At 59.6% G+C, this 56,501-nt stretch carries 58 protein-coding genes and 7 tRNA genes (2 of these 65 only partly in view); 54 read left to right on the top strand and 11 right to left on the bottom strand.

Going from position 1 to position 56,501, the window contains the following annotated elements:
• The 24 genes from G7Y31_RS11925 to G7Y31_RS06590 form a co-directional block, all read left to right on the top strand.
• On the top strand, nt 1-148 hold the end of the coding sequence (locus G7Y31_RS11925; RefSeq protein WP_244977357.1) for a VG15 protein. The gene continues 992 nt to the left of window position 1, outside the view; the window shows 148 of its 1,140 coding nt (coding positions 993-1,140); its start codon lies off the left edge, out of view; it ends in the stop codon at nt 146-148.
• Nucleotides 138-380 carry a hypothetical protein gene (locus tag G7Y31_RS06700; RefSeq protein WP_165006372.1) on the top strand — a complete coding sequence of 81 codons (243 nt, stop codon included), beginning with the start codon at nt 138-140 and terminating at the stop codon, nt 378-380. The genes G7Y31_RS11925 and G7Y31_RS06700 overlap by 11 nt, the downstream gene beginning before the upstream one ends.
• A gap of 153 nt (nt 381-533) precedes the next feature.
• Nucleotides 534-1,070, top strand: coding sequence for a hypothetical protein (locus G7Y31_RS06695; RefSeq protein WP_165006370.1), 537 nt, complete (start codon nt 534-536; stop codon nt 1,068-1,070).
• Nucleotides 1,071-1,122: 52 nt separating this feature from the next.
• Entirely contained in the window at nt 1,123-1,506 is a 384-nt protein-coding gene (locus G7Y31_RS06690) for a hypothetical protein (RefSeq protein WP_165006368.1), read from the top strand.
• Nucleotides 1,507-1,509: 3 nt separating this feature from the next.
• Nucleotides 1,510-2,526, top strand: a complete 1,017-nt coding sequence (locus G7Y31_RS06685; protein WP_165006365.1) for a major capsid protein — start codon at nt 1,510-1,512, stop codon at nt 2,524-2,526.
• Nucleotides 2,527-2,543: 17 nt separating this feature from the next.
• Nucleotides 2,544-2,735: a hypothetical protein gene (locus G7Y31_RS06680; RefSeq protein ID WP_165006360.1), complete on the top strand. Its 192-nt coding sequence runs from the start codon at nt 2,544-2,546 to the stop codon at nt 2,733-2,735.
• Nucleotides 2,713-3,084, top strand: a complete 372-nt coding sequence (locus tag G7Y31_RS06675) for a hypothetical protein (RefSeq protein WP_165006358.1) — start codon at nt 2,713-2,715, stop codon at nt 3,082-3,084. The genes G7Y31_RS06680 and G7Y31_RS06675 overlap by 23 nt, the downstream gene beginning before the upstream one ends.
• A gap of 23 nt (nt 3,085-3,107) precedes the next feature.
• A complete protein-coding gene (locus tag G7Y31_RS06670; protein ID WP_165006355.1) occupies nt 3,108-3,449 on the top strand; it encodes a hypothetical protein in 342 nt (113 codons plus the stop codon).
• Nucleotides 3,450-3,451: 2 nt separating this feature from the next.
• Nucleotides 3,452-3,625: a hypothetical protein gene (locus G7Y31_RS06665; RefSeq protein ID WP_165006353.1), complete on the top strand. Its 174-nt coding sequence runs from the start codon at nt 3,452-3,454 to the stop codon at nt 3,623-3,625.
• The gene (locus G7Y31_RS06660) at nt 3,622-3,858 is read left to right on the top strand and encodes a hypothetical protein (protein ID WP_165006349.1); all 237 of its coding nucleotides are present in this window, start codon (nt 3,622-3,624) and stop codon (nt 3,856-3,858) included. The genes G7Y31_RS06665 and G7Y31_RS06660 overlap by 4 nt, the downstream gene beginning before the upstream one ends.
• A complete protein-coding gene (locus tag G7Y31_RS06655; protein WP_165006346.1) occupies nt 3,855-4,238 on the top strand; it encodes a hypothetical protein in 384 nt (127 codons plus the stop codon). The genes G7Y31_RS06660 and G7Y31_RS06655 overlap by 4 nt, the downstream gene beginning before the upstream one ends.
• 46 nt (nt 4,239-4,284) lie before the next feature.
• Nucleotides 4,285-4,884, top strand: coding sequence for a phage tail tube protein (locus tag G7Y31_RS06650; protein WP_165006343.1), 600 nt, complete (start codon nt 4,285-4,287; stop codon nt 4,882-4,884).
• A gap of 115 nt (nt 4,885-4,999) precedes the next feature.
• A complete protein-coding gene (locus G7Y31_RS06645) occupies nt 5,000-5,272 on the top strand; it encodes a hypothetical protein (RefSeq protein ID WP_165006339.1) in 273 nt (90 codons plus the stop codon).
• A gap of 35 nt (nt 5,273-5,307) precedes the next feature.
• On the top strand, nt 5,308-5,670 hold the full coding sequence (locus G7Y31_RS06640) for a hypothetical protein (protein WP_196823538.1): 363 nt from the start codon (nt 5,308-5,310) through the stop codon (nt 5,668-5,670).
• Between the two features lie 27 nt (nt 5,671-5,697).
• Nucleotides 5,698-11,115 (top strand): tape measure protein, encoded by a 5,418-nt coding sequence (locus G7Y31_RS06635; protein ID WP_165006333.1) that lies wholly within the window; start codon nt 5,698-5,700, stop codon nt 11,113-11,115.
• Nucleotides 11,116-11,155: 40 nt separating this feature from the next.
• Nucleotides 11,156-11,893 (top strand): hypothetical protein, encoded by a 738-nt coding sequence (locus G7Y31_RS06630; RefSeq protein ID WP_165006330.1) that lies wholly within the window; start codon nt 11,156-11,158, stop codon nt 11,891-11,893.
• Nucleotides 11,884-12,762, top strand: a complete 879-nt coding sequence (locus G7Y31_RS06625) for a hypothetical protein (RefSeq protein ID WP_165006327.1) — start codon at nt 11,884-11,886, stop codon at nt 12,760-12,762. Before G7Y31_RS06630 ends, G7Y31_RS06625 begins: the two co-directional genes overlap by 10 nt.
• Nucleotides 12,763-12,767: 5 nt before the next feature.
• A complete protein-coding gene (locus tag G7Y31_RS06620) occupies nt 12,768-14,381 on the top strand; it encodes a hypothetical protein (RefSeq protein ID WP_165006324.1) in 1,614 nt (537 codons plus the stop codon).
• Entirely contained in the window at nt 14,381-16,357 is a 1,977-nt protein-coding gene (locus G7Y31_RS06615) for a hypothetical protein (protein ID WP_165006320.1), read from the top strand. The genes G7Y31_RS06620 and G7Y31_RS06615 overlap by 1 nt, the downstream gene beginning before the upstream one ends.
• 39 nt (nt 16,358-16,396) lie before the next feature.
• Nucleotides 16,397-17,173, top strand: a complete 777-nt coding sequence (locus G7Y31_RS06610; RefSeq protein ID WP_165006317.1) for a hypothetical protein — start codon at nt 16,397-16,399, stop codon at nt 17,171-17,173.
• Nucleotides 17,174-17,282: 109 nt separating this feature from the next.
• A complete protein-coding gene (locus G7Y31_RS06605) occupies nt 17,283-18,017 on the top strand; it encodes a peptidoglycan recognition protein family protein (RefSeq protein WP_165006314.1) in 735 nt (244 codons plus the stop codon).
• Between the two features lie 3 nt (nt 18,018-18,020).
• Nucleotides 18,021-18,278: a holin gene (locus tag G7Y31_RS06600; protein WP_165006310.1), complete on the top strand. Its 258-nt coding sequence runs from the start codon at nt 18,021-18,023 to the stop codon at nt 18,276-18,278.
• A gap of 28 nt (nt 18,279-18,306) precedes the next feature.
• Nucleotides 18,307-18,711 (top strand): hypothetical protein, encoded by a 405-nt coding sequence (locus G7Y31_RS06595; protein WP_165006307.1) that lies wholly within the window; start codon nt 18,307-18,309, stop codon nt 18,709-18,711.
• 1 nt (nt 18,712) lies between these two features.
• Nucleotides 18,713-19,057, top strand: coding sequence for a hypothetical protein (locus G7Y31_RS06590; RefSeq protein WP_165006304.1), 345 nt, complete (start codon nt 18,713-18,715; stop codon nt 19,055-19,057).
• A 375-nt stretch (nt 19,058-19,432) separates the two neighbouring features.
• Here G7Y31_RS06590 and G7Y31_RS06585 read toward each other — a convergent pair.
• Nucleotides 19,433-19,504: transfer RNA gene (locus G7Y31_RS06585), tRNA-Val, on the bottom strand.
• Between the two features lie 425 nt (nt 19,505-19,929).
• On the opposite strand from G7Y31_RS06585, the gene G7Y31_RS06580 reads away from it, so the two are divergent.
• The 15 genes from G7Y31_RS06580 (at nt 19,930) to G7Y31_RS06510 (ending at nt 29,319) form a co-directional block, all read left to right on the top strand.
• Nucleotides 19,930-20,005 (top strand) — tRNA-Gly (locus G7Y31_RS06580).
• A 47-nt stretch (nt 20,006-20,052) separates the two neighbouring features.
• A tRNA-Val gene (locus G7Y31_RS06575) sits at nt 20,053-20,124 on the top strand.
• 52 nt (nt 20,125-20,176) lie between these two features.
• Nucleotides 20,177-20,249, top strand: a tRNA-Gly gene (locus tag G7Y31_RS06570).
• A gap of 35 nt (nt 20,250-20,284) precedes the next feature.
• Nucleotides 20,285-20,355 (top strand) — tRNA-Cys (locus tag G7Y31_RS06565).
• 27 nt (nt 20,356-20,382) lie between these two features.
• A tRNA-Val gene (locus tag G7Y31_RS06560) sits at nt 20,383-20,454 on the top strand.
• Between the two features lie 52 nt (nt 20,455-20,506).
• Nucleotides 20,507-20,579, top strand: a tRNA-Gly gene (locus G7Y31_RS06555).
• Nucleotides 20,580-20,841: 262 nt separating this feature from the next.
• Complete coding sequence (locus G7Y31_RS06550; protein WP_165006302.1) at nt 20,842-21,417, top strand: copper resistance CopC family protein; 576 nt, start codon at nt 20,842-20,844, stop codon at nt 21,415-21,417.
• 14 nt (nt 21,418-21,431) lie between these two features.
• On the top strand, nt 21,432-22,058 hold the full coding sequence (locus tag G7Y31_RS06545; protein ID WP_165006299.1) for a copper chaperone PCu(A)C: 627 nt from the start codon (nt 21,432-21,434) through the stop codon (nt 22,056-22,058).
• A gap of 19 nt (nt 22,059-22,077) precedes the next feature.
• Entirely contained in the window at nt 22,078-23,328 is a 1,251-nt protein-coding gene (locus G7Y31_RS06540) for a Dyp-type peroxidase (protein WP_165006296.1), read from the top strand.
• Between the two features lie 87 nt (nt 23,329-23,415).
• Nucleotides 23,416-25,479 (top strand): threonine--tRNA ligase, encoded by a 2,064-nt coding sequence (thrS, locus tag G7Y31_RS06535; protein WP_165006292.1) that lies wholly within the window; start codon nt 23,416-23,418, stop codon nt 25,477-25,479.
• A 43-nt stretch (nt 25,480-25,522) separates the two neighbouring features.
• A complete protein-coding gene (locus G7Y31_RS06530) occupies nt 25,523-26,119 on the top strand; it encodes an ATP adenylyltransferase (protein WP_280527305.1) in 597 nt (198 codons plus the stop codon).
• Nucleotides 26,112-26,738 carry a phosphatidylinositol phosphate synthase gene (pgsA, locus tag G7Y31_RS06525; protein ID WP_165006289.1) on the top strand — a complete coding sequence of 209 codons (627 nt, stop codon included), beginning with the start codon at nt 26,112-26,114 and terminating at the stop codon, nt 26,736-26,738. The genes G7Y31_RS06530 and pgsA overlap by 8 nt, the downstream gene beginning before the upstream one ends.
• On the top strand, nt 26,739-27,644 hold the full coding sequence (locus G7Y31_RS06520; RefSeq protein ID WP_165006285.1) for a phosphatidylinositol mannoside acyltransferase: 906 nt from the start codon (nt 26,739-26,741) through the stop codon (nt 27,642-27,644).
• Nucleotides 27,645-27,649: 5 nt separating this feature from the next.
• Nucleotides 27,650-28,843, top strand: a complete 1,194-nt coding sequence (locus tag G7Y31_RS06515; protein WP_165006282.1) for a glycosyltransferase family 4 protein — start codon at nt 27,650-27,652, stop codon at nt 28,841-28,843.
• Nucleotides 28,843-29,319 carry a hypothetical protein gene (locus tag G7Y31_RS06510; protein WP_165006279.1) on the top strand — a complete coding sequence of 159 codons (477 nt, stop codon included), beginning with the start codon at nt 28,843-28,845 and terminating at the stop codon, nt 29,317-29,319. The genes G7Y31_RS06515 and G7Y31_RS06510 overlap by 1 nt, the downstream gene beginning before the upstream one ends.
• A 6-nt stretch (nt 29,320-29,325) precedes the next feature.
• Here the strand turns inward: G7Y31_RS06510 and G7Y31_RS06505 are convergent, their stop codons facing one another.
• Entirely contained in the window at nt 29,326-30,684 is a 1,359-nt protein-coding gene (locus tag G7Y31_RS06505; RefSeq protein ID WP_244977356.1) for a glycosyltransferase family 87 protein, read from the bottom strand.
• A 194-nt stretch (nt 30,685-30,878) separates the two neighbouring features.
• Between G7Y31_RS06505 and G7Y31_RS06500 the strand changes: the two genes are divergently transcribed.
• The 11 genes from G7Y31_RS06500 to G7Y31_RS06450 all read left to right on the top strand — a co-directional run bounded on the left by G7Y31_RS06500 (nt 30,879) and on the right by G7Y31_RS06450 (nt 43,433).
• Nucleotides 30,879-31,769 carry an acyl-CoA thioesterase gene (locus G7Y31_RS06500; protein ID WP_235923026.1) on the top strand — a complete coding sequence of 297 codons (891 nt, stop codon included), beginning with the start codon at nt 30,879-30,881 and terminating at the stop codon, nt 31,767-31,769.
• 138 nt (nt 31,770-31,907) lie between these two features.
• A complete protein-coding gene (locus tag G7Y31_RS06495; protein WP_165006276.1) occupies nt 31,908-32,660 on the top strand; it encodes a YebC/PmpR family DNA-binding transcriptional regulator in 753 nt (250 codons plus the stop codon).
• A gap of 88 nt (nt 32,661-32,748) precedes the next feature.
• The gene (ruvC, locus tag G7Y31_RS06490) at nt 32,749-33,270 is read left to right on the top strand and encodes a crossover junction endodeoxyribonuclease RuvC (protein ID WP_165006957.1); all 522 of its coding nucleotides are present in this window, start codon (nt 32,749-32,751) and stop codon (nt 33,268-33,270) included.
• 56 nt (nt 33,271-33,326) lie between these two features.
• The gene (gene ruvA / locus G7Y31_RS06485) at nt 33,327-33,944 is read left to right on the top strand and encodes a Holliday junction branch migration protein RuvA (RefSeq protein ID WP_165006273.1); all 618 of its coding nucleotides are present in this window, start codon (nt 33,327-33,329) and stop codon (nt 33,942-33,944) included.
• A 31-nt stretch (nt 33,945-33,975) separates the two neighbouring features.
• Nucleotides 33,976-35,070, top strand: coding sequence for a Holliday junction branch migration DNA helicase RuvB (ruvB, locus tag G7Y31_RS06480; RefSeq protein WP_165006270.1), 1,095 nt, complete (start codon nt 33,976-33,978; stop codon nt 35,068-35,070).
• 19 nt (nt 35,071-35,089) lie between these two features.
• Complete coding sequence (yajC, locus tag G7Y31_RS06475) at nt 35,090-35,404, top strand: preprotein translocase subunit YajC (protein ID WP_165006267.1); 315 nt, start codon at nt 35,090-35,092, stop codon at nt 35,402-35,404.
• 258 nt (nt 35,405-35,662) lie between these two features.
• Complete coding sequence (secD, locus tag G7Y31_RS06470) at nt 35,663-37,516, top strand: protein translocase subunit SecD (RefSeq protein WP_165006264.1); 1,854 nt, start codon at nt 35,663-35,665, stop codon at nt 37,514-37,516.
• Between the two features lie 5 nt (nt 37,517-37,521).
• On the top strand, nt 37,522-38,685 hold the full coding sequence (gene secF, locus G7Y31_RS06465; protein WP_165006261.1) for a protein translocase subunit SecF: 1,164 nt from the start codon (nt 37,522-37,524) through the stop codon (nt 38,683-38,685).
• A 90-nt stretch (nt 38,686-38,775) separates the two neighbouring features.
• Nucleotides 38,776-40,458, top strand: a complete 1,683-nt coding sequence (locus G7Y31_RS06460; protein WP_244977355.1) for an ABC transporter substrate-binding protein — start codon at nt 38,776-38,778, stop codon at nt 40,456-40,458.
• Nucleotides 40,459-40,489: 31 nt separating this feature from the next.
• Nucleotides 40,490-41,044: an adenine phosphoribosyltransferase gene (locus tag G7Y31_RS06455; protein ID WP_165006258.1), complete on the top strand. Its 555-nt coding sequence runs from the start codon at nt 40,490-40,492 to the stop codon at nt 41,042-41,044.
• A gap of 94 nt (nt 41,045-41,138) precedes the next feature.
• Nucleotides 41,139-43,433 (top strand): RelA/SpoT family protein, encoded by a 2,295-nt coding sequence (locus tag G7Y31_RS06450; RefSeq protein WP_165006255.1) that lies wholly within the window; start codon nt 41,139-41,141, stop codon nt 43,431-43,433.
• A gap of 270 nt (nt 43,434-43,703) precedes the next feature.
• On the opposite strand, the gene G7Y31_RS06445 is transcribed toward G7Y31_RS06450, so the two are convergent.
• On the bottom strand, nt 43,704-45,230 hold the full coding sequence (locus G7Y31_RS06445) for an IS1634 family transposase (protein WP_425321658.1): 1,527 nt from the start codon (nt 45,228-45,230) through the stop codon (nt 43,704-43,706).
• A gap of 463 nt (nt 45,231-45,693) precedes the next feature.
• Here G7Y31_RS06445 and G7Y31_RS06440 point away from each other — a divergent pair, with 463 nt between their 5' ends.
• Nucleotides 45,694-46,338, top strand: coding sequence for a DUF421 domain-containing protein (locus G7Y31_RS06440; protein WP_244977354.1), 645 nt, complete (start codon nt 45,694-45,696; stop codon nt 46,336-46,338).
• A 134-nt stretch (nt 46,339-46,472) separates the two neighbouring features.
• Here G7Y31_RS06440 and G7Y31_RS06435 read toward each other — a convergent pair whose 3' ends face one another.
• From G7Y31_RS06435 to G7Y31_RS06425, 3 genes are all read right to left on the bottom strand, one after another.
• Nucleotides 46,473-46,715: a hypothetical protein gene (locus tag G7Y31_RS06435; protein WP_165008277.1), complete on the bottom strand. Its 243-nt coding sequence runs from the start codon at nt 46,713-46,715 to the stop codon at nt 46,473-46,475.
• A gap of 134 nt (nt 46,716-46,849) precedes the next feature.
• Nucleotides 46,850-47,203 carry a hypothetical protein gene (locus G7Y31_RS06430; protein WP_165008274.1) on the bottom strand — a complete coding sequence of 118 codons (354 nt, stop codon included), beginning with the start codon at nt 47,201-47,203 and terminating at the stop codon, nt 46,850-46,852.
• 85 nt (nt 47,204-47,288) lie between these two features.
• Nucleotides 47,289-48,149, bottom strand: coding sequence for a peptidylprolyl isomerase (locus G7Y31_RS06425; RefSeq protein ID WP_165008272.1), 861 nt, complete (start codon nt 48,147-48,149; stop codon nt 47,289-47,291).
• Between the two features lie 219 nt (nt 48,150-48,368).
• On the opposite strand from G7Y31_RS06425, the gene tpx reads away from it, so the two are divergent.
• The 3 genes from tpx (at nt 48,369) to hisS (ending at nt 50,917) form a co-directional block, all read left to right on the top strand.
• On the top strand, nt 48,369-48,866 hold the full coding sequence (gene tpx, locus G7Y31_RS06420) for a thiol peroxidase (RefSeq protein WP_165008270.1): 498 nt from the start codon (nt 48,369-48,371) through the stop codon (nt 48,864-48,866).
• An 83-nt stretch (nt 48,867-48,949) separates the two neighbouring features.
• The gene (locus tag G7Y31_RS06415; protein WP_165008268.1) at nt 48,950-49,591 is read left to right on the top strand and encodes an MBL fold metallo-hydrolase; all 642 of its coding nucleotides are present in this window, start codon (nt 48,950-48,952) and stop codon (nt 49,589-49,591) included.
• Between the two features lie 48 nt (nt 49,592-49,639).
• Entirely contained in the window at nt 49,640-50,917 is a 1,278-nt protein-coding gene (hisS, locus tag G7Y31_RS06410; protein ID WP_165008267.1) for a histidine--tRNA ligase, read from the top strand.
• On the opposite strand, the gene G7Y31_RS06405 is transcribed toward hisS, so the two are convergent.
• The 5 genes from G7Y31_RS06405 to ypfJ form a co-directional block, all read right to left on the bottom strand.
• Nucleotides 50,914-52,323, bottom strand: a complete 1,410-nt coding sequence (locus G7Y31_RS06405) for an L-serine ammonia-lyase (RefSeq protein ID WP_165008265.1) — start codon at nt 52,321-52,323, stop codon at nt 50,914-50,916. The genes hisS and G7Y31_RS06405 overlap by 4 nt on opposite strands.
• Nucleotides 52,324-52,415: 92 nt before the next feature.
• On the bottom strand, nt 52,416-53,075 hold the full coding sequence (locus tag G7Y31_RS06400; protein WP_165008263.1) for a CE1759 family FMN reductase: 660 nt from the start codon (nt 53,073-53,075) through the stop codon (nt 52,416-52,418).
• Entirely contained in the window at nt 53,075-54,217 is a 1,143-nt protein-coding gene (locus G7Y31_RS06395) for an LLM class flavin-dependent oxidoreductase (protein ID WP_165008261.1), read from the bottom strand. Before G7Y31_RS06395 ends, G7Y31_RS06400 begins: the two co-directional genes overlap by 1 nt.
• Nucleotides 54,218-54,243: 26 nt before the next feature.
• Nucleotides 54,244-55,860 carry an inorganic phosphate transporter gene (locus G7Y31_RS06390; RefSeq protein WP_165008259.1) on the bottom strand — a complete coding sequence of 539 codons (1,617 nt, stop codon included), beginning with the start codon at nt 55,858-55,860 and terminating at the stop codon, nt 54,244-54,246.
• 196 nt (nt 55,861-56,056) lie between these two features.
• Nucleotides 56,057-56,501: the 3' end of a KPN_02809 family neutral zinc metallopeptidase gene (ypfJ, locus tag G7Y31_RS06385; protein ID WP_165008257.1), read on the bottom strand. Its footprint extends 464 nt past the window's final position; 445 of the gene's 909 nt are visible here — the last part of the coding sequence; its start codon lies off the right edge, out of view; the stop codon is at nt 56,057-56,059.

Below are 56,501 nucleotides of genomic sequence, written 5' to 3'. Positions count from 1 at the left end.
ATCTGGTAAAACTAGGCGGACTGTCTGGCGGGAGATTGAGGGAACTATCGTTAAAGTAGAATATAACGTCATTCCAGGTGGTAGGGTGATTTTTGGTACTGCCTATCCATGTGAGCTTGAGAAAGGGGCGGATAAGCATGTTGACTGATGAAGAAGTCTACCGTCGTTTGGATGCAATGCTGCCTCCAGGAGTTGAGCGATGGGGTGCTCAGGCGAATTTCGAGGCCGGAGAGCCCGAATGCGCTATCACAGCGCTGATGGATGCTGCTTTTGTTGCGGGCGGACTACCTGTTGAGGCTCTCCGTCTGATTCGGTCCAATTATGACGGTGGGCCTGTAATCGAGATTCTTGAAGCATTGGTAGCACTCGAGGATCGTTGAGGACTGATAGCGCCGCCATGTTTGGTTGGTGGCCGGGTTCGAGTCCCGGCGGCGCACTAGAACCCCATTGGGCCTTTTGTTGGGTCTGGTGGGGTTTTGTCATGCCCGGAATTGGGCTGAAATTTTTTGCCCTGGAAAAGGAGAACCCCTAGAATGTTTGTTTCACACCCGTGGTTGCGTTTCGTTGAAGGTGTAGATGGTGGTGCCGCAACGGCACCGGAGCCTACCGATGCCCCTGCTGATTCTGCTGGTGATACCCAAGAGGAGGGTGCCGGTGATGAGGTGGACTACAAGGCTAAGTACGAGGCCATGAAGAAGCATTCCCGTGAGTGGGAAGCTAAGGCCAAGGCCAATAAGAAGGCTGCGGACCGGCTTAAGGAAATCGAGGATGCCGACAAGTCGGAAGCTGAGCGGCTTACTGAGCAGTTGGCTGCGTCCGAAAAGGACAACGCGGTGCTGCGTGCGGAGCTTAATCGGATGACGATTGCGGCTAAGCATGGGCTAAGTGCGGAGGATGCGGAATTGTTCCTGCATGGTGATACCGAGGCTATGGAAGCCCAGGCGCAGGCCTTGGCTGGCCGTAGGGTCAAGGTGGGCGGTGCGGAAGCCCCCGCGCAGGGGCGCGGCAGTGCCTCCGGTTCGGTGGAAGCTGCGCGCCAGTGGGCGAAGAAGCTAACCGAACAGCACTAGGGAAAGTCATTGTCAATTATTTGTCTAGCCCCTTTTTAAGGAGGGAAAAATTATGCAGCTTAACGTTGCAATGCAGCAGTGGGGAAGTGAGGATCAGCGCTGGCTTGGTTCTGCCCACGGTGTTGATGCCGCCCAGACTGTCACCCTAAACGGTGAGAAGCTGACGGCTTTTGCTAAGGATGGGGTTATCCCCTCTGGCATCGCGCTGAAGAAGGAAGGATCCCGGTGGGAGCCGGTTACCGACGCTGGCGATACTCTGGCCGGGTTTTTGCTGACCTCCCAGTCCTTTAAGGAAGGCGCTGGTGATGTGGTGGCTCCGATGCTGGACCATGGGCGGATTCGGGTTGAGCATTTGCCCAAGGGCGGGTTCGATGTGACGAAGCTGACTACCCCGAACCCGCTGTTTGTGCTGGTAGGCGAGAAGAAGGAGGACTAAACCATGAATCTGTGGACTGATATTGTCTCCCCAGTTGAGCTGACCATGGCCGCACGGGTGGGCATTGAAGAACGTGAGCGCACGCGTGTGAGCCTGGCAACGTTCCTGCCTAATCGCACTGTCGATGATATTGCGGTGCGCCTGACGACAACGGAAAGCGGCCTGGTGCCGGTGGCGGAGTACCGCTCCTACGATGCGGAAACCCCGCTGGGTGCAACCCCCGGCGGCAAGCACGTGACCGTAGACCTGCCGGCATTGGGGCAGAAGATCCGCGTGTCCGAGTACGACCAGCTGCGCATGCGCCACCGGGAAGATTCCGACCTGGTGCGCAATTCCATCGGCAAGGTCGCTATCCGCGTAGGCCAGGCGGTTGCTGACCGCATGGAGCTTGCGCGCGGCAAGGTCCTGGCCGAGGGTGGGGCCTCCATCTTTGAAAACGGGTTCTATTCTACGGCTGACTTTGGCCGCCATGAGGACCTGACCATTAACGTGGCGAAGAAGTGGACTGAGTCGGGGGCCACCCCGCTGACTGATATTCAGGACGCGGTAGAAAAGTACATCGCTGTCAACGGAGTAGAGCCGGGTACCCTTCTGGTGTCCCGCAAGACCGTGGCCGCGCTGCTTCGTAGCGAGGAGATTCGCAAGACCGCATCCGGTAACACCCCCACGATGGTGAACCGTAACTATGTGGATAGCCTGCTGGATTCCTTTGGTCTGCCGGGCCTGTTTGCCTATGACCGTAAGGTGCGTACGCAGGCAGGCCTGCAGGCGGTTATCCCGGACAACATGGTGCTGCTGCTGCCGTCTGCCGACCATGCTGAGGAGCTGGGCTCTACGTTCTGGGGCACTACTCTGGAAGCAATGGCCCCGAATTATGGGCTTACTGTGGATGACCGCCCGGGCATTGTTGCTGGTGCGTACAGGGAGGAGGACCCGATGGGTGTGTGGGTTAAGGCTGCGGCTATTGGCCTGCCGGTGTTGGCGAATCCGAACCTGGTTGCCACGCTGACCGTGGCCTAAAGGGAGGTGCCTTTTCCGTGTCGAAGATTCGATCTGATGTTGCTGGTGTTGTGCTGGCGCGGGATTCGACTTCCGTGGTGTGGCTGCGCGCCGGTGATGAGGTCCCCGCCGGTGTGACCGTAGATCCTGACCTGCTTGAGGGTGGGGAGACGGAGGCGGTAAAGCCTGCTAAGCGGGGTGGGCGGCGTGCTGCTGGCAAGTCTGACTGATGTTCTTGACCGTCTCATTGACGATGAGGATGTTGATGAAGACCGGGCGGCGGCCCTGCTGGAGGAGGCTTCTGCCCTGGTGGAGGCTTATCTAGGGCATGCGCCTAACCCGGTGCCTGACCCGGTGCGCTTGGTGACTGCTCGGATGGTTGCGCGTGTGCTGGAAGCCCCGGAGCAGTCTTTTGCTGCCACGTCTACCCAGTACACCGCCGGGCCGTTCCAACAGCAGGTCTCCTACTCGCAGGGGGCCTCTGGTGGTGCGCCGTGGCTTACCGCGTCGGATAAGACGATGCTCGCACCGTTTCGGCGGCGTCGCATGCGCGGGGTGTACTCCATGACCATGAGCTAAACCCCTGGTAGGAGATGGTGTGAGTGTTTAAACCACAAACTCAGCTAACCCTGGTAACTCCCGGGAAGATGGTCAAGAACCGATTCGGTGACCTCAAGCCTGCCGGTGAGGTTGAAACCGTGATCCCGGTGGTGCAGTGGTATGTGAGCGCGTCGGAGGAGTCGCAAGGTGATTCCCTGCAGCGCATCATTGACCTGCTCACGGTGTATGTGCCTGTTGGTGTGGACGTCGACCCTGCTGGGGTGTTTGTTCTGCCGGATGGTAGCCGGTGGGCTATCCAAGGCCACGGGCGTGACTATAACCATGGGTTCCATGGGTGGGCGCCCGGGGTGCTGGTCTACGAAGCGAAGAAAGTGGAGGGCTAGAAGTGGTTGAAGTATCAATCCAGGACCTCGCGGCCCCGGATAAGGTGCGCGGTATCGAGTTCCCTGCGGGGGCGGGTCTGCAAATCCTTGACGGGTGTTTGGTAGTTCTTGATGGGCAGAAGGTGGGTTTGGCGGCGTTTGCTGCTGGCCGGTGGCTCAGTGCGGAGCTGCGATGAGTGTTCGTGTTGTGATTAACCGGCAGGCGGTTGGTTCACTGCTGCTGTCTGACGGGGTGCGGGATGAGGTCACGCGGCATACTGAGGCTGTTCAGGCGCGTGCTGGCATCAATTACGGTTCGTCTGTTAAGCGGATTGGTGACCGGCCGCAGGGCATTGTCTACACCGACAACTTTAAGGCCAGGGTGGATAACGGGCGTAACAACACCTTGTTGAAGGCGGTGGGTGGATGATTACCGCAATCGAGATTGTGCAGGCCGGGCTAGACGGGTTGGTCCATGTTCCGGTAACTCACCATGTGCCACGGGTCCGCCCGGAGAGGTTTGTCCGCGTGGACCAGGGCCCGCCCCGCGAAATCACCCCTGTGGCGGACCAAGCTTTGGTCATTATCCAGGTCTACGCCCCGGATGATGCCGCAGGGGAAGAGTGGGCGATTGAGACCAGTGGGCTCATCCACGGCGCCTTGGCCCATAGGTGGTTTGAGATGGGGGAGCGTGTGTTTGGGTGGGAGGTATCCCAGGGCCCGCACCCGTTCCCGGATCCGGATGTGCCGGATTGTGTGCGCTGGCAATTGTCAGGCACGTTGCTGTTTTCGCCAACCTCCGCAGGGTAGCGGGGTTGGTTGTTCCATGATGGTTTTGAAAGGACCGTGAAGAGTTATGGCTGATAAGCGTAAGCGTCAGAACATTGTGATGGGTGCGCCGGATGTTGCTGCCGGCGCGTTTGAGCTTGGTATCGCAGCAACTGCGAAGGACCAGTTCCCTAAGACTTTTGCCGACAAGATGGAGGCCCTGAAGCTCAAGCCGGGCGGCTACCTGTCTGAGGATGGTGTCACCAAGACCGTGGATATTTCCACGGAGAAGGTCAAGAGCTGGAATCTGGAGACCGTTGTGCAGCTGCAGACGGACTACAGCGTCACCTTGAAGCTGGTGGGGTTGGAGTTCTTGAACCCGGACATGCTCAAGTTTGCCCTGGGTGATGGCAACGTCGAAGTTGCAAACGGCAAGATTCGCCTGGTGGATAATGCCGCTGAGCGCCCGCACCGGTCTATGGTGTTCCGTATCAACGGCGGCGACGGCAAGAAGCTGCTGCTGTTCGTGCCGGACGCACAGGTCTCCGCTCTGGGTGATGTGCAGTTCGTCAAGTCCAGTGTGGTGCGCCTGGATCTCACTGTTGAGGCGTTCCCGGTTGATGGTGAGAATGTTGTGACGATTGTTGAGGATTCGGCGATCAAGGTTGACACCGGTTCGCAGGGATAACCCCTGGTGATGGGGTGGCCCCGTGGAGTTTGGGAGACGCTACGGGGCACCCCCTTTTCACATTGTCTCCCCACGTTTTGAACAATTTTCTTGAGTAGAAAGGCCTACGACGATTATGGCTACGAAGACTAAGCCCAATACTGCCCCCGTGTTCACCTACACCATTGAGGGCAAGGATGTTGAACTGCCCGCCATTAAGTCCTTGCCGTTTGGTGTGATGCGCAAGATCCGCAAGCTTGAAGAGGTAGACCAGGTGTTTACCATGCTTGAAATGGTTGTCGATGAGGACACGATGGCCGTGCTGGATGAGTTGCCGGCCGTGGCTGTGTTGGAGATGGTGCAGGCCTGGCAGGAGGAGGGTAACGCGGGGGAATCTGTGCAGTCGTAGACTTCTACGACACTAACCCCGATTTTCGGCGTCGCTTGGATGCCCGCCTGGTTGAGGTGGGTATTCGGCTGCGTTGGATTGGTGACGGCACTGACCGGGTGGATTGGGATGATGTGGTGGCTGTGGCTCATGGGTTGGGCCAGTGGACACCTACCGATTACGCCTTGGCGAATGTGACCGACGTTTTGATGTGGATCTCGTGGCAATTGGGTGGTGGCCAGGGGTCCCGCCCAGAGCCGGTACCGCGCCCTGATGGTGCCGGTGATGATGCGGGGGCTGGTGAGTCTGTGGGCTCGGGTAACCCGTTGGATGAGCATGGTTCAGGCCAGATTAGGGGCGTGAACATCGCAAGGCGTGAGATTCATAAGATGATGGGCTGGGAGGGTATCCCGGCCTAACGAGTTTTGGCTGGGAGGCTATCGAAGATGACTGTTGTTGCTAACGCCTGGGTGGAAATCGCCCCCTCCATGAAGGGGTTCAACAATAAGGTTGCCTCCGAGCTGCGAGGTATTGCACCTTTAGGCGATAAGGTGGGGAAGGGTTTTTCTTCCCGGTTTACTGGCATTGTGTCTAAGACGATGAAGGCGGGCATGGCCGGGGCTGGGGTTGCTGCCGGTGGTGTGTTTGCCGGGGCCCTGGCTAAGGGCATGGGCCGCCTTAACGCGATTGACCAGGCCTCTGCGAAGCTAGACGCGTTGGGCAACTCCGGCACTCAGGTCAAGTCCATCATGAATAACGCCCTGGCATCGGTTAAGGGTACTGCCTTTGGTCTTGGCGAGGCCGCTGGCACGGCCGCCACGATGGTGGCGTCTGGCATTAAGCCCGGCGAGCAGTTGGAATCTGTGCTGAAGGGTGTTGCTGACTCCGCATCGATTGCCGAGGTTGGCATGGGTGAGATGGGCCTTATTTGGGGCAAGGTCGCAGCCAAGGGCAAGCTCGACGGCGAGACCCTAGCCCAGATGCTTGAGCGCCAATTACCGATTTATGACATCCTGGCGAAGAAGACCGGGCATACCTCGGACGAGGTTTCTGAGATGGTCTCCAAGGGCAAGATTGACTTTGAGACCTTTGCTGCCGCAATGAATGACTATGTCGGTGGCGGTGCTGAGCGTATGGGCCAGACTGTCCAGGGTGCTTTGCAAAACGTTGGGGCGTCGTTGGGGCGTTTTGGTGCTGCGCTCACAGGCCCGGTGTTTGCTGCGGCCCCGGCGCTGATTAGCTCGACTATTAGCGTGTTTGACGCAATGACCGATGCTATCGGCCCGGCGGCTAGTCGTATTGGGGAACTGCTCACCCCCGCCCTGGAGAACGTCGCATCACTGATTAAGGAGCGCCTGGCCCCTGCTATGGGGGAAGCGGTGGCTAAGGTCGGTGATTTGGCTGTTCGGTTTGCTGAGTTTGTGGTTGACCCTGGTGTGTGGGAGCACCTGGGTGAGGTGTTCGCCACGGTGAAGGATACTGTGGAGCGCCTGTGGCCGACGGTGGAGTCGTTGGCGGGGTCTTTGTTGACTGTGGGGCAGTCGATTTCTGTGGCGACGTGGACGGCGTTTTCTTCCGTGCTGAATGCGCTTGCGCCGTTGGTGGAGTCGGTGCTTGTGCCGTTGGTAGAGCAGGTTGCCGCGTTTGCTGAGCAGAATCCCGGTGCGGTGCAGGCGATTGTGACCGCATTCTTAGGGTTTAAGGCTGTGGGTGCTATTGCCGGGCCGGTGGGCACGGCGACTGCCACGCTGAAGAATATGGGCGGGGCGGTAGAGTTTGCGGCTGGTGCTTTTAAGGGCGCTGGCCTTGCTGGCGGCCTGGTCAACATTGCCACCACGGCCACGTCTGCCAATCCGATTATTTTTGCCCTGGGTAAGGCCGTTGTTGGCATGGCCCAGGGGTTGGGGACTGCCGGCCGAGCTGTTGGCGGGTTCCTCACGGTGGTTAAGACCGTTGGCGGGGTGTTGAAAACCGTCCTTGGCTTCTTCAACCCGTGGGTGTTGGGCATTACCGCCGTGGTGGGTGTTTTGACGTGGTTCTTTACCCAAACCGAGACCGGGCAAGCGATGTGGGCATCGTTTACCCAGTCCCTGGCCGCCGGGTGGGATTTCGTCACCAGCAAATTCCAGGCCGGCATCGAATGGATAACCAACGCATTTACAGGCATTAAGGCCCTGCTGTTTGACCGTGACTACACCTTCGAGTTTGGCCAGGCATTCGGGATTGATGAAGATTCCGACGTGGTGGCAAAACTGTTCGCCATCAGGGATGGGTTCGTCGCGTTCAAGGACGACGTGGTCCTGGTTGTTACCCTGCTTAAGGATCAGGTGGTGGACCATTTCACTACCATGTGGGAACTGATCAAGGTCCCGTTTACTACCGGCATGGAAATCCTCAAGGACCTAGTCGCTGGTGGTTTCCAAATCCTCAAGGCCGTCTTTACCGGTGATTGGGGGTCGATTGGGGATATCGTGGCCGCCACGTGGGAGACGATTAAGGGCCACATCGGTGAGGGTGTTGGCCGTGCCATCGAGTTGATTATGGGGTTTGCGTCCCGCACCTTCCAGCGGTTTGTGGAGTGGAAGGACGAAGTCCTTGCCCCGGTGGCGGAATTGTGGGCTCAGGTCAAGGCAAAAATCGCTGACTTTGTCCGTGATGCCATTGAACAAATCGTTGTCATGGCAGCCCGCACGGTTGCCACGATTATCCAGTGGAAGAACGACATGCTGGCTAAGGCCGTGGCCATGATTGTTGAGTTCATGGCTGAAATGCGGGCCTTGCCGGATAAGGTCAAGAGCGTTTTCGCTAACGCTGGCCAGTGGCTCGTGGACGCTGGCCGCAACATCATCAGTGGCCTGCTTGATGGGCTTAAATCCATGTGGGCGTCGGTGGAATCGTGGTTTAGTGAAAAGACCGCGTCGATCCGTAACTTCTTCAGTGGTGCGGATGCGGCTTCGTCGCAGCGTATCGGCTATGTGGGTGGCCATCATGATGGTGGCGTGGCTGGGTTTGCCTCCGGTGGCCTGCTGCCGTATGTGCCTGGTGTGTCGCGTACCGCCCGCGATCCGCTGCTGGCGTACAGTGTGGAGGTTGGCCAGCCGATTGCCCGGGTAGAGCCGGGGGAGTTTGTGGTCAATCGGGCCATGACACGCCGGTTCTTGCCGTTGTTGGAGGCTATCAACGGTGGCAGGCTTACCGGTGCCCAGGGCGATCTGGGGTTGCCTGGGTTTGCTGAGGGTGGCCAGGTTGGGGGCAAGAACAAGCGGGTAACAGCTCAGCAGTTGCTTGACTTTGCCCGGGGTAAGTCTGTGCATGGTTTCCAGGCGGCCCGCCCCTTGGAGGGTGCCCCGTATGTTTTTGGTGGCCATAATTGGGGTGATTGTTCTTCCTCGATGGGTATGTTGGCGGAGTTGGCCGGTGGGCTTGATCCGTTGGCTGGTGGCCGCTACATGGCCACGATGAACGAGGCTTCCCAGTTGGGTGCAGCTGGTTTTTCCCGTGGCCGGTCTGGCGGCAAGAACGCCTTCGAGGTTGGTTTCTTCAATGGTGGCCCGTGGGGCGGGCACACCTCCGGCACTATCTTTGATGCTGCTGGTAAGGGTATCAATGTGGAGATGGGTGGCGGGCGCGGTAATGGCCAAATTGGTGGGCCTGCTGCTGGTGCTCGACACTCCCAGTACTCGGATATCTTCCACATCCCATTGGGTGGGTCTGGAAAGAACATTGATGACATTGACTCCACCAGCACCGACGGGATTAGCGCGTCTGGTAGTGAAGATGGCAAGCGGTTTGAGAATGAGAAAATTGATTGGGGGACTGCCCAGTCCCTGGCCGATGAGTGGGATAAGCGCAACCGGCGCAATAATGCCCTGCTGAAGTACTCTGCCGGCATTTTTGACACTGGCGGTATTTTGCCGACCAATGGTATTGCCATTAACAAGGGTGCCCCGGAACGGGTGCTACCGCCTGGCCTAACCCGTGCTTTTGACCGGTTTGTTGCTATGACCCCGCGCCTGGCTGGTGCCATGGAGGAATTTGTTATCGCGTGGCGTGGTGGTGATTGGGGCTATGGTTCCACGGCGGAGATTGTGGGCGATACGATTGCTAAGCGCCTAGTCAATGCGGCCGGGTTTGCCGGGGCCCAGTACCGCGACATTTCCGCCGGGGCGTCGATTCGTGCCTACCTGCAGAATATGACTGCTGGTGAGGGGCTGAAGTTGGCTGATTCCGTGGGCCAAATCTTCGGCATTAATGGCATCGCCTCTACCTTTGGCGGTGTGGTTGATGCTTGGGATGGGCTGCAGGATGCCGCTGTGGGGCAGGTTGATGCCGCTGATGCTGTCAAGCAGGCAGAACGCAACCTTGCTAAGGCGCGTGCGGAGGGCTCCCCTGATGACGTGGCTGCCGCTGAGGCTGATTTGGCTAAGGCTCATGGTGCGGTGAAGATGGCGGCTATGGCTACTGGCCAGGCACAGATTGCGATGATGCTGGAAGTCGTGAAGCTGGCCATTGAGATTCCTAAGAAGATCATTGGGTGGATTAACGGCAAGATTCAAGATGTCCTCAAGGGTGTTGCTACCGCCTGGCAGGGCATTAGCGAGGCCTATGGGTCCATGGGCAAGCTTGCTGAGGTTGTCGCGAAGCTGCGCAATGATGTTGTGGGGTTGTCCCTGGACCAGGCTATGGCTCAAATTGAGCTGGCCGCTGCGTTCCGTGAGGTTCGTATTGCCCACTGGGATGGGGTTAATGCCCAATTGGAGGGCGTGGTTAAGGCGGCGCAGGCGCAAGCGGCGTTTGAGGCGCAGCGTAAGGCGGATATGCGCCTGGCGGCCTTGGCTTACGATGACCTGTCTTTGGCGTTTGACCGGTTTAGGTGGGGCATGATTGGGGCGAACCAGGATGCCCTGGATGCCATGGCGCAGTGGTCGGATAAGTCCCATGAGCTGTTCGAGGCGTGGCGTGCGGAGCAGGTTAATCTGCAGCTGCTGGAAAAGCAGGCCCAAGCTGCCAATCTGGAATCGTTGTATAAGGCGACTGTGGCGGCGTTGGATTTGCGGGATGTTACTGCGAATCTGGAGAATGCGGCGAAGAAGTTGGCTATCGCGTCTGGGCAGACGTTCGGTTTGGATAACATCGAGGCGACTGTGAAGAAGCGCTATGCGGATTTGGTGGCCGAAAAGGCCCAAGCGCAGGCAGAGCTCAGTGATATCCGCAACCTTTTTAACGCCAACCTTAAGCGACAGACACGCCGCCGTATCAGCCAAATTGATGCTGAACTCGCAGAGCTGGAAGCCCGCCCGGAGTTTGGTGAGGACGGCCGCGCCGCGAAACGCGAAATTGAGGGCCTATTGTCTAGCGCGCGGGGCATGGCCTTTTGGGGCACCGGCGACAAGATTGCGACGCTAATCAAAAACAGTGCGCTAGGCGACGCAGAACGTGCCTTGGGCAAGATCGAGTTCGAGAATCACCTGGTCGATCTTAAGGCTGAACAGGATAATCTGCGTGCCAAGTTGGAGCGCAACATGGCTGAGTTGGAGCACCGCGAAAAGCTGGATCCACTCAAGACGATGATTAGCGGCCTGGAAGCTGAAAAGGCCTCGCACCTGTCTTTGGCGGAGTATTGGCGCACCAATCCGGATGATGGTGGGGTGCGTGCTGCATTGGCTGAGTTGGCGAAGTCGCAGGCGGATACCGCTGCAGAGCTCAAGAACTTGGCGGGTAAGTCCACGGCTGTGACGTTGGTGGGTGAGTCGTTTACCCGCGAGCAGGTTATGGGGCTTATTAAGCACCTTGGTGGTCGTGTGGACCGTTTGGAGAATCCCCCGGCGGCCGGTGCGACGGTTGCCGCGCAGGTGAGGGGATAGGCCTGGTGGATTGGACAATAAGAATGGAGGTGGTTTCAGGATGCCATGCACCCTGACCTACATTTCCCCCGGCGGGGCGAGTTATGAATTGTTCACTGGCCGGTATAAGGAACCGTTTATTGAGCAGGATTCTTTAACCGGGTTTGTGGGCACGTTCGAAGATAACCCCGTAGAGACTGTGGGCGTGCCCGGGGCGCGGGTGGATTTTCGCGACCGGGTAATCCGCAGCATTGAGGGTGAATTTGCCGCTGTGGTGTTTAATCGCGCGCAGTGGGCGCAGTTGCGGCGTGATTTTTCTACCCGCCGGGCGGGCGAATTGGTGTTGGATTGTGGGCAGGGTGCTTATCACCTTAAGGTTCGCTTGCGTGCCCCCTTGCCGGCGCCGTCTGTGGTGCCGGATTTGGGCACTCGGTTGGTGGTGGGGTTGGTGGCTGATGGTGGGGTGTGGGAGTCTTTTGTTTCTGCACCTGGCCCGGTGGTTACTGTGACGAATCCGGGTGATGTTCCCATATGGCCTGTGGTTGTGTGGAATGGGGCCGGTGGGGCTGTAACTCTCCCGTCTGGGGTGCAGTTCCGGCTGCCTGCCGTAACACAGGAGTACCGGCTACCCCTCGACCGCCTGGCGGGTGGCCGGGCCCTGCCCACTAGTGGCGACGGTGCTCCGGTGGTAGTTGACATGGTTGGTGAGTGCGTACCTGTTGACCAGACCCGCACCTACCGACTCCCCTCCGGGGCGCGCCTGGAATACACGATTGGAGTGTTTGACCCGTGGATTTGAGACAGTGGCGCAAGCACATTGACCAGGTAGTCGCTGATGAGGGCCAATGGTTGGGCATATTGGATGAGTTTGGTTTGCCCCTGTATGAGTTGGGTGGGGTTGTGGATGTTAGTTTTCCGCAGGCCCGCCTGGAAGCTGAATCTGTGGCCGTGACTTTGGCTGTCACCCCGGGGGATCGGGTGGTCAATGATTTGGTTGGGGCGGGCTTGGGTGTGCAGGATGCTGCTGGCCGCCTGGTCCCGGCTGCTGGCCCTACCCGCCTTATCATGCTGGCTCGTGCTGGAAAACCTAGGCAGGTGGCCACGGTAACCCACACGGTGGCATCGGGAAGCACAGGCCCGGCCACCCTGGTAGTCCACGGTGTGGGACTAGTGGATTCGCTAAGCTGGTGGCCGTGCCCGTCGGTGCCCGTAGAGTGGGCTAGTGCCCGGTTTGATGAGTGGACCACCGACGCCGGCGGGGTGGCCTATAAGACGCCGCGCCAATTAGCACAGTTACCGTTTGCTACCCGGGCGGATGGGTACACCGTGACCGGGCGGGCCCGCAGGGTGGTCCAAAACATCATCCAGGACTCATTTGATGCCGTAAACGCCTTGTATGGGTGGGCGGATAACCCGCATGCGGTGGTGGATTTTGCCACCCGGGCGGATAAGTCCCCTCAGGCTTTGGTGAGGGTGAATGATGACCCTGTGTTGGATACGGTGGCTGAGACGTGTCGGGCGGCGGGGTTGGGTATTGGTGTGTCCTTGTGGTGGCCGGGCGATGGGTCGATTTATACCCGCACCCGCCGCGACCCCGCGACCTATGTGGGCAAGTTTTTTGCTCATCCTGTGCTTGTAGTGCGCGTACGCGAGATTAAGGAGGCCTAGAAACCATGCATCCGATTATTGCTGATGGTGGCGAGTTAACCATTTTGCGCAGCCTGGGGGCGTTTGCTTATGGGCGTTGGCAAGTCAGTTGGCCGGAGAGTGTGCCGGAGGAGCAGCGCCCGAAGCTTGCCGATGACCGCGAGTTTGGTTACGCGGCAAGGCTTAAGGCTGAGCCGGGGCGTATGGGGCGCAGGTTTGTGCGCCAGGATGTCAGTATTACCGCCGCTGATGGGGACCTGGCGGGGTTTTCTGATGTGGAAGCGACCTTGGATGCTGCCGCCGCGCGTACTGATGGGGATGCCTTTTTTGAACGCGACCTAACCCGTGAACATCTTGGGGTGTTGGTGCCGCGTGTTGATTTTGATGTTGATGACGTGGTGCCGGTGATGATTTGGGGCAAGGTGCTTGAGGTGCCTGTGACTCGGATTGAGGATGTTGTCAGGGTTGGGGCGGTGGTGGATTGGTCTGTTCATGTTGGTGGCCAATTGTTGCAGGACTCTGATGCTTTGGAGCGGGCCAATAAGCAGTTGGAGCGCGATATTGCCCAGGAGCGTAGGGAGCGGGCCAAGGATGTTGCCCAGGCTCATGCTGTGGCTAGTGCTGCGCAGTCTACTGCGTCCACAGCACGCCAAGAGGTGGCGGGGGTTGATGCCAAGGTGGAGGCGGTTTCTGCTGTTGTGGAGCGTGACCGGCGTGATGTCGCTACCCGGATTAGTAGTCTGGTGTCGCAGGCTGATTTTGATACCTATTCCGGTGACTTGCATCGGCGGTTGTGGAGTGACCAGGGTGAATTTAATCGGATTACGCAGGAGTTTCAGGAGAAGCAGAATCTTATTAATGAGGGGCGGGCGGAGTTTGAGCGTCATCAGGCCCTGATTGATGCCGCGCAGGAAGAAGTCATTGGCCAGATTAAGAGCGTGCAGCAGGATTTAGTGAAGTCTACTCAGGGCCAGGTGAACACTGTCATGGCGTCGCGTTTTGGGTCATCGCACCCGGATTATCCTGTCACGCAGGCTAGTGCGGAGTTGTGGGAATGCCTGGTACCGACTGCTAATTCTATGCAGTTGCAGGAGTGGTTTACCTACGATTTTAACGAGGGTGGGGATGCTCGCAAGACGCTTACCCCGCTGGCACAGTTTTTCACCCCGGGTATTGCGGATAAGACCAGGCTGCAGATTAAGCCGAATGAAATGGTGCGTGTCACGTGGGCGGCGTCTCCGATTGTGCAGCTGGATTCTAGTAAAGAGTCCGGTGGGCATGGCCCGGCTAAAGGCCAGTGGGAGACGATTAGCGCGCACACGGTTACGGTGCGAAAACCCGGCCGTATGTTTGCTGGGTATTGGCGTGTGTTGTGGTCGGCGGCGGATCGTGGCTCGGGTTATGCGGTGCGGATTATTACCTCTGGCGGTAAGACGCTGGCTAGTTATGAGTCTTATAGTTTTGGGCCGTTGGGGCCGTGGGGTAATGGGCGTATCGCGATGAGTGTGACGTGTTCCGGTAAGGATATTCCTGCTGGTGAGCAAGTATTTTTTCAGGTCAAGAGTAGCGCATTGTATGAGTCGCAGCGGCGTGTGCATGGGTGCACGTCTAAAGCGACGTGGATTGAGGAGGTTGGATAATGCCGGTTGTGTCTGGTGATTTGTCTTTGGTGACTACGCGGGCGGCGCGGGTGTCTGAGGTGTGGGTGCGTGCTCCTAGGGTGCGTACTCATGGCCGGGGTGTGGTGGTGACATCGCAGGACCGTGTGGAGGTCACGGGTAGCGTGGTGCGTTTTGAGGTGCTGGCAGGCCCGGCGGTTATGGTGCTGGTGGAGGCGGGCCGTCCGGTGGAATCAATCCCTATCGTGGTGGGGACGGGAGCACAGCAGTCTTTGGCTGATGTGGTCGAGGCTGGGTTGGTGGCTGATGATGCCACCGCCGGGGCGATTGAGAAGTTGGCTGCTGATGCTGTGGGTTCGGTTCGTGAAGCCCTGGCCGCGAAAACAGCGGCGGAGGCGGCCCGTAATCGTGCCGAAACAGCGGCTACTACAGCGGGTAATCATGCTGCTACGGCTCGCACGCAGGCGACCACGGCGACTAATCAGGCGACGGCGGCCACCACGAAGGCGCAGGAGGCTACCACGGCGGCGGCGACAGCCACCACGCAGGCCACGGCGGCCCGCAACTCGGCTACTACCGCAACGGCGGCCGCAACCCGGGCAGAGACAGCGCGCCAGCGTAGTGAGCAGATTGCTACCTCCACCACGTGGGAGGGCGACCGGCTACGCGTAAACGGCGCCCTGTCCCCGGCACTTACCGGGCCTAAAGGCGAGCGGGGCGAACCAGGTGCCACAGCAGCACACACCCACACCCGCGCCGATATTACGGACCACTACACCCCCGGGGTGTCCATCATCCCAGAAGACGGACAAGGCCAACTATGGGCACGCCACAACACAATCGAGGCTGGCACCGATCCACGGGTGGGCAGAATCTACACCACCAACCCGGGTACCCGTAATTTCACGCCCCCACAAGCGTTTTTCACCATCGACCCCTCCCTGGACTACTGGATCAGTTTCCAGGTCAAGGCGGATAAGCCGAATAGCGTGCTATACATGGAATTGCGCGACGGCAACAACGCGCAGGCTGTGGCCTCCTACGATTATGGGGACGCGGGCACCGGGCAAACCTACCTGCTGACTCGTTACACTGTGCCTACCGTGTGGACTAGGATTAGTGGCCGCATAAGGCTGGCCCCAAACACGACGCAGGGCACAATCCGCACCATCTACACCAACCACGCGCAGGGTGAAGAGACCGGGGCGATCCTGTCGTTTAGTGACATCACCCTGGTGCCGATACCTAAGGGTTTGGGCTCTGGTGATGTGGTGGCCCAGCCCTATGCTGATAGTCAGGTGGGCCCTGCTCAGATTGTGCAAACCGGTGTCGATGGTTTTATCCATTCCCGCACCAACCCCACCAGTGCGAACCACCTGGCCCGTAAGGGGTATGTGGATGCTGAAGTGATGGCCGCCCGCACGGACATGTCGCAATCAACGCAAAACCACCACCGGCTAGCTATGGAAGCCGTCCAGCGGGCGCGTGGAGACCTCACCCAAACGGTGGAGGAAGTCCGAAGTGCAGCATCCCAATCGGCGAGTACCTACTATCGGCTGTCTACGGAATACACAAATGCGATTCAGCAGAGCATGATGCAAAACATCCAGGGCCTACAGGATTCTATCGCGAGATATCAGCAAGAGATTGTCAACGTCGTGAACGAGTCACTGATCGTGTGGACGGGGACATTTAGCGGCAGTGGGAAAACTGAGATTGTCTCTGGTGGGGCTGTGTCGTCTCCTGGCGCGGTAGACGGGATGAAGGTAACGATCCCGCCGGGGGTGTACGAGATGGCTTTGCATGCCGAGGCGCGGGTCACCAATTTGGCGATCAGGCGTGGCTCTGCCGGTAGTAGCCCATCGATAGTCGCGGTTTCGACTGATTCCACCACTGCGAGCGGCATGGTCAAGGTGGCGCAGGGGCAGTATCTGCAATTTGCTGGCACGTCTACAAGCCCCACGAAACTTTATGGTGTCATGCGAAAAATCGGATGACCGCCCTAACTCTACTTATATCGCTGCTTAAGGAGGCGCATGATGGAGAATACAAAGAAACTTATCCAGGCCTTGGGTGATGACGAGTTCTTGGATTTGATGGTGTGGATGAGCACCACCGAGAAGCAACGCCGGGCCACACTCCAGGCGGTGGAGGAGGCCCAGGCGCAAGTGGTCAAGGATTTGCAGGACGCGGGTAAATTGCCGTTGCCGGATGCCCTGACCGATATGGGGCAAGTCCCGGACGATGTGGAGGATGTGCCGCAGTGGACGAACCCGGGGACGGATCATTCTGCCATGTACCGTGAGGGCGACATTGTGGCCTACAAGGGTAGGGTGGTGCGCTCTACACACAAGGGGCTCAATTCCTGGGAGCCGGGCACACTGAATTTTGACGGCCGGATTTGGGAGGACATCACCCCACCCGGCGGCCCCGGGCATGGTGCGGTGGTAGAAGATGATGACGCTGCTGAGGATTGGGAGGATGAGGATTGGGAAGACCCCAGCGGCGAGGGCCAGGGCGGCGGCGGTGAGGATAGCTCGGAGACAGCAACCGATGAGGGTGATGGGGAACCGGCGGCCCCGGATGAGGTAGCAGCCGATGAGACCCCCGCGCAAGATGACACCGAAGACCCCGGCGAGGAGGGCGAGCTAGACGCAGGCGACGAACCGGCCCCGTTCAAGCAGCCCACCGGCGCACACGACGCCTACCCCAAAGGGGCGCGAGTGTCATACAAAGACGGGGTGTATGAATCCGTTATCCCGGCTAACGTGTACGCCCCGGACGTCTACCCGGCGGGCTGGAAGCAGGCCTAGCGTCCCTTTGCGCGGGGCGCGTTGCGCAGCGTTGCCCCACTTTCAACCCCTGACCACACCCCGGCCAGGGGTTAACTCATATTCCACACACAAACAAGGAGGTACACCCATGAAAAACTGGCTGACCCTAGAGCCCGATGAGGTCCGGCTACTCAATCGGCACTTCACCCCGGGACGCGGCGGCGCTCAGGTAGAGTTCGTCACCATCCACCACATGGCTATGGTAGGTGGCCTACTCGAATGCTGGCGGGTCTGGCAAGACCGCGAGGCATCCGCCCACTACACCATCGACCCACGTGGCCGTATCGGGCAAGCCGTCTGGGACCGTGACACCGCATGGTCTAACGCCAACGCCTATTCCAATGCCCGCTCGATTAGCATCGAGCACTCCAATAGCGCCGGAGCGGCGGAGGATTGGCCAATCAGCCCCGCCACATTGGAAGAAGGCGCCCACCTGGTCGCGGCGATCTGCCGCTTCTACAAGCTGGGCCGCCCCGTATCGGGCAAAAATGTTCGCTTCCACAATATCGAGTCCGGCGGGATTACCTCGTGCCCCTACCACCTGCGCCCTGGCGGGAAGTATCACGACACCTACATGCGCCGGGCACAGTACTGGTACGACCAAAGGACCAAACCAGCAGGCACGCCTGCACCAACACTGAAGGAGGATTCCATCATGGAACGCTACGTCAAAGACACCAAGGCCCAACTCACCGGCTCCCCGAACCTGGGCCAATACCCCGGCTGGGACCAACTGGGCGGGCGCACACTAGTCGATGCTGTGGCCGCCATTGGTGCCAAGCTCGAATTGGACGGCTTCAAAGACCCCAAGGGGGCGAAATAAATCATGAGCACCCACTTTTTGCGTGACCTGGCTGAACGCGCCCTAAAAACCTTCGCCCAATCCCTCCTGGCCGTGCTCACTGTAGGGGTGCCGGTGTGGGATCTTGACTGGCACAGCGCGATAGGTATCGCCAGCACCGCGACCATCATCTCCATACTCACCTCGCTGGCATCGGTGGGGGCAGGCCAGCCGGGCACCGCCTCCCTCATCGACACCACCCCCACCAGTGGGGGACGTCACCGGGCGGGATACGATGAATAACCTCATGCGCAGCATGGCCCGCCGCCTAATGAGGTGGTTCAAATCCGACGAAGCAGGCCTAACCATCCTGGCATGGCTGACCATCGCCCGCGGCCTGTCCTACCTGCCACCCCTACTATCCCAAGGCCGCCCCCCAGCACACTGGCTAGAGGGGTGGGCAACACCTGCGGTGTGGGGTGCGGTGTGGGTCGCTGCCGGGTTATTCTGCCTCGTCGCTACGCGGGTGGGGGCTTGGCTACCGGCGGCCGTGGGCATGGCCGTAGGCCTACACCTGGCATGGGCGGCGTCCTACCTCCTGGGCACCCTGGCGGGGGACACTGCACGCGGGTGGGTCAGCGCCCTAAACTACCTAGCAGTGTCCCTGTTGGCGCTCTACGCCTACAGTAGGGAGCGGGTGCAAGTCCTAGGCCGCAACAACGACGAGGGGGAATAGCGTGACCACGGCACAGATCATTACCGCCGTCATCGTCGCACTCATCACCACCGGCGGCACCCTATGGGGCCAAAAGGCCGCAGGCAAAGCACAGCAGGACACCAAGCGGATCGAGTCCAGTGGGCCGGACTGGAAAGCCTTTACCGAGGAAATGCGGGAGACATCCCGGGCGCAGGACGAAAAAATCAGTCGCCTGGAACGCGAAATTGACCAGCTCAAGAACAAGATTGAGGAAGTTAAAACCCGCTACTGGCTAGCTATCCAGCACATCCGCGCCCTGCACCTGCGTGACCCTACCGCCCCGGAGCACACCCCACCCCCGGAGGAAATCGCAGGGGATATTTAGGCCCCGATTGTGAGATTAGGTGCCGCGTAATCTCACACCCCACCCGCGAAAACGAGGGATAGTGTGAGATTAAGCCCCCACCTTAATGCCCTGGCTGCGCCCGCAGATGTGTGCGGTATCTCAATAGCCCCCGTCTTACCACTATTCCAGTGGTAGGGCGGGGGCCTTTTTTGTGTTTGATGGGTGTGGTGGGAGCGTGGAACGCAATCGAATGAAGGCGTGAATGGGAGGGCTGGGTGCTGGCCCAAATTCCACGACAATCCCACGACAAAAACCACTGAAACCGGCTTAAAACGACTTAAAACGGCGGAAAGCCGAAAAGTCAAAAACACCCCGACACCAGCAAAAACACTGGTAGCCGGGGTGTTATCAACGTGGTCCTAGCTGGGATTGAACCAGCGACCTTTCCGGTGTGAACGGAACGCTCTCCCACTGAGCTATAGAACCTGGAGGTGCATTCTGAAAGCGGACGACGCTCTCTGAGTGCGTGAATCAATGTAGCACGCGCGTGGCGTGAGAGCTAATCCCCTGGGTATTGGGCAAAATTGTCCGGGTAAAGGTCGCGGGTTGGGTGCCCCATGGCAGGGTTTGGCGGCGCCGGTGGTTGAAGGGTGTGCCATGCGGGACCAGCCATGGCGGAAGGGGATTGAGACTGTTGTCGGTGTGGCCAGGGCTGTGGCGGGTCTGGGTGTGGTGGGTTTGAGGGGGCGGGTCTGAGTGTGGTGGGTGAGGGTGCTTTGGGTGGGCGGTGGTGGAAACGGCTGTGAGCGGGCGATTTGTCTCCAGTGGGTAAAGGATATAGTGTTTTCTCTCGCACCACGGTTTGCCTGAACGTTACGTCGAGATAGGCGGTAGGCGAATTGTAGGGCAATGCGGATGTAGCGCAGTTGGTAGCGCATCACCTTGCCAAGGTGAGGGTCGCGAGTTCGAGTCTCGTCATCCGCTCCAAGACTTCTCTTCGGAGAGTCTTTCTTGCAAGTTTATGCTTGTAGCCCGCGCGATTAGCTCAGCGGGAGAGCGCTTCCCTGACACGGAAGAGGTCACTGGTTCAATCCCAGTATCGCGCACTAGGGAACATGCTGTAGTGTGCTCCTAGGAAACCGGGCCTGGTTTTCGAATGCGGATGTAGCGCAGTTGGTAGCGCATCACCTTGCCAAGGTGAGGGTCGCGAGTTCGAGTCTCGTCATCCGCTCTGGTACTCCGGTGCCGACTGAGGCGGTACGCCGCGGTGGAATGGCCGAGTGGTGAGGCAACGGTCTGCAAAACCGTGCACACGGGTTCGATTCCCGTTTCCACCTCAAGTAAACGCACGTCATAGTGCGTGAGCGCGATTAGCTCAGCGGGAGAGCGCTTCCCTGACACGGAAGAGGTCACTGGTTCAATCCCAGTATCGCGCACAAGGAAGCACATGCTAGTGTTTCCGTGATGCAGTCAGTTTGGCTGTTGAATGCGGATGTAGCGCAGTTGGTAGCGCATCACCTTGCCAAGGTGAGGGTCGCGAGTTCGAGTCTCGTCATCCGCTCAAATAAGAGGGCGTTCACGGTTGATGTGAACGCCCTCTTCGTGTTCGGGCCCCGCGTCGTGTGGCGTGCGGAGCCCCTTACTTAAGTGATGTGTCTCATGCTTTGGCTCTAAGCGGAACTTCCCCCAGCTGGCCAGCGACTACTGTCATAACCCGCGCGAATGCTTCTGCCCAGGCGGACGCTGTGCGCGGGTTATTATGAGCAGATAAATGTATGGCACCGGGAAACCCCGGGGCTTGGAGCGTAATAGTAGGAGCCTGTATGAGCATTGTTCGTCGTACCCGTCTGTCCTTTGTTGCTGCGGTGGGGGTGGCATGCATGTGTGCCCCTATAGCAGCGGCGCATGATGCAGTGATCGGCGGCAATGTTATGCAGGACGCCCCGTTGCAGGAATTCCCCAGGGAAATTGTGTTGGAGTTTTCCGGGACTCCCCGGGAAGACTTCAACACATTCGCTGTCAGTGACGTAGATTCCGGCGAGATTCTTTTTGACGCCACCCCCACGGTGGACCAGCGAGAACTGCGCGTGGAAGTCCCGGCTGATATTCAGCCGGGTCCCGGAAACTACCAGGTGGGTTTCTCCATTACCTCGTCTGATGGGCACCCCACCAAGGGCTCAGTGCCGTTTAGCGTAGCCGGGGCCGCGGCCACGGATGCGCAGGAGTCAGCCAGTGGAACAACAACACCCGGAACAGCTGACCCCGCAGCGCAAAACCCGGCCGCCCAAGAACTAGACGGCCTGTCCCTGCCAGCAAAATTAGCCATTGGCCTGGGCGGTATTGCTGCGGTGCTGGCAGTCATTATTCTGCTCGTGGCTCGTGGCCGTAAGAACAACTAAGAAAGGCAGCTTTCATGCTGAATAATCGTCTTTTTGCAGTCTCTACTCTGGTATGTGCCGGTCTGGCGCTGGCAGCTTGTAGCCAGGGCGATAGCCTCAATGAGGCTTCGCAAACCCCGGAGGCTTCGGCTGCGGTGAGCACAGAGGCATCGGCAAGCTCGAGTGCCCCGGCAACCTCCAGTGAGCACGCCCATGCCCACGGTGATGTGCACATGCATGGCGCTGTGGTGCGCGCGATGGAGCCAGGCTCTGACATGACGGCAGTGTTTGGGCAGCTGCACAACGGTACTGATGAGGACGTGACCATTACTGCGGTGCGCACCAGCGTGGATGCGGAGATGACGCAAATCCATGAGGTTGTCGACGGCGTGATGCAGGAGCTCAACGGCGGTCTGCACCTGGCGGCAGGCGAGTCCGTGGAGCTGAAACCGGGCGGGCTGCACTTTATGCTGATGGGAGTCAAGGAGCCGGTGATGGCGGGGGAGACCGTCACGCTGACTCTGGTGACTGCAGATGGCCAGAGCATTGAAATCGGCGAGGTGCCCGTGCGCGACATGGGCGCTGGTGCCGAGGGCTATGACGACATGCACCACGGCGATCACGGTCACGGCGATCACGGGCACGCCGATCACAAGCACTAGCTAAAGGAGGCGCTGGACAATGGCTCAACGGGTTAACCGCCGTACGGTGTTGGCAGGTTCGGCACTGGGGGTGGGCGCCCTGGCAGCTGGGTGCAGCGCTGAGGGGGCACGGAGGCAGGCAGGTGGTAATGGGGCTGCAGAGTCTGCCGATGCCCCCGCCCCCGCACCGTCTTCTGGTTCCCCAGCACAGCTTGCTGGAGCCATTGTGCCCTTTGACGGACAGCACCAAGCGGGAGTAGACACTGCCTCCCAAGCCCACCTAAATTTGGTGGGTTTCAACCTCTTGCCTACTGCTGGGCAGCGGGAGGCGCGCAACCTGATGCGCCTGTGGACAGAGGATGCGCGGGCGTTGTGTACAGCGGAGGCGCCGTTGGGCAGTCTGGAGCCGGAGATGGTGCGCATTCCGGCGAACTTGACCATCACCTGCGGATGGGGAGAAGGATTCTTCCACGCAGCAGGAATTGACGCCCCCGAATGGTTGGGGCCGGTCAAGGAGTTTTCTTTAGACCAGCTGCGCCCGGAGTGGGGACAAACGGATGTCGTGTTGCAGATTTGTGGTGATGACGCCGTGACTACCGCGCACGCCATGCGTCATATGGTGCGTGCGGCTAAGGCTTATGCGGCTGTGGCTTGGGTGCAACAGGGCTTCCTCAATGCTTACGGGGCGCTGGAGAAAGGCGCTACGCCGCGCAACCTCTTTGGGCAAAAGGATGGCACGGTCAATCCGCGCAGCCCGGAGGAGTTTGCGCAGCAAGTGTGGATTCCCCACGGGCGTTTTGCAGGTGGCACTGCGATGGTGGTGCGGCGTATTGCCATGAACCTGGATACGTGGGAGGAGCTGGACCGCACTGCGCGGGAGGTCTCTGTAGGCCGCGATTTGGTTGAAGGCGCTCCGCTGGGGGCGGAGGGAGAGTTTGACCCGGTGGACTTAGAGGCACGCGACCGCTTTGGTTTGCGGGCCATAGACCCCACCTCGCACGTGGCGCTGGCTCACCCACCGGCGCAAGCCCCGGAGCAAAAGCTTTTGCGCAGGCCATATAACTATGACCTGGCGCCGGATGAATTTACCCGGGCTAGTGGGCAGCTGAGCAACGCGGGCTTGGTGTTTATTTGCTTCCAGCAGGACCCGCGCTCACAGTTTGAACCCATTCAACAGCGCCTAAATGATGCCGACCAGCTCAATACCTGGACCACCCACATTGGTTCTTCGATGTATTACGTACCAGCAGGAACCTCGCGTGATACCAGTTGGGGGGAGCACTTGCTCTAGGGGTATGCTGGTCGAAGTCTATGTTGGATTAAGCAGGATCGGCCAGGTATGCCGGCTCTGCGTGAGCGCAAAGGAGCGCAACTAGTCATGGCGGAACTCATCCCCGCGGTACCGATGAATCACCAGCCCTTCACCGTTCCGGCTGGCACCACAGTGGGGCAGGCGATGCGGGAGCTGGAGCTTCCGAACAAGGGCCCGGAAGCCATCGTGGTCGTTCGTGACCAGGAGGGCAAGCTTTTTGATTTGTCCCATACTCCGCAGGAGGATACCGTCTTTACTCCCGTGTCTGCGTGCGAGGAGCAAGGGCGCGCGGTTATCCGCCACTCTGCAGCGCATGTGCTGGCGCAGGCCGTGCAGGCAGAGTTTCCCGGCACCAAGCTGGGCATTGGTCCCGCTATTGATAATGGCTTCTACTATGACTTCCAAACGGAGCAGCCGTTTACGCCGGAGGCTTTGAAGGCCATTGAGAAGCGGATGAAGAAAATTATCAAGCAGGGCCAGAAGTTTGCCCGCGGCGTATATTCCTCCCCGGAGGAAGCCGCGCAGGCGCTGGCCCACGAGCCCTTCAAGCTGGAGCTTATCCAAGATAAGGGCAACGTGGACCCAGACTCTGATGAGGCCACTGAAGTCGGTGCAGGCGAGCTGACGTATTACGATAACGTCAATCCGCGCACCGGGGAGGTGGAGTGGTTTGATTTGTGCCGCGGGCCGCACCTGCCTACCACGAAGTACATTCCGGCGTTTGCGCTGACGCGCTCGTCTGCCGCGTACTGGCGCGGGGATCAGTCCAAGGCTGGCTTGCAGCGTATTTATGGCACGGCGTTCGAGTCGAAGGAGGCCCTGGAGGCCTACCAGCACTTGATTGAAGAGGCCGAAAAGCGCGACCACCGTCGTCTGGGACAAGAACTGGATTTGTTCTCTTTCCCAGAAGAGATTGGTTCTGGCTTCCCGGTCTTTCACCCCAATGGGGCCATTGTGCGCATGGAGATGGAAGAGCACTCCCGCCGGCGCCACATCGCGGATGGGTATTCCTTTGTCTCTACCCCGCACATCACCAAGGGGGCGCTGTTTAAGAAATCTGGACACCTGGATTTCTATGCGGATGGCATGTTCCCGCCCATGGAGCTCGACGGCGAGTACGACGCGGAAGGCAACTGCGTGAAGCAGCCGCAGGACTACTACGCCAAGCCCATGAACTGCCCCATGCACAACTTGATCTTTGCCTCCCGGGGTCGTTCTTATCGCGAGCTGCCGCTGCGCCTGTTTGAGTTTGGCACGGTGTATCGCTATGAGAAGTCCGGTGTGGTCCATGGACTGACTCGCGCTCGCGGTTTTACCCAGGATGACTCCCATATCTACTGCACCCCGGAGCAGTTGGAAGAGGAGTTGACTAAGGTCCTCGATTTCATCATCTCCTTGCTGAAAGATTACGGGTTGAACGATTTCTACCTCGAGTTGTCTACCAAGGATCCGAATAAGTATGTGGGGTCGGATGAGATTTGGGAGCGCTCCACCCAAACGCTGCAAGCGGTAGCGCAGAAGTCTGGACTGGAGTTGGTCCCGGACCCGGCCGGTGCGGCTTTCTATGGTCCTAAGATCTCTGTGCAGGCGCGCGACGCCATTGGGCGTACGTGGCAGATGTCTACGGTTCAGCTGGATTTCAACTTGCCGGAGCGCTTTGAGCTGGAATATACCGCTTCCGACGGATCCAAGCAGCGCCCAATTATGATTCACCGCGCGCTCTTTGGTTCCATTGAGCGCTTCTTCGGAGTCCTGCTGGAGCACTACGCTGGCGCTTTCCCGGCATGGCTGGCCCCCCACCAGGTGGTGGGCATTCCGGTGGCGGACGACTTTGCCCCCCACCTGGAGGCCGTGGCAGCCCAGTTGCGCGAGCGCGGAATCCGGGCGGATGTGGATACTTCTGATGACCGGATGCAAAAGAAGATCCGCAACCACACCACCGGCAAGGTTCCGTTTATGCTGCTGGCCGGTGCGCGTGATGTGGAGGCGGGGGCAGTGTCTTTCCGCTTCCTTGATGGCACACAGGTCAACGGAGTGCCGGTGGTAGAGGCAGTGGACATTATTGAGCGCTGGATTCGCTCCCGCGACAATAGTGCCCCGAGCGCGGAAAGTATCTCCGCACTGCGGTAGGAAGGAAGCGCCAACGGTGGCAGAGAAAACTGACTGTGCAGACGTGACGGAACGTACGGACAAGCCCACCTACGTGGACCAGGGCGTAGGGGTGCCAGACCGCTTGGAGCGGCTGTGGGCGCCCTATCGCATGAGCTACATCACCCGTGAGGGTGGCAAGGCTGACGTTCCGGCCTCAGCCCGGAATCCCTTCGTGGAGATTCCGCAGCTTAGCGATGAAGAAGGCCTCATCGTTGCCCGCGGCCAGTGGGTGTATTGCGTGCTCAACTTGTACCCCTATAACGCAGGGCACATGATGGTGGTGCCTTACCGTCAGGAGTCCGAGCTGGAGAACTTAACGTCCGAAGAATCTCACGAGCTCTTTGCGTTTGCGCAGGCGGCTATCCGGGTGCTCAAGCGGGTCTCTGGGCCGGATGCGGTCAATGCTGGGTTTAACCTGGGCCGTTCGTCTGGCGGGTCTGTCTCTGCCCACTTGCATATGCATATCGTGCCGCGCTGGAATGGGGATTCGAATTTTATGACCATCGTTGATGGCGTCAAGGTGTTGCCGCAGTTGTTGCAGGATACCCGTTCGCTGCTGGCTGCTGCGTGGCAAGAGCTTGCCGATGCCGCCGAAATCCCGGGGGTGGCCCGTGCTTAGCGTGCATGGCCGCAAGCCGGCTGCGGTGGTGGTAGAGCCGGTTGCCCGCTGTTTTTTGAAGCTGGGTTTGACCCCGAATGCGGTGACGGTAATTGGCACGGTGGTCACGGTGGCGATTGCGGTGGTGTTGATTCCTCTGGACCATCTGGTGGCCGCCGCCGTGCTCTCCGGGCTCTTTGCCGCCTTTGACATGCTCGATGGAACCATGGCGCGAATGACTACTGGTGGTTCGCGTTTTGGTGCGACATTGGATGCCACCTGTGATCGGATTACCGACGGCGCATTGTTTGCGGCTATAGCGATGTGGTTGGTCTACGTCGACAACGCCCACCCTGCGACGGTGGCTGCTTGCTTGGCGGTGCTGGTGTTTTCCCAGGTTATTTCTTATGTCAAGGCTAGAGGCGAGGCTTCCGGTTTTGACATGGTGGGCGGATTGGTCGAGCGCCCAGAACGGCTGATTATTGGCTTGGTGGGTATTGGCTTGGAGGGCTTTGGGGTGCCCTGGGCCATAGAGGTCGCACTGTGGGTCCTGGTGGTGGGCTCTGCGTTTACGGTAGCCCAACGTTTGTTGCTGGCACAGCGCCAAGACACCCCAGCCCGTTTCAGGGAAGACGTCTAGATGGGGCTGCGGGCGGCTTTTGATAAGCAGATTTTGGTCTCTCTGGCCTACCGCGCCGGATGGGCGGTAGTGCGCTGGTTACCGCGGCCCCTAGCTCACGGGCTGTTCCGGGTTGCTGCCGATGTGGTATCCCACGGCGGCAAGGGACCAGAGCAGTTGCGCCGCAATTTGGCTCGTGTAGTGGGGCCGGAAAACGTCACCCGAACACTGGTGCGGGATTCCTTGCGTTCCTATATGCGCTACTGGTGCGAGGCCTTCCGGCTTCCCTCCATGCACGCGGATCCCACCTTGTATGCCCAACTTTTAGGGAGCGTGGAGGGCTTGGAGCACCTGGATCGCTCGCTAGCCCAGGGCAAGGGCGTAATTTTAGCGCTGCCGCACTCTGGCAACTGGGATATGGCTGGGGTCTTTTTAGTGGGCCACCAGGGTACCTTTTCTACCGTGGCGGAAAGGCTGCGGCCGGAATCCCTCTTTGAAGCCTTTGTGCGTTACCGCCAAGACTTAGGGTTTGACGTGGTGGCCCTGACGGGTGGGCACAGTCCTTTTGCGCACCTGGAGTATAGATTGCGCGCAGGTGGTGTGGTAGCGCTGTTGGCAGAGCGCGATCTGACGCGCAGCGGGGTCCCGGTGGAGTTCTTTGGGGAGCCAGCCCATTTCGCAGCCGGGCCAGCGGTATTGGCGGCACGTACTGGGGCAGCCCTTCACGTGGTGCACTTATGGTTTGCGCCGGATGGCTGGGGTATGAAGGTGTCTGCTCCTGTGGAGGTGGATTCGGTCGAGTCCACCACGCAACGCATTGCGGACGGCTTTGCGGCGAACATTGCCGCGCACCCGGAGGACTGGCACATGCTGCAGAAGGTGTGGTCCGCGGACCTGGATCCGCGCCGCGGCAAGAGTGGAGCCTAGATTTCATGCGCATTGGACTGGTGTGCCCGTATTCCTTCGATGAGCCCGGTGGCGTTCAGGCCCATATTCTTGACTTGGCCACGGTGTTGTTGGAGCGGGGCCATAGCGTGCAGGTGTTGGGCCCAGCAGCTGCGGAGACTTCTTTGCCCAGCTTTGTGGTCAAAGGAGGCGGGTCGATTCCGATTAGCTACAACGGATCTGTTGCCCGCTTGGCGGTTGGGCCGGGGGTGTTGGCGCGCACGCGCGAGTTCATCCAGGAAGGCAATTTTGATGTGTTGCATATTCACGAGCCGAATTCGCCTAGCTATTCCATGGCTGCGCTGCATGTAGCCACCGGCCCGATTGTGGCTACCTACCACGCCTCTGCGTCACACTCGCGGGCTCTGCGGGCGGCCAAGCCTTTCTTGTCGCCACTGCTAGAGAAGGTCCGCGGTGGCATTGCAGTCTCAGAGATGGCTCGGCGCTGGCAAGTAGAACAGCTGGGAGGGGACCCGATCCTGATTCCCAATGGGGTAGATACCTCCGTGTATGCGGCCGCACGCCAGGAGTCAGTCGGACGTCCAGGCGACACTGGGCATTCCGAGCCTGACCGGGATCAACCGGTGGAGATCGTCTTTTTGGGTCGCCTAGATGAGCCCCGCAAGGGGCTTGACATTTTGCTCAAGGCGGTGGAATTGACCGAGCGGGAGATGCGGGTGACCGTCATGGGGGGAGGCAGCGCGCGCAATGTGCCTGGGGTGGATTTTGTGGGCCGGGTAAGTGACGCGGAGAAGGCCCGCATTTTGGGCCGGGCGGATATTTACGTCGCACCCAACACTGGCGGTGAGAGCTTTGGCATTGTCTTGGTGGAAGCCATGGCCGCTGGTGCTGCCGTGTTGGCCTCAGACCTGGAGGCGTTCGCTGCGGTGTGCAATGTCGATGCCGCCGACGGCACCCCTCCAGCCGGCTTGCTTTTTGCCACTGGGGATAGCGCGGACTTGGCTCTTAAGTTGCGCCAGCTTATTGATAATCCTGCTCAGCGCCATGCGCTGGTTCAAGCCGGTATTGCGCGAGCGCAGACTTACGACTGGGACAATGTCGCGACTGCGGTGCTCCGGGTCTATGAAACTGTCGATGACGGTTCGGGCGTGCGCCTGGGCAGACCCACCAGGAAGCCTCACTCTGGCCGCACGGGCCAGCGCCTAGGGCGGGGGAAGTGATGGAGTTTTCATTTATAGCCCTCGTATTGGTGCTCGTGGTCCTCGCGGTGGCCGCCTGGGCGTACTTTACGGCCACCCGGCTTAACCGCTTGCATATTCGAGTGGACTCAGCCCTGGCAGCGCTGGAGGCTGCGCTGGACCGGCGCGCTGCCGTAGCCGCAGCCTTGGATGTTCGCCTGGAAGTCCCCGCGCGCGCTGCTGAAGAATCCCACATAGTCCAGGGCCACTTCGCGGCGCGATCGCTGAAGGAACGCGAGCTTGCACAGGCAATGAAGCACGCCTTTGTCAGCTATCCACCCCGGCTGGTGGAGGCTGATACGCGCGTGCGCATTGCCCATCGTTTCTACAACGAGGCCGTGGCCGATACCCGAGCGCTGCGCCTGCGACCGGCTGTCCGAGTACTACGACTGGGGGGCACGGCACCCCTGCCGGAGTTCTTTGAGCTCAGTGACTTACGCGAGCAAGCGCAGGCCTAACCCCGCCTAGTTGTTTACGCGAAGCGGTGTCGTTTGAGAATCTGGCGAGGACCCATGTGGCGCCGGGGTACGCAAGGTGGAATACACCAGGGCGGCGCTGAGCAAAGTGAGCATCACGATCAGCACATTGCGCAGCACCAGTGCCACAATGGGGAACACAGAGCCAGGGCCCTGCGGGGCACCCATCATCAACTGGGCATAACCAAACGGGTAAATCTGCATTCCCAGCCCGGCACACACCAGCGCCACGCCTGCACAGGCCCACAGCAACCGCCTTTGGCCGCGGGTCCACCCATCCCGAGTTAGCGCCACCGCCAGCATGGGACCCACCCACACGATGTACTGGGTAGAAAAGACCTTGTTCGCCAGCAGCAGGCCAGCAATCAAAAACAGCACAATCGCCGTCGCGGCATGCGGCGTCCACTGGCCATTGCGGGTGCGCACCAGCGCCCACAGCACCGCGGTGAGGACCACCGCGATCATGGCCCACGAAGACACCGCCAAGGCCGTATCCACCCCCGGGCCAGTGACTTCAAAACTCTTCGACTGCGCATAGGAGGTCACCCACTGTTGCGGATCGTTCCAGTGCTGCACCATCGCCCAGGTAGCCGCGACGGATTCCACCTGTAGCCCGCGCACCGTTTGATAGTCCAGTGGGGAGAGCAGCCGCTGCGGGCCCGCAACCACAATGGCCACCAGGCACAGTGCTGCCATGGTGGCCAAGAAAGCCACCAAGCGCTGCCAGGTTTGCCGCGAGCCCCACCGGCCCACCAAACTTACCGCCAGCACCCCTGGCCACAGCTTCATCATGGTTGCTGCCCCCAAAAACACCCCCGCCCACAAAGGCACTGCGAAGAAGGCCCAGACCGCCCCGCCCACAGCCACCGCCGGGAAGAGATCCAGACGCAGAATAAACACGTGGCCAGTCGCAGCCCCAAAGCACACCCACCACCAAGCAGCACCAGTACGCCAGCGCACAGGGCGGCGCAGTAACAGGGAGAAAAAGACGGCATCGGCAAGCATAATCATCACCACAAACGCAATGATGTAGGCCTGCATATGCTCCCCAATAAACCGGGCTAGCAGCTCGCTGGGCCACGCCCCGAACCAGGGGTATTCCGTCATCGCCGTCGGGTCATCACCATAGACCCCCAGGAAGTAATACATCACGTCCCCAATGGGACCGCGCTCAACCAGGATCAGCCAGGCTAAAAACAGCCGGGAGACCACCCAGGCAGACCACACCGCCGGAGTAGAGCACAACCCCATGGCCAGCACTTCACGCACCCGGGAACCTCGCTCGCCAATGCTAGGAGGGCAGGAGGGGGAACCAGCAGACACGGGGCTCATGCCAGACATAGACATTAAAAAACTCCCCTGCACTCTGGCGTTAGTGCAGCCCTCGGACCACAGGACTGCGGAACAAACGGAAAAACCGGCAGCGCCCAAGTAAACATTTCCGGCCAGGCGGCACCGCGGTGCAACGTGTAAGGAGTCATTATCCATATACTACTTGGCAACCCCTACCACGTAGCGAACGCCAAAGGAACCGTCTGAACGTGCAACTGATAGAAGAAGTCCTCACCGTCATTCCGGACCCGCAGCGCCCCGGGGTCTACCACGGGCCGCAGATTGACTCCGTCATCCCGCGGACCTTTGGCGGCCAGGTGGCCAGCCAGTCCCTGCGCGCAGCCCAGCTGGCGGTTGCTGCCCAGCTTGCCGATACCCCCGCAACGCACCCCACCGACGCCCCAGCCAACCTGCCCCAGGTGCATTCCTTCCACAGCTACTTTGTGGGCCCCGCAGACTCTACCCAACCGCTGGAGCTCCACGTGAGCCAACTGCGCGCCGGGCGATCCTTCAACCACCAAGAAGTCCGCGCCTACCAAGGCACAGGCCACAAAAAGGACCTCAAATACGTGTTGCTGGCCAGTTTCCACCACCCCGGGGATAGTGGCCCCGCCCACCAAGACCGCATGCCGGACGTTGATGACCCAGAAACCCTGGCACCAGTCGATGCCGCCCACGCCAACACCCGCCTGGTCATCGGTGACTGGTCCCAATGGGACATCCGCCCCCAACCCCGCGATGGCCGCAGCAGGGAAAAAGACGGAGCCGTCCAGCGCAATATCTGGTTCCGCAACACCGCCGATCTAGCAGTGTATAGAGACGATGAGGCCTTCCACCGCGCCGGGCTGGCTTACATGGCAGACATGACCATTATTCGCACCGCGCTCATTGGCCACGAGGACCCCAAGGTGCAGATGGCCAGCCTGGATCACACCATCTGGTTTCACAGGCCCGTGCGCATTAATGAATGGATGCTCTATTCCCAAGACTCCCCAGCAGCCGGGGAGGGCACGGGGCTTACCCGCGGCGCAGTCTATAACGCGAACGGGCACCTGCTGGCCACCGTGGCCCAGGAGGGGCTTATTCGGCACCTGCACTAGCGCCTCACCTGCACTAGCGCCTCACCTGCACTAGCGCCTCAGCCGCGCTAGTGATATTGGCGGGGCTGGTGGAGCGCTGGGCGGGTGAAGTCCGTATACTGGCAGCGGTAAAAATTTCCGATGGAAAGGGTAAGGACCATGTCCGGCCACTCAAAATGGGCTACTACCAAGCACAAGAAGGCTGCCAACGACGCTAAGCGTGGTAAGGAATTTGCCAAGCTTATTAAGAACATTGAAGTTGCAGCGCGCACTGGCGGTGGTGACCCTTCCGCAAACCCGACGCTAGATGACATGATCCGCAAGGCCAAGAAGGCCTCGGTACCCAACGACAACATCGAGCGCGCCCGCAAGCGTGGGTCCGGTGAGGAAGCCGGTGGCGCTGACTGGGAGACCATCATGTACGAAGGCTACGGCCCCAATGGCGTGGCCATGCTGATTGAGTGTCTGACGGATAACCGCAACCGCGCCGCCACGGACGTGCGCACCGCTATGTCGAAAAATGGGGGTAACCTAGGTGAGTCCGGCTCTGTGGCATACATGTTCTCCCGCACCGGTGTGGTGCTCGTAGCCAAAGCAGACTTGACGGAGGATGACGTCCTGATGGCTGTGCTCGATGCCGGTGCTGAGGAAGTCAAAGACTTGGGGGAGAAGTTTGAGGTCGTGTGCGCCCCGACGGATCTTCCGGCGGTGCGGGAGGCTTTGGGCGAGGCAGGAATTGAGGTCGATGATTCGGAGACTGATTTCCGTGCCTCCGTGGAGGTCGCCCTGGGCGTAGACGATGCCAAGAAGATCTTCCGGCTCATCGACGCCCTGGAAGACTCCGATGATGTGCAAAATGTCTACACCAACATGGATCTCTCCGATGAGGTCCTGGCACAGCTAGACGCCTAGCACGCAGCCACCGCCACCTGTGGCTGCCAGGTGGCGCGGCGGGGCATCGGAAAGTTCGGAGGGCGCGGTGAGCACGGCTATTACTGGCATGCGGGTAATGGGCATAGACCCAGGCCTGACCCGGTGCGGGCTGTCGGTGGTGCAAGCTGGCAAGGGTCGGGGCGTCATTCCCATCGCGGTGGGGGTGGTGCGTACTCCGGCCGAAGTCCCTGTTCCTGAGCGGCTGCGGCGGCTTTCCGTGGCGGTCAATGAGTGGATGGATGACTACCAGCCGGATGTGGTGGCCATTGAGCGGGTTTTTGAACGCGGCAATGTCTCCACGGTGATGAATACCGCACACGCTGTGGGGGTGCTCATGTTGGCCGCAGCCCAGAGGGGCATTCCGGTGCATAACTACACCCCCTCGGAGGTAAAGAAAGCCATCTCTGGCAATGGGCGTGCGGATAAAAAGCAGATGACGGCCATGATTACTCGGATTCTGGGTCTAAGCGAGGCCCCAAAGCCTGCCGATGCCGCCGACGCCCTAGCCTTGGCCGTCTGCCACTGCTGGCGCGCTCCCTTCTTGGCCCGGATGGGGCCGGGTACTGCGCATAATGCGCCGCGGAACTAAGGTGGCTAGGAAGGTCCACGGGACTAGAGATATTTATTACCCCTTGAAGGAAAACCATGATTGCTTCTTTGCGCGGAGACGTTGTATCAATTGGACTGGACCACGCCGTGATTGAGTGCGCGGGGGTGGGCTACCGGTTCTTGGCTACTCCAGCAACTTTGGCTACGCTGCGCCGTGGGGAGGAAGCCCGGGTGCTCACCAGCCTGGTGGTCAAGGAAGATTCCATGACCTTGTTCGGGTTTAGCAGCGACGATGACCGCGCAATGTTCCACATCCTGCAGACCGTGACTGGGATGGGCGCCAAGCTGGCGGTGGCGGCGCTGTCGGTATTCCGGGCCGCAGACCTGGCCGCAGCTATTGTGGCCGGGGAGGTCAAGACTCTACAAACCATCCCCGGTGTTGGGAAGAAGATGGCGGAGCGCATGGCTTTGGAGCTCAAGGACAAGGTCGCGCCCTTTGCCCCTGCAGAGTCTGCTGATGCCCCCGTTACGCCCGGTGTTGCTCCTGCCGGGGCTAGCACCGTGGTGGAGCAGGTGGTGGAAGCCCTGGTGGGCTTGGGCTTTACCGACAAGGCGGTGCGCGCCACAGTAAGCAGCCTGGTGGAGGCGCAACCCGAGGCGGAGACCTCCGTAATCTTGCGGAGTGCGCTCGTGGAGCTGGGACGCAGGAAGTAATAAGCGCAGAAAACAATCCAGGGATGAGCAGATGAGCGATATTGAAAAGACGGAGTTTTCCGTACCGGATGGGCTGGCGCCTGCCCACAAGCCTGCCGGTATTGAGCGAAACGCGGATGTGGATGCGAGCGCGCTGGCAGGGGAGCAGGAAGTAGAACGTGCGCTGCGGCCGAAGTCTTTGCAGGAGTTCATTGGCCAACCCAAGGTGCGTGAACAGCTTTCCCTGGTGCTAACGGGGGCGAAGAATCGCGGAGTAACCCCGGACCACGTGCTGTTGTCTGGTCCGCCGGGGCTGGGTAAGACCACGATGGCGATGATCATTGCCCAGGAACTAGGGACGTCTTTGCGTATGACTTCTGGTCCGGCGCTGGAGCGTGCGGGGGATTTGGCGGCCATGCTGTCGAATCTGATGGAAGGCGATGTGCTCTTTATTGATGAGATTCACCGCATTGCCCGTCCAGCAGAGGAGATGCTCTACATGGCTATGGAGGATTTCCGCATTGATGTCATCGTGGGCAAAGGCCCGGGAGCTACCTCCATTCCGTTGGATATCCCGCCGTTTACACTAGTGGGGGCGACCACCCGGGCGGGTATGCTGACGGGCCCGTTGCGCGACCGCTTTGGGTTTACCGCGCAGATGGAGTTTTATGGAACGGAGGACTTGACCAGGGTGATTACCCGGGCGGCCCGGATTTTGGATGTGGACATTGATGACGACGCCGCAGTAGAAATCGGCTCGCGATCGCGTGGAACCCCGCGTATTGCCAACCGTTTGCTGCGCCGTGTGCGCGACTACGCAGATGTGATGGGAAATGGCCACATTGACCTGCAGGCAGCCCAAGGGGCGTTGGAGGTCTTTGACGTTGATGAGCGCGGCTTAGACCGTCTGGACCGGGAGGTGCTTCACGCCCTGGTGGTGGGCCACGGCGGTGGGCCCGTGGGCGTGAACACCCTCGCGGTTGCCGTGGGGGAGGAGCCATCTACCGTGGAAGAGGTCTGCGAGCCCTACCTGGTGCGTGCCGGGATGGTCGCGCGTACCGGTCGCGGGCGCGTGGCCACCGCAAGTGCCTGGCAGCACCTGGGCTTGACGCCGCCGGAAGGTACCATCGGGCAAGGGCTGTTCTAATCTGGCACACTGGTTAGCTATGGACGGATTAATACTTATCGCCATTCTGGCCGTTTTGTTCCTGCCCTACTTCTTCCTCATGCGCAAACAGCGCGCCGCACAAAAGAAGGTCCTTGACTTCCAAGCCAGCCTGCACCCGGGACAGCGCGTGGTCACCGCAGGGGGTTTCCACGCCACCGTTGTGGGGTTGGATACTCTGTGCGCACAGCTCGAGATTGCCCCCGGCGTAGTCGCTACGGTGGAGCGCACGGCCATCATCCGCCCTGAAGAGGAAGCCCAGGCCGCCGAGGCTGAAGATCCAGGGCGTCCGGAGGGGCATCGGGAAGATCTGTAAGACCGGGAAGGATAGGCTGCCAGACTTTCTGCCAGGCTTTTTGGCCAGGCTTCCCCGCCAGATTTCTAGCCAGCGTGAACATTTCAGCCGTTGCACTGATCACAGTGCGGCGGCTTTCTTAGGTGCTTTTTACTTTCGCGTTAGCCGGGGCGGTACGATGATGGATCGTGTCTGTGCGGCAGGCGCGGGCTCACCGTATGTCCCGTGGTCTTAGCCGCTGCGAATATCAGTGGAAGCTGTCCAAGAAGGGTTTATTCCTTGACTACATCTCAACGAGGCGCGGTATCAAACCGCAGCCGAACGTGGCCCAAACGAGCCTTGGCTCTCTTTGTACTGATCGTGGCTGTCATCTACGCGCTAGTTTTCTTTACCGGGTCTAAGTCCCCGGCTGCCAAGTTAGGTATTGACCTCCAAGGCGGAACGCGTGTCACCCTGGTACCGCAGGGTGGGGAGCCCACCAGCGAGCAGCTGGCGCAGGCGCGGCAGATTTTGGAACAGCGCGTCAACGGCATGGGCGTTTCCGGTGCTGAGGTGGTCACCAATGGAAATACCCTGGTTATTACGGTGCCGGGGGAGGACGCCTCCCAGGCTCAGGCAGTGGGCCAGACCTCCAAGCTGCTCTTCCGCCCGGTCGATGCCCAGCCCATGCCGGACCCCACCAAGCTCAACGCTGAAGTTCAGGAAATGGCGCAGCGCTGGGTGAAGTACGGCGTGATCACCCCGGAGGAGGCTAACTCTTCCCTGGAGGAAGTGGCCCGCACGCTCACCCAAAGCGGCACCGAGACCAAGGCGGCCACGGTGGATGTCAAGCCCCTACCAGAGCCAGCTAATTCCCTGGAGGAGGCTGCCCGGCGGGAGGAAGTCACCGCCATGTTGCTCAAGGACCGCCAGTCTACGGACATGACAACCCTGGTGGCGGCCTCGACCTTGCTGTCCTGCCAGAGTGGGACGGACCCACTGTCGGGTGCAGATGATCCGGCCTTGCCGTTGGCTACGTGCGACTATGCCAAGGCAACCCCGTACATCTTGAAGGAATCCCCACTGCTTAATGGCATTGAGGATCAAGATGGCACCCGCCTGACCGGTAATGAAATTGACACCAACTCCACCATCACTGGTGGCCTGAACCCCCAGACCGGCCAGATGGAGATTTCCTTTGCATTCAAGACGGGCAATGGCCCGAATGGCTCTCAGACCTGGGCAGATTTGACCCGGGATTACCTGCGCCAGCAGGTAGCCATCACGCTGGACTCGAATGTGATTTCCGCGCCGGTTATTCAGGGGCAGACACCTTATGGGTCTGCTACCTCTATTACCGGTGACTTCACGCAGGAAGAGGCGCAGAATCTGGCGAATAACCTGCGCTACGGTGCCCTGCCGCTGTCCTTTGTGGGTGAAAACGGCGAGCCTGGCGGAACCACGGACATTGTGCCGCCTTCCCTGGGCAAGGCAGCTCTGGAGGCTGGCTTGATTGCGGGACTGGTGGGCTTTGTGCTCATCGCGCTGTATTCGCTGTACTTCTTCCGCGGCCTGTCGTTTATCTCCCTGCTGACGCTGTTGGCGTCGCTGGTATTGACCTACGGCACGCTGGTGCTGCTGGGACGCTGGATTGGCTACTCGCTGGACTTGTCCGGCATTGCTGGTTTGGTCATTGGTGTGGGCGCAACGGCGGACTCCTTCGTGGTGTACTACGAGCGCATCAAGGATGAGTTGCTGGATGGCCGCACGTTCCGCTCCGCAGCCACCAAGGCCTGGGAGCGTTCGCGTTCGACGATTATCACCGGTAACGCGGTGACCCTGTTAGGCTCTGTTATTGTCTACGTCCTGGCTATTGGCGAGGTCAAGGGCTTTGCCTTCACTCTGGGTCTGACCACGTTCTTTGACCTGGTGGTTTCCTTCCTGGTCATGGCCCCGCTCATGCAATTGGTCGCCCGCAAGCCCGTGTGGGCTAAGCCGGCGTATAACGGCCTGGGCGGCATCATGGCCTTGGTTGAAGAACGCCGCCAGCAGGGCCACTATGCTCAAACTGTCCCGGACCGTGCGGCATCGGAAGCTCTGGCTTCCGACCGCCCGGCTGAGGACCGTTCCGCCGCGGCTGCAGAGGAGAACTAACCGCTATGGCAAAGAATAAGATTTCTCGCATTGACCGGCTGTATTCGGATGGCGAAGGCATCGACTTCATCGGCCGGACGAAGACCTGGTACATCATCAGCGCGGCACTGGTGGCCTTTGCCATCATCGCCATGGTGGTGCGCGGCTTTAACCTTTCCATTGACTTCGAGGGCGGCACCAAGCTGAATATGCCCGCCGGTGACTTGGTGGCGGAGTCGGTGGAAGAGACCTTCACTGAGGCCACGGGAGTGGAGCCGGAGTTGGTGCAGATTGTGGGCTCGGGTGCCTCTGAAACCCTGGAGATTACCTCCCAGCACCTGACCAAGGCGCAGGTAGACGCCGCGCGTGCCGCCATCTATGAGCAGTACCAGCCGCTAGATTCCCAGGGCAATCCTTCCCCGGATGCCATTGGTTCTTCCACCGTTTCTGAGTCCTGGGGTTCGTCCATTACGGAGCGCATGCTCATCTCCCTGCTGGTCTTTTTGGTGGTGGCAACCATCTACGTGGCCATTCGTTTGCAGCGCTACATGGCGTTCGCGGCCATCTTTGCCCTGATCGTGGACGCGGTGATCATCGCAGGCATCTACGCGCTGTTTGGTTTTGAGGTCTCCCCGGCTGTCATCATCGGCCTGCTGACGGTGCTGACGTTTTCGATTTACGACTCGGTGATCGTCTTCGACAAGATTAACGAAAACACCTCCGGCATCTTGGGCCAGCGCAAGCGCACTTACGCCGAGCAGGCCAACTTGGCCCTGAACCAAACGGTGATGCGCTCGATTTCCACCTCGGTCATCTCCGCCCTGCCTATTCTGGCGCTCTTTGTGGTGGCGGTCTGGCTGATGGGCATAGGCACGCTGCGCGATTTGGCGCTGATCCAGCTCATCGGCGTCGTCGAAGGCATCTTCTCCTCACTGTTCTTGGCCACCCCGCTGTTGGTGAGCATTGTTAATCGCACGAAGAAGATTAAAGAACACAACGCTGAGGTAGCTGCTTACCGCGAACAGGCTGATAGTGCGGAGGCTGGCGAAGGTGCAGCACCAGCCCGCCGCGTAGTTGCCTCGGTTTCTGCAGCTAAGCCAAGCCGGGATACCGAGTCTGCCGATGCCTCTTCTCCCGCAACGCAGGCACCATCCCCGCAGCGTTCTGTAACCTGGCGTCCCGGCCAATAGCCTTACGCCTGCTCACCGTCAGGGAGCAGCCGGTCGTTTACGCACCTGGTTTACCCATAGTCGTCTAAGCCGCAAAGGAGTCCTACAGTCGTGTTGAGCGTGCAGCCGCTTCGGCGGGGGGTGGCGGCGCTGTGCTGCGCCGCCACGGTGTTGAGTCTGTCTGCCTGTTCAACTGCAGCAGATTCTGACGCTGAAGGTGAGGGCGCACCCGGCGGGCCAGGCTCAATGGAGCACTTTGGCTACCAGGTGGCAACACAATTGGTCAGCACTAACGCGGGTAGTGCCTTCGGCGCGGCAGCCAATGCGCAGGTGCTGGCTACCCGGCTCTACCCGGCGGCTTTTGTCCCTGGTCCAGAGGGCCAGATTATCCCCAATACCGACCTGGTGCGTGCTCAGGAGGTTGAGCCTACCGCGCAGGGCCTGCGCCAGATTCGCTACGAGATTTCCCCGGACGCAACGTTTTCTGATGGTGTTGCGCTAACCTGTGATGACTTTGTCCTCGCATATACAGCCGGGTCCATGCCTGCCATTTTTGGCTCTTCCATGCCGCTGTTGGCCTCAGACGTAGAAGATGTGCAGTGTGCATCTGGTGCCAAGGATTTCACAGTGGTGCTCAAGCAGGACCGGGGTGGGCGCTGGCGACACATGTTTGGGGCGGGCAGCATCCTGCCTTCGCATGCCATTGCCCGCAAGGTAGAGATGGAGCCGGAGGAACTCCTGGCTGCCCTGCGTACCTGGGACCCAGCCACTGTGGAACCCATCGCGCAGGTGTGGCGCTATGGGTTCTTGCTGGAGGATTTTGACCCGCAGCTACAGGTTTCCTACGGGCCCTTTGTGATTGAGCAGGTGGGGGCATCGGGAGAAGTAGTGCTCACCCGCAACCCGCATTATCACGGCGATGCTGCCGCGCTGGACAAGCTGGTGGTCTGGCCCGTTAGTGCGGACTCCCGGGAGCTGGCCGCTAGCGGTGCTTTGCGGGTGGCCGAAGCTCCTGCGGCCCCACCGGCATGGTTGGACCGAGATGCCGCGGACAACCCCTTTGACGTGGTCTCTACCGTTGGCGAGCTCAGCGACACGCTCACCTTGTCCGAAGACGGCCTATTTGCCCAGCCAGAGTTGCGCCGCGCGTTTGCGGCGTGCGTGGACCAAGCCGAGGTCGCTAAGGCTTCCTCCGCTCACGCCGGGGTAGAAGTCCCCGCGACCTATCTGCACACCTTGGCCCACAATGACCCGATTGCCAGGCGGTTGTCCGGGATTGCGGATGCCCACCGCGGCGTCGATGCCGCTGCCGCCGCCCCGCTGCAAGGCAGTACCGTGCGCATTGGCTACCTAGGACCCAACCCGCGCTTGGCTGCGATGGTTGAGGCCATCCGTAGTACCTGCGATCCTCTGGGCATTCAGATTGAAGACGCTAGCGCGGAGTTTATGTCCAAGGCTTACCTGGAGTCGGACCCGGAGACGGGGCTTCCTACCGTTGATGCGTTCTTGGGAGCGGTAGACCCGATGACGGAGTACTCCACGGCAGATGCCCGGATCGCCCTGCTCGATGAGCTCAAGAAGACCGAAAACGAGTTGTGGGAGAGTGTCCCGGCGATTCCGCTGTCGGCGCAACCGCGCACGTTCGTCTATGACCGTAACGTGGCCAATGTGGTGGCCTACACCGGGGTATCGGGCATCGGGTGGAATATGGATCGCTGGCGCGAGGGCCCTGCTGGGACGCCTGTTTCCAGCCAGGCACCCTCTGCGCAATCTGCTCCTGCTCGTTCCCAGTAAGTCTTAGCCCAATTCGTGGAAGGAACTTCTTGTGACTCAACCTGATTCCGCTTACGCCGCTGCCCGGGCGGCCCTAGACGCCAAGGTCCGCTTGGTACCGGATTTCCCGGCTCCAGGTGTCCTGTTTGAGGACTTGACCCCTGTGCTTGCCGATGCCCCCTCCTTCTCAGCCATAGTTGATGGCCTGGCTGCAGCCTGCGAAGTGTTGGAAGCAGACATGATTGGGGGCTTGGACGCCCGCGGCTTCCTGCTTGGCTCTGCTGTGGCGTACAAGATGGGTCTGGGCATTTTGGCTATTCGCAAGGCTGGCAAGCTGCCGCCACCGGTGTTCCACCAGGACTATAGCCTGGAGTACGGGCAGGCAGCCCTGGAAATCCCGGCTGATGCTGACTCTTTGCGTGGCAAGAAGATCGCTTTGGTCGATGACGTATTGGCTACCGGGGGCACGCTGCGCGGTGCCCGCCTACTCTTAGAGAAGGCCGGCGCCCAGGTGGTGGGCAATGTGGTGGTTATTGAGGTTCCTGGTCTGGGTGGGCGGGAGGCTTTAGCTGGGGTCCCGCTTATTGTGTTGGCAGACACAGACTAGACTGTTTTCCATTGTGTTCCAGTGTGGTGGTCGTGGCCCTGCGCAGCCGTGATCGCCTGCTAGGTTGACCCGTGTAGGAAAGGCAGAGTCGCTGATGTCCCCAGATCGAGCACCGAAGCGTACCCCAACGCAAGGCATGCGTAGTATGTCTGCCCGTTTGGCGCGGTCTCTAACCGGCGGACGGGTGAAAGTAAACCCGGTGTTGGATCCGCTCTTGGCCATCCACAAGGAGTTTCACCCGCGCGCTGATGTCGCCGTTTTGGACCGGGCTTATGCCACGGCCGAGCGCTTGCATGAGGGCGTCTTTCGCAAATCTGGGGAGCCATACATCACCCACCCGCTAGCCGTGGCTACCATTGCGGCGGAAATTGGTATGGACACCACCACTATCGTGGCGGCGCTGCTGCATGACACGGTGGAAGATACTGATTATACCCTGGAGGACTTAAGCGCTGACTTTGGTCCAGAGGTGGCCCGTCTGGTGGATGGGGTGACCAAGTTGGACAAGGTGGCCCTGGGCGCTGCAGCTGAAGCAGAAACTATCCGCAAAATGATCGTGGCAATGGCCACCGATCCTCGTGTCCTGGTTATCAAGGTCTCCGATCGCCTCCACAATATGCGGACCATGCGCTTCCTCCCGCCGGAGAAGCAGGCAAAGAAGGCCCGCCAAACCCTAGACGTCATTGCCCCCTTGGCGCATCGCTTGGGCATGGCCAGCGTGAAATGGGAACTAGAGGACTTGGCCTTTGCCATCTTGTATCCCAAGAAATATGACGAGATTGTGCGGATGGTCGCGGACCGCGCCCCTTCGCGGGATAAGGCTCTTAAAGAAATCAAGGAGCAGGTTGGCGCGGCCCTGAAAGAAAACGGCATTGAGGCCGAGGTCCTGGGTAGGCCCAAGCACTACTGGTCCATTTATCAAAAGATGATCGTTCGCGGACACGAGTTCGCAGAGATCTTTGATCTGGTGGGCATCCGCATTTTGGTCGATGATGTCAATAGCTGCTACGCGGCAATCGGCGTGGTGCACTCGCTGTATTCGGCGCTGCCGGGGCGCTTCAAGGACTACATCTCCGCGCCGCGTTTCGGGGTCTACCAGTCGCTGCATACCACCGTGCTGGGTGCAGGGGGTGCGACCCTGGAAGTACAGGTGCGTACGCATGAGATGCACTACAACGCGGAGTTTGGTGTGGCCGCCCACTGGCGCTATAAGGAGACCAAGGGTAGAAACGCCGCGGGCAATGAAGAAGTCGATCAGATGGCGTGGATGCGCCAACTGCTCGACTGGCAGAAAGAAGCCGCAGACCCCAACGAGTTTTTGGATTCGCTGCGCTACGACCTGACTTCACAGCAGATTTTCGCCTTCACGCCCAAGGGCGACGTGGTGACCCTGCCTGCCGGGTCCACTCCGGTGGATTTTGCCTATGCTGTGCATACGGAGGTAGGCCATCGCTGTATCGGCGCCAAGGTCAATGGCAAGCTGGTGGCGTTGGAGTCCACGTTGAAGTCCGGCGACAAGGTGGAGGTGTTTACCTCTAAGGATGCTAACGCAGGTCCCTCACGGGACTGGCAGGAATTCCTAGTCTCTCCGCGGGCAAAGGCCAAGGTACGCCAGTGGTTTGCGAAGGAGCGCCGGGAGGAGCACCTAGAAGCTGGGCGGGATGCCCTGGCTACGGAGGTGCAGCGTGGCGGACTGCCCATGCACCGGCTCTTTACGGCTACGTCAATGAAGCAGGTAGCTCAGCAGCTGCATTTTGCAGATGTGGACGCTCTCTATACCGCCATCGGGGCCGGCCATGTTTCCGCCCAGCATGTTGCCAACCAACTCATGGCCTTGTTCGGGGACCAGGATGATGCTGTTGATGCCCTGGCATCACGTACCTCCCTGTCGGAGCTGGAGGCTACCCGAACGGTCTCCACTGCGGACTCCGCCTCCGCCACTGGCATTTTGGTTGAGGGCAGCCCGGACGTCATGGCCAAGTTGGCGAAGTGCTGCCAGCCGGTGCCGGGGGATGAAATCTTTGGCTTCGTCACTCGCGGCGGTGGAGTGTCCGTGCACCGCGTGGATTGCACTAATGCCGAAAAGCTGCACATGGAGCCAGAGCGGATGATCCAGGTCGAGTGGGCATCTAACCGCACCGCTACCGGGGCCTTTGCCGCCACCGTGCAATTGGAAGCCCTCGACCGCCAAGGGCTGCTGTTTGAGCTCACCCGCATTTTCAGCGATCAGAAGCTCAACGTGTTAAACATGTCCTCCAATCGCGGCGACGATAACATCGCAGTCATTCGCTTTACCTTCTCTGTCTCCGACATCAAGCAGCTCGGCCAGCTGATGACATCTTTGCGCAACACGGAGGGAGTCTTTGACGTCTACCGTGTTACCTCCTAGGCGCAGTGTCTTGCCTACGCGTTGTAGTATTGGGGCCCGAAATGTAGCGGGAGTGTGCTATCCGCTAACAAGTCAAAGGGATAGTGGACGAGGACGAGCGAGAGTTTCCCACAGCCCTGTTGACGTGACTCGCTTTTCGCAGTAGGCTGTGCGCCAAGTTACATACGTGGCTTCCGTGCTAGAGGTGCTAGCAGTCAATTGGGGTGAGAGAGCCAATTGTTATCCCCAGAGGAGGGGTTTTGCCCGACTTGGCTCATTTTAGTGCGGAAGTCAGGCTTGGGTGATGGCGTTGAGGAGTTGTTGGACGTCAGGGGGCAGTGGTGTGGCGGCGTGGATGGTGGTGCCGTTGAGTTTGAGTTCGAAGGTTCGGTATTTTTTCAGGGTTCGTACCAGGCGTTTGATGCTTTTGCCTGTGGCCGTTTCCATCATCTGACTGATTGCTAGAGCGGCCATGACGATGTTGAGGTGGGCGTTTATAGAGTCTTCGGTTCGCGCGTAGATCGGGCGGGCTTTGAGATCGGACTTTGACATTCGGAACGATTTTTCAATGTTGAGCAGATGTCTGTAGGCGCGGAGCACCTCGGGTGCGGGCATCGATGTGAGCGTCGTTTCGTAGCCTTTAATCCCAGCTAAGGCCCTATGTTTGGTGGCCAGTTCGTAGTTGACCTTTTTATTTGGGGCTTTGAGATCTATGTATCGATTACGTTTGATCGCTACTTTGCCTTCTACTGCTCGGGCAGCCTTGGCTAGCTGCTCGTCGATGCCGCGCACTGTTCGTCGAGCCCGATCGTAGGAGTAGTGAAAGTGAGTAACAGAATCCGGCTTGCCTGTTGTGGCATGGCGTCGATCTGTGTAGGAAGGCTGGGACCATATTTGCCCGTGAGTGTAGTCCTGGCCAGGATGTTCCTGTTTCCACTGGGTGATCACCTCAGGCAGGGAGGGGACTTTGGTAGAAAGGATGTAATCTAGCCCCGCCTCAACGATAGCTGTCTTGTTCTCGGCTGAAAACATGCCCGCATCAGCAACAATCGTGACGCGGTCGAGATTGTACGCAGACTGAAAAGCCCGGATCATCGGTAACAACGTGTGCGTTTCGGCTTTGTTGCCTTCATAGGCCCCGATATGTAGTGGGAAGCCCGTGGCATCGGTTAGCAGGCCTACCAGGATTTGAGGTTCGACTCGGCGTTCTTTCGAAAAGCCGGATTTACGCAGGTCATCTGGAGTATCAGTTTCGAAATACAGCGTGGTCACGTCGTATAAGACGAAGCTTCCTGCACCGATACCAGCATGGCGAGCTAAGGCTTGAGACAAAATCTCACGAAATGACTCTGTAGCGTAGCTGGCTAAATGCCGTTTGATTGTGGCATAAGTGGCACTTACCACGCCAACTTCGGCCAAAGTCTCAATCGAATCCAGCTTGGAACCTGGCTGAATAATCCGCGCGCGAACTAGATTGGCAAAAACCTGGTCGCCACCAGTGGCAACATCAAATCCAAGCCGCTGGTAGCACGAGTCAATGCACTCTAAAAGGACACCAGCCTTTTGGGAACTCACCGGTAACGGATTGTCTTTCGACCCACTACCTGCAGGCGCATTCCTATCGTCAAGCCCTAAATCGAGGCAGAGTTGATCCCCATCAATCACGCGTTGAGCTTCAGCTTTCAACAACGCTAGCTCATAGTCATCGTGGGCAGAGCCGATATGCTTCATCGCCTTTTTACCTGCACGTTCTTCTAACACCACCTGCACAGCAGTAGCACCTGAGGCGGTGGTAACGGTACGAATATACGGGCTCACAAAAATCACATTACAACCAACCCCGCCCCCTACCCCCTTAGTGCGGAAAAACCCGACCCCGCAAGACCAAAACTGCAGGCCTACGTGTCAAGGGTTAATTTAATCACACCCTGATGAGCCAAGTCAGGTTACATACGTGGCTTCCGTGCTAGAGGTGCTAGCAGTCAATTGGGGTGAGAGAGCCAATTGTTATCCCCAGAGGAGGGGTTTTGAAACTTTCCTGGAAGGCCCCCTGGCATGAACATGTGGAGTAAAGCGAAACCGATCGCTGACTTTCTGTGTGTGCTCTTTGTATTGACCCTGTTAGTCACGAAAACAACTAAGGATGCCAGCCTTTGGTGGGTTGGCGTGGTGGCTACAGTTGTTCTTTACGTGCACCCGGCGATTGATCTCCTAATTCGCCGCAGGAACAGTCGCAAGCCCCAGACTGAGTGAACCTGCCCATGAGGTAGCCTAGGGGGTTGTGGATTGGATCGAACAGCTTGCACGCCAGCTGCACTACCAGCTGGGGATAGAAACTCACCGGATTCCCGTGGTGGTCCTGGCCACCTGCGGGATTTATCTGTCCTTTATGGTACTGGTGAAGTTGTTCGGCACGCGAGTACTCACGTCAATGACGGCTTCTGATGCCGTCATCATTATCATGTTTGGCGCGGTGGCTGGCCGCGTCATCGTGGGCAACCCACCAACCCTAGCCGCAGGCGTTATCGGCCTGACCACGCTGATGATCCTGGAGAGCACTTTTGGTACCTTGCAGCGTTACGTGGGGTGGACTCGCTTCATTGATCGCCATCCCATTTTGTTGCTCTACGCTGGGGAGCTGCAGCACGATAATCTGCGCCTTGCCCACGTCAGCGAGTCCGAGGTGCACTCGGCTATTCGCCGGGCGGGCCTAGGCCGCCGGGCAGATGTCCAAGCAATGGTCTTGGAGCCTACCGGGCAGATTTCTATTATCCGGGCTGGCCAGCCCGTCAATCCACGCATCTTGGAAGATGTGCTGGGCATTGAGCAGGCATTGGCGCAGCACGAACGCCGGGTAACCGAGCAGCGAGAAGCTGAGCATCGAGAAGCTGAGCAGCGGGAGGCTAAACACCCAGATACCGAGTAGCAGAGAATCTTAGCGGCCTGGATGCCGACACCAGGGGAGGGCTCATAGATAAACCCCCGACGGGCCAGGGGGGCGCACTGCACAGTAACGCAGCGGTGCACCCGGCGCCATCGGGGGCGGGGTAGTCCTGGTGATTAGAGCTTGAAGCTCAGCAGGCTATCGAAAGCCTTGATCAGGCGCTCGAAGACACGCAGCCAGTTAGTGATCTCCTTGGGGTTGACCTTGCCGTTTTCGTCCATGGAGGAGCCAAGGAGGGCATCAGACCACTCCGAAGCGGAGGACGCAGCAGGGGTTTCCTGGGCGGTGGCGATTGCCGGGCCAGAGACGAGCAGGGCGGTGGCAGTTGCAGAAGCAACCAGAGCCTTACGAAGGCGCATAGTCAAAGGGTCCTTTCATTGGGGGAACGTACCGCCGTCCGGGAAGGGCAGTGGCGGCATAAAAATCCGCCCCCGCCTAGCCGTAAGCTAGCAGGGGCGGGAAGTGCACCAGTTGGTGCGTGCAGCTGTGGGACTTACTTGCCGATGGGCAGGTTGAAGTGCTTGGACATGAAGGTCATCAGGGTGCCCAGTGCAGCCAGAACGGTGGTGAACACGGTGATCCAAGCGGTGATGTCCTGCGGGCGGACGTCCTTGATGGAGGACTTCTCATCCTTATTGGCGTCCTTGGAGGAACCGCTGTTGGAGCCGCTCTTTGCAGCCGGGGTGGTGTTAGGAGTCGCCTCAGTGTTAGCCGGAGTTTCCCCGTTGGAGGGTTCCACAACCGGAGTGGGGTCGGTGGTCTCAGCGGTAGCGACGGTGGTGCCGCCGAAAGCGACAGCAGCTGCGGTAGCAGTAGCGATGAATGCCTTGCGGGAGAAGAACTTCATGTTCAAATCCTTACATGTGAAGTAACGGTATACAGACTTCAACGATGTTAGCCGTGTAGCGGGGGTTATGCAAGAGAATGCCTGCTTAGGACTTAACGGTGGCCTTGTTAATCTTGACTTCCTCGGCTGGAGGGCCATCAGGAGCACCGCCTTGAATGCCAAGCTCGGAGATCTTCTCCACGGTCTTCATGCCCTCAGTGGTGACGGTGCCAAAGTAGGTGTAGTCCGGGGCCAGCGGAGAATCATCAAAATTGATAAAGAACTGGGAGCCGTTGGTGCCCGGGCCAGAATTAGCCATGGCCAGGGACCCCTTGGGGTAGAGCACTGGCCCGGAAGCGGGGGCATCGCCAAGCTCATCGGTGGGGTACTCATTGGCAAACTGGAAGCCCGGCCCGCCGCTGCCAGTACCGGTGGGATCACCACACTGGATCACAAAGATGCCCTGGTTGGTCATGCGGTGGCAGACAGTGTCGTCATAGTAGCCCTGGCTGGCCAGCTCAGTAATGGCATTGACGGTGCAGGGAGCCACGGCGCGGTCGAGCTCCAAGGGAATATCACCCTGATTAGTAGCCAGCGTGACCGTGGCGGTGCCCTTAGTAGAGACGTCCTTACCGCTGGGGAGCTTGGCGCCGTTATTGTCACGGCCGTCTTCCTCATAGGTGCACTGTACGGTCTCCGGTAGGGCTTCCGCGCGCTCGCCGGTTAAAGCCACGGGCTTTACCTCTTCCGTGGTGGTGGTCTCCGAGCTTTCCACCTGCTCGGCCAGTTTGGTTTCTTCACCATCGCGGGTGGCCATGTAGGTGATACCGCCGCCGAGCACCACAATGGCAGCCAAGGAAGCCATGACCACGCCCAAGGGGCGGGCTTTGTCTTTGCGATCGCGGGACTTGAGCTCGCGCTCGAGCTGGGACAGCGCTTCTGAGCCGCGCTTGGAATTGTCAGTCACTGAAATCAGCTTTCTGGTGGGTCTCCGTGGTGGTTGCTGGCGCCGGAGAGGATTCCAACGGGCCACTAGCTAGCCACCGAGTGGATACGTGCATGGGACAAGTTTCAGATTATAGGCGTCCCGTGGGTGCGTGCACCTACCGGCACTCCGGCAGCCAGCACTCCGGCAGCCAGCACTGCGGCGACCACCATCCGGGGGAAAATATGTATTCTATGGGACATGGCTACAGTAACCTTTCACAATGATCCCGTAGAGACCGTCGGCACCCTTCCCGCAGTGGGCGAGCAGCTGCCGACTTTCGACTTGGTGGGTACCGACCTCGGTGCCGTTTCTGCTGCAGACTTTGCCGGAAAGCGCCTGGTGGTATCCATCTTCCCCTCGGTAGATACCGGCACCTGTGCAGCGGCTATGCGCACCTTCAATGAGGAAGCAGCAGGCTTGGACAATACCGTCGTCCTGTGCGTGTCCAAAGACCTCCCCTTTGCCCAGAGCCGTTTCTGCGCCGCTGAGGGGATTGAGAACGTAGTATCCGCCTCTGCATTCCGCTCCACTTTCGGGGAGGATTTTGGGCTCACGCTGCAGGGCTCGCCGCTGCAGGGCTTGCTGGCTCGCGCCATCGTGGTCACGGATGCGGAGCACAAAGTGGTCTACACCCAACTGGTGGATGAGGTCACGGAGGAGCCAGACTACGCAGCCGCCATTGCCGCGCTGAACTAAACCGTGGGTTGGAGGGCCATCGTCTTGCCTGTTGGGGCGCGACGGTGGCCTTAAAACACGTGGGGGATAGGTAGGGTGAGCTTATGGACATTTATGGATTTGCGGCCGGACCCTACCAGGCCAATACCTATATTCTTGCCTTGAACGGCCAGGCCCTGGTGGTGGATCCTGGGCTGCACGCGCGCGTGCGGGTGGAGTCCCTAGTGGCGGAACATGGGCTGAGCCTGGGGGCGATAGTTTTGACTCATGGGCATCTGGACCATACCCGGGAGGCTGGGGACTTGGCAGCCGCGCACGGGGTGCCGGTTTACATTCATTCTGCCGATGCTCCCTGGTTGGACAAGGCCCCAGGCATGCCAGCGAACTCCCGGCAACTCTTCGATGCCGAAGGCATGCTGCCCATTGCAGATTTGCGCGACCTTGATGGCCCGCACCTGGAGGTGTGTGGAATGAGTTTTGACCTTCTACACGCCCCAGGGCATTCGCCCGGGTGCGTGATAGTGCGCGGTGAGGGCTTTGCGTTGACCGGAGACGTGGTGTTCAAAGGCTCGATTGGGCGTACAGACCTGCCGGGTTCTGACCCGCAGGCCATGGAGCGCACCTTGCGCGAGGTGGTGCTGCCATTGGCTGACGAGCTGGCGTTGCTGCCTGGGCACGGCGCTACGACTTCTATGCGCGCGGAACGCCGCAGCAATCAGTTCCTCCTCGCGGTGCAGCAGGGGTAGTTGGAGCGGTGCGCCGGGCTTCAGAGTCTATCGGTTAGGCTAAGGGGCGTGAGTTCGCAAAAACAGTTTCAAGCCCTGTCAGCCCCGCGTGGCGTGCCCGATTATGTGCCGCCGCAGTCCGCGACGTTCTACCATGTCCGGCAGACTTATGTGGACCAAGCCCACTTGGCTGGCTACCAGCACTTGGAGCTGCCGGTGTTCGAAGACACCACCTTGTTTGCCCGCGGTGTGGGCGAATCTACGGACGTGGTGAGCAAGGAAATGTACACCTTTACTGACCGTGGTAATCGTTCGGTGACGCTGCGCCCGGAGGGTACTGCGGGCGTTATGCGAGCGGTGATTGAGCACAACTTGGACCGCGGTCAGCTGCCGGTCAAAATGGCCTATTATGGGCCTTTCTTCCGCTATGAGCGCCCCCAAGCTGGCCGCCTGCGCCAGCTTCAGCAAGTTGGCGTGGAGGCCATTGGTGTCGATGATCCGGCTTTGGATGCCGAGGTTATTGCCCTGGCTGACCGCAGTTTGCGCGCCATTGGCCTGCGTCAATTCCGCCTGGAATTGACCAGCTTGGGTGATAGCACCTGCCGCCCGGCTTACCGGGAGAAGTTGCAGGCATTCTTGTTTGATCTGGATTTGGATGCTGAGACCCGCCGCCGTGCAGAGATTAATCCGCTGCGGGTGCTTGACGATAAGCGCCCGGAGGTCCAGGAGCAGCTTGCCGATGCCCCCTTGATGCTCGACCATCTCAGTGGCCCGTGCCGTGAGCACTTTGAAACGGTCACGGGTCTGCTGGATGACTTGGGAGTGGACTACACCATTAACCCGCGCATGGTGCGCGGGCTGGACTACTACACCAAGACCTGTTTCGAGTTCGTCCACCCGCTGTTGGGCGCGCAGTCCGGTATTGGCGGAGGCGGGCGTTACGACGGTTTGATGGCGCAACTGGGAGGCCAAGACCTCTCAGGTATTGGCTATGGCCTGGGTGTAGACCGCGCGGTCTTGGCTCTGGAAGCCGAGGAAGTAGACCTTGCGGCACAGCAATCACGCGTCGAGGTCTTTGGCGTGGCCTTGGGCGCAGAGGCTAAACGCGCCATGGTGGGGGTCGTGGATCGCCTGCGCCAGGCTGGTATCAGCGCTGATATGTCCTTCGGCGACCGCGGCTTAAAGGGAGCGATGAAGGGCGCGGACCGCGCCGGAGCGCGCTGGGCCCTGGTCCTGGGAGACCAGGAGCTCGCCGCCGGCGAGGTGGCAGTCAAGGACTTGGCTGCACACACGCAAGAAAACGTGGGGTTGGACAAGCTGGCGGAGTATTTGAGCCAGCAGCGCTAGCACTCCACCTGGGAGACCACCAGGCCCATGGTCTTGGCCAGGCCGCCCACGGAGGTCTCCTTGTACTTGTCCATCATGTCCCGGCCAGTTTCTGCCATGGTTTGCACCACGTCGTCGAGGGTGACGATGTTTTCCCCGTCGTTCATCTTGGCCAAGCGGGCGGCGTTGATGGACTTGACTGCCCCAATGGCGTTGCGCTCTATGCAGGGCACCTGCACTAGGCCACCGACTGGGTCGCATGTCAACCCCAGGTTGTGTTCCAGGGCAATCTCCGCAGCGTTTTCAATCTGCGCAGCCGTGCAGCCAAGCAGTTCGGCCATACCGGCAGCGGCCATGGATGACGCTGATCCGACCTCTCCCTGGCAGCCGACCTCCGCGCCGGAGATGGAGGCATTTTGCTTGATAATCATGCCAATAGCACCGGCAGTGAGCAGGTAGCGGCGGGCAGAGTCACGCGTGAAGTTGGGCTGGAAGTCGCGGGCATAATGCAACACAGCAGGAATGATTCCGCAGGCGCCATTGGTGGGGGCGGTGACCACCCGCCCGCCTGCGGCATTTTGCTCATTAACAGCCAAGGCGAAAAGGTTGACCCACTCCATGGCAGAAAAGCCGCAGCTATCGCTATCTTGGCGTTCTAGAAGCTGGCGGTAGAGCTTCGGCGCACGTCGCACCACCTGCAGTCCGCCAGGAAGAATTCCCCGGGTAGCTATGCCGTGGGTGACGCACTCGCGCATGGTATCCCACACTTGGTCCAGGTGCGCGAGGACCTTCGCTGCGCCGCCATCATGGCGGTGCAAGACTTCTTCGTTGGCCAGCACAATTTCCCAAATGCTCAAGCCCGTGCGCGCACAGTGTTCTTGGAGCTCACGGGAGTTGCTGAAGCTATAGGGCACCGAATCTGCCACAGCAGCTGCGGCGACTCCCATGGGCACTTCCTCGCTGGCGCTGAGTTCAGCATCTAACTCCTTACGGGAAAGAATAAACCCGCCGCCGACTGAAAAATACTCTTTACCCACGGCTAGCTCTTCGCCGTCTGCGTCCCAAGCACTGAAAATGACGCAATTGGGGTGCTCTGGTACTGGGGTGTTATCAAAGCTAATGGAGTAATCCAGCGTGCCCCACGGCCCGGTGGCACGTCCCTGGGAAGCAATAAACGCCCCAGGTGCTGGCTCTGCGTCGAGTGGAACCGTCAAGGGCTCCCAGCCAACCAGGCCCAAAATCGCGGCGCGGTCGGTAGCGTGTCCTTTTCCGGTGGCTGAAAGAGAGCCGCGCAGTTCAATATCCACCTTCGCCGGAAAGGCTGGCAGGCTGCGAACGAACGCATGCGCTGCGCGCATGGGGCCTACCGTATGGGAAGACGACGGCCCGATGCCGATGGAAAACATGTCGATAACGCTAATGGTCATAAATACCTGAGCACCTTTCGCGGGACAAGCTAAGTCACGAGGAAAACTTAAAACACGGGCAGAGTTTAAAAAGCGTGGGCTTGGGTTACATACTAGTCTTCTGGTTGCTGCCCGGTATGACCGCGCAATAACACGCTGAAGGGCTGAAAGCTGCCTGCGGGGTCGGTTACTGGGGTATCGGCAAGCGGGGTTAACCCTGACACCCTGTCAGCAGGGCCCACCATCAAGTCCGCCAACTGCTGGGCCGCGCGCAGGATGCGGCGCTGCGTACGCCCGCCCTCGCTGGAGCCAAAGTCCTGCGTGGCCTGGAAGACGCCGGTAGGAACCGTGAGTGCGTGCAGGTAATTGAGCAGCGGGCGCAGGGCATAATCCAGCACATGGGCATGCCTGCTTGAGCCCCCGGTCGCAGCGATAATGGCGGGCGTACCCTCCAAGGCTGCCGGGGGCAAGGTGTCAAAGAAGAGCTTGAACAAACCAGAATAGGACCCCTGGAACACGGGCGTCGCAGCAATCAGGCCATCAGCGGCGCCGACCACATCCCGCGCACTGTCCAGGCCCGGCGTGGCAACCGTCCACGATGTGGCAGCAGTAGCCAACTCTGCCGCCAGCTCGCGCAATTCCACCACGATAACCTCTGCGCCTTCCCCGCGGGCGGTGAGCTGGGAAACGGTGGCCTGTGCCAGGGCATCGGCAAGCTGCAGTGTGGTAGAAGGCGTGGACACCCCGGCGCTGAGCACAACCAGACTACGCACTAGCCCTCCTCCTGCCCAGGGCGGACCTGACCAGGGTCTACCTGGAAGTGTGCGGCCCGCGGGTCAGCGTGGCGCAAGGTGCGCAAGCTAGCGAACGTTGGCGGATCGGAGGCAACCCCGGCAGGACGGCGGGCCTCAAAGCGGCGGCGCAGTTCCGGGACCACCTGGGTGCCCAGAATCTCGATTTGGTCCAAGACCACCTCCAGGGGCAAGCCCGCGTGATCGATGAGGAAGAGCTGGCGCTGGTAGTCACCCACCCACTCCGCGAAGGAGAGCGTGCGCTCAATAACCTGCTCCACGGTGCCTACAGTCAGCGGCGTGGTTTTGCTAAACTCCTCCAGGCTCGGGCCATGGCCATAAACAGGGGCGTTGTCGAAGAAGGGGCGGAAGGTGCGCTTCGCCTCGGCCTCCGTGTCTGCGATGAACACATGTCCGCCCAAGCCCACTATGGCTTGCTGCGGGCTGCCGTGGCCGTAATGCGCAAAGCGACGCCGGTAGAGGTCGACCATCTTGGCGGTGTGCTCCTTGGGCCAAAAGATGTTGTTGTGGAAGAAGCCATCGCCGTAGTAAGCGGCCTGTTCCGCAATCTCTGGGGAGCGGATGGAGCCATGCCACACAAAGGGTGGGATATTCTCCACCGGGGCGGGGGTGGAAGTGTAGCCATGCAGCGGGGTGCGCAAGTTTCCCTCCCAGTTGACCACAGGTTCACGCCACAGCCGCCGCAGCAGATGGTAGTTCTCCACCGCCAGCGCGATGGCGTCGCGGATGTCCTTTCCAAACCACGGATACACCGGTCCGGTATTGCCGCGTCCAAGCATCAGGTCCACCCGGCCACCGGATAGATGCTGCAAGAATGCGTAATCTTCGGCGATTTTAACCGGATCATTGGTGGTGATTAGCGTGGTGGCCGTAGATAACTGCAGGGTAGAGGTCTTGGCTGCTATGTAGGCCAAATGCGTGGTGGGCGAGGATGGCACAAAAGGGGGATTGTGGTGCTCGCCAGTGGCAAAGACATCAAGGCCAACTTCTTCGGCCTTGAGCGCGATGGCGGTCATGGCGTGGATACGCTCGGCTTCGGAAGGAAGGTTCCCTGTAACTGGGTTACGGGTGACATCGCCAATACTAAAGACGCCGAATTGCATGGAATCCTTTCTCGACCAGGACTGGGTTAGAACACAACCCGCAGCAGGGAAACCGTGACAGCGGCAATACCCGCAGAGGCCGGGAGGGTGATGATCCAGGCCAGTCCGATGGGCTTCATCAGAGTCCAGTTGGCGGCGCGATTGACCACGCCAACGCCCAGCACCGCACCGATGAGGATGTGGGTCGAAGAAACTGGTAGGCCGAAGATGGAGGCGGCCATGACCACCCCGGCGGCGGCGAGCTCCGCGGCGAACCCCGAGGAGGGGTGCATGACGGTGAGATCGGAGCCGACGGTCTTGATAACAAAGCGGCCGATAAACCACAGCCCAGCGGTCAGCGCCACCACCATGGCGATCATGACTTCGGGAGGAACAGCGGCTTCGGCAGAAATTGTGCCATTTTGCAGCACATCTAGCACGGCGATGAAGGGGCCAATGGCGTTAGCAATGTCATTGGAGCCGTGGGAGAAGGCAAAAGCGGAAGCGGTAAAAACCTGCATCCAAGAAAAAATTAGGAAGGTGGAGCGCGACAGTGACTTGTGTTTCAGAGAGCGCGCGTAGATGGACACCGCCATCCAGACTGCGGCACCTACCATGCCGATGATTAGGGCATATTGCAAGGCCGTGAAGTCGATATGAGTGTGCTTGAGGCCCTTGAATAGCAGCATGGAGGAGATCACCACTGCGCCGAAGGCGGCTAGCACCGGCACCCAGTGTTCTAGGGCGCGGTGGGCGTCGACCTGGTTCATCTTCTCATTAATCGCATGGAGCTCCCGGTAGTATTCGGACTCCAATTCCTCTGGATCGTATTTGTCCACGCCGGTGAGTAGGGCGGCATCACGCGCCATGGCGTGGGTGTAGGAGATCTGCTGCAGCCGTGACATGGCATCGAAGTGGGTTTTGTGCTCTTCATGTAGCCGGGCGCGGCGGTCTTTAATTTCAATGAGCTGCTCGTCGGCCTGGTCGTTGTAGACCAAAATTGCCCGTTTAATCCACCCGAAGAGTAAGAAAGCCGCTAGCCCGCCCAACACGGGGGAAAGCACCCAAGACAGCGCAATGCGGCCGATTTCTGACCATTGCACCATGCTCCAGCTGCCGGTGCCCGTCATAAATCCCACTGTGAGTGCTGCACCGACTATGCCGCCGATAATCGAGTGCGTCGTAGACACCGGCCATCCCATCCGCGTGGCTAGTAACAGCCATACGGCTGCCCCCAGCAGCGCCGCCATCATAATGAAGACGAATTCCATGGGATCCAGATTGTTTATCGCAGTTAGGTCCACGATGCCCGAGCGCACCGTATTCGTGACTTCACCGCCAGCAAGTATTGCTCCGGAGACTTCAAAGATGGCTGCGACTACGAGCGCCTGCTTCATAGTCAGCGTGCCCGCACCCACGGAAGTGCCGAAAGAATTGGCCACGTCATTGCCACCAATGTTAAACGCCATAAATAGCGCGAAGATGATGGCGGTTACCAGGATGATTTTATTGGAACCGGGGTGGACGTAACCGTTGGACCAGAAGACGAACCATATGAAGGTGATCGCCAACAACAAACCGAAGGAGAGGTGCCATACCCAGTCTGTAGAAGACTTTTGGGCAGGCCCCAGTTCCGGGGAGGGGGCGGGAGGTGCCGTAGTCATTGAGGAAATTCTTTCAAGAAACGCATCCAAGTCAGCAACGCTGTGCGCGTTACACACCTACACAGCCTAGCGAACCGATGAACAGCCGGGAAACGGCAAGCTAAGGCCGGAAAACTGGACCTATTGGTTGCCGCTATCGCGCTCGTGGGTCCTCGGTCTGCGGTGCTGTGAGGCTTAAGCTGAGGAGTTGCTGAGTTTAGGAGTTATAGACACCGCGCTCGAGGTAGTCGCAGGTTGCCATCGTGCCGTCGGTGTAGCCGCGCAGGAAAGCTTGCGCCCGCTGCTCCGAGGAGCCGTGCGTCCACTGCTCAGGGCGCACATCCCCGCCGGAGCGGCGCTGGATATTGTCATCACCGACCGCCCGGGCGGCATTAATGGCATCCTGGGCTTGTTCTTGGGTGATGGTCTCTAGCTCAGCGCGCTGCCCTTTATCGGCGTGGTGCGCCCAAATACCGGCGTAGCAGTCTGCCTGCAGCTCAATCTTTACCGCGTTGGAGTCCGCGCCAGGTTCGTTATAATTCGACAGCCCCAGGGTGCCTTCTAACTGTTGGATGTGGTGGCCAATTTCATGGGCCACGATGTACATCTGCGTCAGTGGGGCATTATCGGCACCAAACTTGCGCAGGTCTTGGAAGAAAGAG

It is taken from the genome of Corynebacterium lizhenjunii (assembly GCF_011038655.2).
In the GTDB taxonomy this organism is placed as follows: Bacteria; Actinomycetota; Actinomycetes; order Mycobacteriales; family Mycobacteriaceae; genus Corynebacterium; species Corynebacterium lizhenjunii.
This window is presented reverse-complemented; position numbering and strand designations above follow the sequence as displayed.

Excerpts from the sequence above, each read along its gene's own strand:
- G7Y31_RS06700 (WP_165006372.1), top strand. The coding sequence starts at position 138 with ATGTTGACTGATGAAGAAGTCTACCGTCGTTTGGATGCAATGCTGCCT.
- G7Y31_RS06695 (WP_165006370.1), top strand. The coding sequence starts at position 534 with ATGTTTGTTTCACACCCGTGGTTGCGTTTCGTTGAAGGTGTAGATGGT.
- G7Y31_RS06690 (WP_165006368.1), top strand. The coding sequence starts at position 1,123 with ATGCAGCTTAACGTTGCAATGCAGCAGTGGGGAAGTGAGGATCAGCGC.
- G7Y31_RS06685 (WP_165006365.1), top strand. The coding sequence starts at position 1,510 with ATGAATCTGTGGACTGATATTGTCTCCCCAGTTGAGCTGACCATGGCC.
- G7Y31_RS06660 (WP_165006349.1), top strand. The coding sequence starts at position 3,622 with ATGAGTGTTCGTGTTGTGATTAACCGGCAGGCGGTTGGTTCACTGCTG.
- G7Y31_RS06655 (WP_165006346.1), top strand. The coding sequence starts at position 3,855 with ATGATTACCGCAATCGAGATTGTGCAGGCCGGGCTAGACGGGTTGGTC.
- G7Y31_RS06650 (WP_165006343.1), top strand. The coding sequence starts at position 4,285 with ATGGCTGATAAGCGTAAGCGTCAGAACATTGTGATGGGTGCGCCGGAT.
- G7Y31_RS06645 (WP_165006339.1), top strand. The coding sequence starts at position 5,000 with ATGGCTACGAAGACTAAGCCCAATACTGCCCCCGTGTTCACCTACACC.
- G7Y31_RS06635 (WP_165006333.1), top strand. The coding sequence starts at position 5,698 with ATGACTGTTGTTGCTAACGCCTGGGTGGAAATCGCCCCCTCCATGAAG.
- G7Y31_RS06630 (WP_165006330.1), top strand. The coding sequence starts at position 11,156 with ATGCCATGCACCCTGACCTACATTTCCCCCGGCGGGGCGAGTTATGAA.
- G7Y31_RS06620 (WP_165006324.1), top strand. The coding sequence starts at position 12,768 with ATGCATCCGATTATTGCTGATGGTGGCGAGTTAACCATTTTGCGCAGC.
- G7Y31_RS06615 (WP_165006320.1), top strand. The coding sequence starts at position 14,381 with ATGCCGGTTGTGTCTGGTGATTTGTCTTTGGTGACTACGCGGGCGGCG.
- G7Y31_RS06610 (WP_165006317.1), top strand. The coding sequence starts at position 16,397 with ATGATGGAGAATACAAAGAAACTTATCCAGGCCTTGGGTGATGACGAG.
- G7Y31_RS06605 (WP_165006314.1), top strand. The coding sequence starts at position 17,283 with ATGAAAAACTGGCTGACCCTAGAGCCCGATGAGGTCCGGCTACTCAAT.
- G7Y31_RS06600 (WP_165006310.1), top strand. The coding sequence starts at position 18,021 with ATGAGCACCCACTTTTTGCGTGACCTGGCTGAACGCGCCCTAAAAACC.
- G7Y31_RS06595 (WP_165006307.1), top strand. The coding sequence starts at position 18,307 with ATGAGGTGGTTCAAATCCGACGAAGCAGGCCTAACCATCCTGGCATGG.
- G7Y31_RS06550 (WP_165006302.1), top strand. The coding sequence starts at position 20,842 with ATGAGCATTGTTCGTCGTACCCGTCTGTCCTTTGTTGCTGCGGTGGGG.
- G7Y31_RS06545 (WP_165006299.1), top strand. The coding sequence starts at position 21,432 with ATGCTGAATAATCGTCTTTTTGCAGTCTCTACTCTGGTATGTGCCGGT.
- G7Y31_RS06540 (WP_165006296.1), top strand. The coding sequence starts at position 22,078 with ATGGCTCAACGGGTTAACCGCCGTACGGTGTTGGCAGGTTCGGCACTG.
- thrS (WP_165006292.1), top strand. The coding sequence starts at position 23,416 with ATGGCGGAACTCATCCCCGCGGTACCGATGAATCACCAGCCCTTCACC.
- G7Y31_RS06520 (WP_165006285.1), top strand. The coding sequence starts at position 26,739 with ATGGGGCTGCGGGCGGCTTTTGATAAGCAGATTTTGGTCTCTCTGGCC.
- G7Y31_RS06515 (WP_165006282.1), top strand. The coding sequence starts at position 27,650 with ATGCGCATTGGACTGGTGTGCCCGTATTCCTTCGATGAGCCCGGTGGC.
- G7Y31_RS06510 (WP_165006279.1), top strand. The coding sequence starts at position 28,843 with ATGGAGTTTTCATTTATAGCCCTCGTATTGGTGCTCGTGGTCCTCGCG.
- G7Y31_RS06505 (WP_244977356.1), bottom strand. The coding sequence starts at position 30,684 with ATGTCTATGTCTGGCATGAGCCCCGTGTCTGCTGGTTCCCCCTCCTGC.
- G7Y31_RS06495 (WP_165006276.1), top strand. The coding sequence starts at position 31,908 with ATGTCCGGCCACTCAAAATGGGCTACTACCAAGCACAAGAAGGCTGCC.
- ruvC (WP_165006957.1), top strand. The coding sequence starts at position 32,749 with ATGCGGGTAATGGGCATAGACCCAGGCCTGACCCGGTGCGGGCTGTCG.
- ruvA (WP_165006273.1), top strand. The coding sequence starts at position 33,327 with ATGATTGCTTCTTTGCGCGGAGACGTTGTATCAATTGGACTGGACCAC.
- ruvB (WP_165006270.1), top strand. The coding sequence starts at position 33,976 with ATGAGCGATATTGAAAAGACGGAGTTTTCCGTACCGGATGGGCTGGCG.
- yajC (WP_165006267.1), top strand. The coding sequence starts at position 35,090 with ATGGACGGATTAATACTTATCGCCATTCTGGCCGTTTTGTTCCTGCCC.
- secF (WP_165006261.1), top strand. The coding sequence starts at position 37,522 with ATGGCAAAGAATAAGATTTCTCGCATTGACCGGCTGTATTCGGATGGC.
- G7Y31_RS06450 (WP_165006255.1), top strand. The coding sequence starts at position 41,139 with ATGTCCCCAGATCGAGCACCGAAGCGTACCCCAACGCAAGGCATGCGT.
- G7Y31_RS06435 (WP_165008277.1), bottom strand. The coding sequence starts at position 46,715 with ATGCGCCTTCGTAAGGCTCTGGTTGCTTCTGCAACTGCCACCGCCCTG.
- G7Y31_RS06430 (WP_165008274.1), bottom strand. The coding sequence starts at position 47,203 with ATGAAGTTCTTCTCCCGCAAGGCATTCATCGCTACTGCTACCGCAGCT.
- tpx (WP_165008270.1), top strand. The coding sequence starts at position 48,369 with ATGGCTACAGTAACCTTTCACAATGATCCCGTAGAGACCGTCGGCACC.
- G7Y31_RS06415 (WP_165008268.1), top strand. The coding sequence starts at position 48,950 with ATGGACATTTATGGATTTGCGGCCGGACCCTACCAGGCCAATACCTAT.
- G7Y31_RS06405 (WP_165008265.1), bottom strand. The coding sequence starts at position 52,323 with ATGACCATTAGCGTTATCGACATGTTTTCCATCGGCATCGGGCCGTCG.
- G7Y31_RS06395 (WP_165008261.1), bottom strand. The coding sequence starts at position 54,217 with ATGCAATTCGGCGTCTTTAGTATTGGCGATGTCACCCGTAACCCAGTT.
- G7Y31_RS06390 (WP_165008259.1), bottom strand. The coding sequence starts at position 55,860 with ATGACTACGGCACCTCCCGCCCCCTCCCCGGAACTGGGGCCTGCCCAA.